General features: G+C 34.6%; 53 protein-coding genes and 4 tRNA genes (1 of these 57 running past the window's edge). 38 read left to right on the top strand and 19 right to left on the bottom strand.

Features of this window, described 5'->3' with window-relative positions; genetic code table 11:
• The 4 genes in view from BT156_RS18675 to BT156_RS18660 are tightly spaced (at most 15 nt apart) and all read left to right on the top strand, a layout consistent with a single transcriptional unit that may run on beyond the window.
• On the top strand, positions 1-166 hold the end of the coding sequence (locus BT156_RS18675) for a long-chain-fatty-acid--CoA ligase (RefSeq protein ID WP_072412453.1). 1,361 nt of this gene lie to the left of the window's left edge; 166 of the gene's 1,527 nt are visible here — the last part of the coding sequence; its start codon lies beyond the left edge, outside the window; its stop codon occupies positions 164-166.
• Position 167: 1 nt separating this feature from the next.
• Entirely contained in the window at positions 168-1,052 is an 885-nt protein-coding gene (locus tag BT156_RS18670) for an alpha/beta hydrolase family protein (RefSeq protein WP_072412452.1), read from the top strand.
• A 15-nt stretch (positions 1,053-1,067) separates the two neighbouring features.
• A complete protein-coding gene (locus tag BT156_RS18665) occupies positions 1,068-3,728 on the top strand; it encodes a TonB-dependent receptor (protein ID WP_083582403.1) in 2,661 nt (886 codons plus the stop codon).
• A gap of 4 nt (positions 3,729-3,732) precedes the next feature.
• Complete coding sequence (locus tag BT156_RS18660) at positions 3,733-4,926, top strand: alpha/beta hydrolase (protein WP_083582402.1); 1,194 nt, start codon at positions 3,733-3,735, stop codon at positions 4,924-4,926.
• Positions 4,927-5,375: 449 nt separating this feature from the next.
• On the opposite strand, the gene BT156_RS18655 is transcribed toward BT156_RS18660, so the two are convergent.
• The 3 genes from BT156_RS18655 to BT156_RS18645 all read right to left on the bottom strand — a co-directional run bounded on the left by BT156_RS18655 (position 5,376) and on the right by BT156_RS18645 (position 5,669).
• Positions 5,376-5,449, bottom strand: a tRNA-Arg gene (locus BT156_RS18655).
• A 32-nt stretch (positions 5,450-5,481) separates the two neighbouring features.
• Positions 5,482-5,556: transfer RNA gene (locus BT156_RS18650), tRNA-Pro, on the bottom strand.
• A 28-nt stretch (positions 5,557-5,584) separates the two neighbouring features.
• A tRNA-Ser gene (locus tag BT156_RS18645) sits at positions 5,585-5,669 on the bottom strand.
• A gap of 136 nt (positions 5,670-5,805) precedes the next feature.
• On the opposite strand from BT156_RS18645, the gene BT156_RS18640 reads away from it, so the two are divergent.
• The 5 genes from BT156_RS18640 (at position 5,806) to BT156_RS18620 (ending at position 11,169) form a co-directional block, all read left to right on the top strand.
• Positions 5,806-6,834, top strand: a complete 1,029-nt coding sequence (locus tag BT156_RS18640) for an N-acetylmuramoyl-L-alanine amidase (RefSeq protein ID WP_072412449.1) — start codon at positions 5,806-5,808, stop codon at positions 6,832-6,834.
• Between the two features lie 67 nt (positions 6,835-6,901).
• Complete coding sequence (gene aspA, locus BT156_RS18635) at positions 6,902-8,302, top strand: aspartate ammonia-lyase (protein ID WP_072412448.1); 1,401 nt, start codon at positions 6,902-6,904, stop codon at positions 8,300-8,302.
• Positions 8,303-8,310: 8 nt separating this feature from the next.
• Entirely contained in the window at positions 8,311-9,108 is a 798-nt protein-coding gene (locus BT156_RS18630; protein ID WP_072412447.1) for a class I SAM-dependent methyltransferase, read from the top strand.
• Positions 9,109-9,963 carry a glycosyltransferase family 2 protein gene (locus BT156_RS18625; RefSeq protein ID WP_072412446.1) on the top strand — a complete coding sequence of 285 codons (855 nt, stop codon included), beginning with the start codon at positions 9,109-9,111 and terminating at the stop codon, positions 9,961-9,963.
• A gap of 84 nt (positions 9,964-10,047) precedes the next feature.
• Positions 10,048-11,169, top strand: coding sequence for a hypothetical protein (locus tag BT156_RS18620; RefSeq protein WP_228430188.1), 1,122 nt, complete (start codon positions 10,048-10,050; stop codon positions 11,167-11,169).
• A 33-nt stretch (positions 11,170-11,202) separates the two neighbouring features.
• On the opposite strand, the gene BT156_RS18615 is transcribed toward BT156_RS18620, so the two are convergent.
• The 3 genes from BT156_RS18615 to BT156_RS18605 all read right to left on the bottom strand — a co-directional run bounded on the left by BT156_RS18615 (position 11,203) and on the right by BT156_RS18605 (position 14,381).
• On the bottom strand, positions 11,203-12,681 hold the full coding sequence (locus BT156_RS18615; protein WP_072412445.1) for a lipopolysaccharide biosynthesis protein: 1,479 nt from the start codon (positions 12,679-12,681) through the stop codon (positions 11,203-11,205).
• Positions 12,682-12,690: 9 nt separating this feature from the next.
• A complete protein-coding gene (locus BT156_RS18610) occupies positions 12,691-13,485 on the bottom strand; it encodes an FkbM family methyltransferase (RefSeq protein ID WP_072412444.1) in 795 nt (264 codons plus the stop codon).
• 230 nt (positions 13,486-13,715) lie between these two features.
• Entirely contained in the window at positions 13,716-14,381 is a 666-nt protein-coding gene (locus BT156_RS18605; RefSeq protein WP_072412443.1) for a DUF2461 domain-containing protein, read from the bottom strand.
• Positions 14,382-14,655: 274 nt separating this feature from the next.
• On the opposite strand from BT156_RS18605, the gene BT156_RS18600 reads away from it, so the two are divergent.
• The 6 genes from BT156_RS18600 (at position 14,656) to BT156_RS18575 (ending at position 21,235) form a co-directional block, all read left to right on the top strand.
• A complete protein-coding gene (locus BT156_RS18600; RefSeq protein WP_072412442.1) occupies positions 14,656-16,371 on the top strand; it encodes a DEAD/DEAH box helicase in 1,716 nt (571 codons plus the stop codon).
• Positions 16,372-16,522: 151 nt separating this feature from the next.
• Entirely contained in the window at positions 16,523-17,161 is a 639-nt protein-coding gene (locus tag BT156_RS18595) for a DUF47 domain-containing protein (RefSeq protein WP_072412441.1), read from the top strand.
• A 14-nt stretch (positions 17,162-17,175) separates the two neighbouring features.
• A complete protein-coding gene (locus BT156_RS18590; protein WP_072412440.1) occupies positions 17,176-18,318 on the top strand; it encodes an inorganic phosphate transporter in 1,143 nt (380 codons plus the stop codon).
• A 103-nt stretch (positions 18,319-18,421) separates the two neighbouring features.
• Entirely contained in the window at positions 18,422-19,393 is a 972-nt protein-coding gene (locus BT156_RS18585; protein WP_072412439.1) for a polyprenyl synthetase family protein, read from the top strand.
• 78 nt (positions 19,394-19,471) lie between these two features.
• The gene (locus tag BT156_RS18580) at positions 19,472-20,422 is read left to right on the top strand and encodes a GSCFA domain-containing protein (protein WP_072412437.1); all 951 of its coding nucleotides are present in this window, start codon (positions 19,472-19,474) and stop codon (positions 20,420-20,422) included.
• A gap of 51 nt (positions 20,423-20,473) precedes the next feature.
• Positions 20,474-21,235 carry a TatD family hydrolase gene (locus BT156_RS18575; RefSeq protein WP_072412435.1) on the top strand — a complete coding sequence of 254 codons (762 nt, stop codon included), beginning with the start codon at positions 20,474-20,476 and terminating at the stop codon, positions 21,233-21,235.
• Positions 21,236-21,363: 128 nt separating this feature from the next.
• Here the strand turns inward: BT156_RS18575 and BT156_RS18570 are convergent, their stop codons facing one another.
• Positions 21,364-22,644, bottom strand: a complete 1,281-nt coding sequence (locus BT156_RS18570) for a DEAD/DEAH box helicase (protein WP_072412433.1) — start codon at positions 22,642-22,644, stop codon at positions 21,364-21,366.
• A gap of 87 nt (positions 22,645-22,731) precedes the next feature.
• Positions 22,732-23,238: a DUF6438 domain-containing protein gene (locus BT156_RS18565; protein ID WP_072412431.1), complete on the bottom strand. Its 507-nt coding sequence runs from the start codon at positions 23,236-23,238 to the stop codon at positions 22,732-22,734.
• 190 nt (positions 23,239-23,428) lie between these two features.
• Between BT156_RS18565 and BT156_RS18560 the strand changes: the two genes are divergently transcribed.
• The 4 genes from BT156_RS18560 to BT156_RS18545 all read left to right on the top strand — a co-directional run bounded on the left by BT156_RS18560 (position 23,429) and on the right by BT156_RS18545 (position 29,414).
• Positions 23,429-24,601, top strand: a complete 1,173-nt coding sequence (locus tag BT156_RS18560) for an autotransporter outer membrane beta-barrel domain-containing protein (protein WP_072412429.1) — start codon at positions 23,429-23,431, stop codon at positions 24,599-24,601.
• Positions 24,602-24,619: 18 nt separating this feature from the next.
• Positions 24,620-26,431, top strand: coding sequence for a 3-coathanger stack domain-containing protein (locus tag BT156_RS18555; protein WP_072412427.1), 1,812 nt, complete (start codon positions 24,620-24,622; stop codon positions 26,429-26,431).
• Positions 26,432-26,510: 79 nt separating this feature from the next.
• Positions 26,511-27,677 (top strand): autotransporter outer membrane beta-barrel domain-containing protein, encoded by a 1,167-nt coding sequence (locus tag BT156_RS18550; protein WP_072412423.1) that lies wholly within the window; start codon positions 26,511-26,513, stop codon positions 27,675-27,677.
• A 21-nt stretch (positions 27,678-27,698) separates the two neighbouring features.
• Positions 27,699-29,414 (top strand): T9SS type A sorting domain-containing protein, encoded by a 1,716-nt coding sequence (locus BT156_RS18545; protein WP_072412422.1) that lies wholly within the window; start codon positions 27,699-27,701, stop codon positions 29,412-29,414.
• 72 nt (positions 29,415-29,486) lie between these two features.
• Here BT156_RS18545 and obgE read toward each other — a convergent pair whose 3' ends face one another.
• From obgE to BT156_RS18505, 8 genes are all read right to left on the bottom strand, one after another.
• Entirely contained in the window at positions 29,487-30,470 is a 984-nt protein-coding gene (obgE, locus tag BT156_RS18540; RefSeq protein ID WP_072412420.1) for a GTPase ObgE, read from the bottom strand.
• A gap of 78 nt (positions 30,471-30,548) precedes the next feature.
• The gene (locus BT156_RS18535) at positions 30,549-31,127 is read right to left on the bottom strand and encodes an adenylate kinase (RefSeq protein ID WP_072412418.1); all 579 of its coding nucleotides are present in this window, start codon (positions 31,125-31,127) and stop codon (positions 30,549-30,551) included.
• A gap of 154 nt (positions 31,128-31,281) precedes the next feature.
• The gene (gene hpt / locus BT156_RS18530; RefSeq protein WP_072412416.1) at positions 31,282-31,836 is read right to left on the bottom strand and encodes a hypoxanthine phosphoribosyltransferase; all 555 of its coding nucleotides are present in this window, start codon (positions 31,834-31,836) and stop codon (positions 31,282-31,284) included.
• A 247-nt stretch (positions 31,837-32,083) separates the two neighbouring features.
• On the bottom strand, positions 32,084-32,602 hold the full coding sequence (locus BT156_RS18525) for a hypothetical protein (protein WP_083582400.1): 519 nt from the start codon (positions 32,600-32,602) through the stop codon (positions 32,084-32,086).
• 100 nt (positions 32,603-32,702) lie between these two features.
• On the bottom strand, positions 32,703-33,659 hold the full coding sequence (locus BT156_RS18520; protein ID WP_072412408.1) for an alpha/beta fold hydrolase: 957 nt from the start codon (positions 33,657-33,659) through the stop codon (positions 32,703-32,705).
• Positions 33,660-33,707: 48 nt separating this feature from the next.
• On the bottom strand, positions 33,708-34,007 hold the full coding sequence (locus BT156_RS18515) for a type II toxin-antitoxin system RelE/ParE family toxin (RefSeq protein WP_072412407.1): 300 nt from the start codon (positions 34,005-34,007) through the stop codon (positions 33,708-33,710).
• A complete protein-coding gene (locus tag BT156_RS18510; protein WP_072412406.1) occupies positions 34,008-34,256 on the bottom strand; it encodes a type II toxin-antitoxin system ParD family antitoxin in 249 nt (82 codons plus the stop codon).
• Between the two features lie 106 nt (positions 34,257-34,362).
• Positions 34,363-35,037: a hypothetical protein gene (locus BT156_RS18505; protein ID WP_072412405.1), complete on the bottom strand. Its 675-nt coding sequence runs from the start codon at positions 35,035-35,037 to the stop codon at positions 34,363-34,365.
• Positions 35,038-35,199: 162 nt separating this feature from the next.
• Between BT156_RS18505 and BT156_RS18500 the strand changes: the two genes are divergently transcribed.
• Complete coding sequence (locus BT156_RS18500) at positions 35,200-36,486, top strand: adenylosuccinate synthase (RefSeq protein WP_072412404.1); 1,287 nt, start codon at positions 35,200-35,202, stop codon at positions 36,484-36,486.
• Positions 36,487-36,761: 275 nt separating this feature from the next.
• Here BT156_RS18500 and BT156_RS18495 read toward each other — a convergent pair whose 3' ends face one another.
• The 3 genes from BT156_RS18495 to BT156_RS18485 all read right to left on the bottom strand — a co-directional run bounded on the left by BT156_RS18495 (position 36,762) and on the right by BT156_RS18485 (position 41,391).
• Complete coding sequence (locus tag BT156_RS18495; RefSeq protein WP_072412403.1) at positions 36,762-37,595, bottom strand: N-acetylmuramidase domain-containing protein; 834 nt, start codon at positions 37,593-37,595, stop codon at positions 36,762-36,764.
• 191 nt (positions 37,596-37,786) lie between these two features.
• The gene (locus BT156_RS18490) at positions 37,787-39,637 is read right to left on the bottom strand and encodes a hypothetical protein (RefSeq protein ID WP_139255521.1); all 1,851 of its coding nucleotides are present in this window, start codon (positions 39,635-39,637) and stop codon (positions 37,787-37,789) included.
• A gap of 152 nt (positions 39,638-39,789) precedes the next feature.
• Positions 39,790-41,391: a hypothetical protein gene (locus tag BT156_RS18485; RefSeq protein WP_139255520.1), complete on the bottom strand. Its 1,602-nt coding sequence runs from the start codon at positions 41,389-41,391 to the stop codon at positions 39,790-39,792.
• A 388-nt stretch (positions 41,392-41,779) separates the two neighbouring features.
• Here BT156_RS18485 and BT156_RS18480 point away from each other — a divergent pair, with 388 nt between their 5' ends.
• From BT156_RS18480 to BT156_RS18395, 18 genes are all read left to right on the top strand, one after another.
• Complete coding sequence (locus BT156_RS18480; protein ID WP_072412398.1) at positions 41,780-42,616, top strand: hypothetical protein; 837 nt, start codon at positions 41,780-41,782, stop codon at positions 42,614-42,616.
• A gap of 315 nt (positions 42,617-42,931) precedes the next feature.
• Positions 42,932-43,705 (top strand): ParA family protein, encoded by a 774-nt coding sequence (locus BT156_RS18475; RefSeq protein WP_072412396.1) that lies wholly within the window; start codon positions 42,932-42,934, stop codon positions 43,703-43,705.
• A gap of 89 nt (positions 43,706-43,794) precedes the next feature.
• Positions 43,795-44,685: a ParB/RepB/Spo0J family partition protein gene (locus BT156_RS18470; RefSeq protein ID WP_072412394.1), complete on the top strand. Its 891-nt coding sequence runs from the start codon at positions 43,795-43,797 to the stop codon at positions 44,683-44,685.
• Positions 44,686-45,324 carry a DUF5683 domain-containing protein gene (locus BT156_RS18465; protein ID WP_072412390.1) on the top strand — a complete coding sequence of 213 codons (639 nt, stop codon included), beginning with the start codon at positions 44,686-44,688 and terminating at the stop codon, positions 45,322-45,324. It abuts the gene before it with no gap.
• A gap of 138 nt (positions 45,325-45,462) precedes the next feature.
• The gene (dapB, locus tag BT156_RS18460; protein WP_072412388.1) at positions 45,463-46,164 is read left to right on the top strand and encodes a 4-hydroxy-tetrahydrodipicolinate reductase; all 702 of its coding nucleotides are present in this window, start codon (positions 45,463-45,465) and stop codon (positions 46,162-46,164) included.
• Between the two features lie 132 nt (positions 46,165-46,296).
• On the top strand, positions 46,297-47,952 hold the full coding sequence (gene lepB, locus BT156_RS18455; RefSeq protein ID WP_072412386.1) for a signal peptidase I: 1,656 nt from the start codon (positions 46,297-46,299) through the stop codon (positions 47,950-47,952).
• Between the two features lie 62 nt (positions 47,953-48,014).
• A complete protein-coding gene (locus BT156_RS18450) occupies positions 48,015-48,632 on the top strand; it encodes a WbqC family protein (RefSeq protein ID WP_072412384.1) in 618 nt (205 codons plus the stop codon).
• A 75-nt stretch (positions 48,633-48,707) separates the two neighbouring features.
• The gene (locus BT156_RS18445; protein WP_072412382.1) at positions 48,708-50,390 is read left to right on the top strand and encodes a S8 family serine peptidase; all 1,683 of its coding nucleotides are present in this window, start codon (positions 48,708-48,710) and stop codon (positions 50,388-50,390) included.
• Between the two features lie 124 nt (positions 50,391-50,514).
• Positions 50,515-51,009: a lipocalin-like domain-containing protein gene (locus BT156_RS18440; protein WP_072412380.1), complete on the top strand. Its 495-nt coding sequence runs from the start codon at positions 50,515-50,517 to the stop codon at positions 51,007-51,009.
• A gap of 24 nt (positions 51,010-51,033) precedes the next feature.
• Positions 51,034-51,723 carry a YiaD family glycine zipper/OmpA-like lipoprotein gene (locus BT156_RS18435; protein ID WP_072412378.1) on the top strand — a complete coding sequence of 230 codons (690 nt, stop codon included), beginning with the start codon at positions 51,034-51,036 and terminating at the stop codon, positions 51,721-51,723.
• 112 nt (positions 51,724-51,835) lie between these two features.
• A complete protein-coding gene (locus tag BT156_RS18430) occupies positions 51,836-52,723 on the top strand; it encodes a decaprenyl-phosphate phosphoribosyltransferase (protein WP_072412376.1) in 888 nt (295 codons plus the stop codon).
• A complete protein-coding gene (locus BT156_RS18425) occupies positions 52,720-54,039 on the top strand; it encodes an FAD-binding oxidoreductase (protein ID WP_072412374.1) in 1,320 nt (439 codons plus the stop codon). The genes BT156_RS18430 and BT156_RS18425 overlap by 4 nt, the downstream gene beginning before the upstream one ends.
• Positions 54,040-54,765, top strand: coding sequence for an SDR family NAD(P)-dependent oxidoreductase (locus BT156_RS18420; protein ID WP_072412372.1), 726 nt, complete (start codon positions 54,040-54,042; stop codon positions 54,763-54,765). It begins immediately after the preceding gene.
• 5 nt (positions 54,766-54,770) lie between these two features.
• Positions 54,771-55,358 (top strand): HAD-IB family hydrolase, encoded by a 588-nt coding sequence (locus BT156_RS18415; RefSeq protein ID WP_072412370.1) that lies wholly within the window; start codon positions 54,771-54,773, stop codon positions 55,356-55,358.
• Between the two features lie 25 nt (positions 55,359-55,383).
• Positions 55,384-55,872, top strand: coding sequence for a hypothetical protein (locus tag BT156_RS18410; RefSeq protein WP_072412368.1), 489 nt, complete (start codon positions 55,384-55,386; stop codon positions 55,870-55,872).
• Between the two features lie 2 nt (positions 55,873-55,874).
• Positions 55,875-57,050: a cysteine desulfurase family protein gene (locus BT156_RS18405; protein ID WP_072412366.1), complete on the top strand. Its 1,176-nt coding sequence runs from the start codon at positions 55,875-55,877 to the stop codon at positions 57,048-57,050.
• A gap of 82 nt (positions 57,051-57,132) precedes the next feature.
• The gene (gene trxA, locus BT156_RS18400) at positions 57,133-57,453 is read left to right on the top strand and encodes a thioredoxin (protein ID WP_072412364.1); all 321 of its coding nucleotides are present in this window, start codon (positions 57,133-57,135) and stop codon (positions 57,451-57,453) included.
• A 141-nt stretch (positions 57,454-57,594) separates the two neighbouring features.
• Positions 57,595-57,668: transfer RNA gene (locus tag BT156_RS18395), tRNA-Asp, on the top strand.
• Positions 57,669-57,671: the final 3 nt, after the last annotated feature.

The raw sequence follows: 57,671 nt of genomic DNA, 5'->3' as shown, positions 1-57,671 counted from the left end.
ATTTGTGGTAAAGAAAAAAGAAAGTAAGGTTTCTGAAGAGGATATCAAAGGATGGACAAAAGAAAGGATAGCTCAATATAAGTACCCGCGAATTATAGAATTTATTGATGAATTGCCCTTAAGTGCCACAGGAAAAATCCTTAAAAAAAATTTAAAAACTAACTGAGATGAAATATTTTAAAATTGTAGTTCTGTCAATTGGATTATTGACAGTAAGCTGCTCAACACAAACTCCAAATACTGAAAATACCAAAAATTTCCGTGAAATTAAGCAGGAAAAAAGACTCAGCAACATAAAATACGGTTCCTATGAAAGGAATGTAATGGATGTTTATCTTCCTGCTGGCAGAACCCCCAAAACAGCATTCCTCATTAATATCCACGGAGGAGCCTGGACGCAGGGTGATAAAAAAGATGATGGTAAACTTTCTGAATATCTTCTTTCGCAGGGAATTGCTGTAGCCAATATTAATTACCGCTATGCTAATTCTACAGACACTCATCTTTCAGAACTTCTGGATGATATCGATAATGTTGCCAAATACTTGTCTTCCCAATCCAAAAAATGGAATACCAGAAATGTTGGCTTTTCAATTTCAGGAGGAAGTTCCGGGGCACACGTTTCACTGATGTACACCTATACAAAAAATTCTCAGATCAAAGCCATAATAGAAATGTGTGGCCCTGTAGATTTCACAGATGTGCAGACGCTGCAATATGTAAAAGCAGCCCATCTTTTTGGCGTTTTAGATAAAATGTCAGGAAATAAAGTAGTATGGAATTCCGGTGACGCAATCCCGGAAGCCTATACCGAAACGAGCCCTGTAAAATTTGTGAATCAAATTCCTACTATGATCATCCATGGCGATAAAGATGAAGTGGTTCCTATTCAGCAGGCTTATATCCTGGAAAACGCTTTGAAAGCAAAAGGGGCTAATTACAAATTAGTAGTAGTTCCTGGAGCAGGCCATCTTATTACAAAATTGCCAGAAGATGAGCAGACCGTGTTCACCAATATGGCAGAATGGCTTAAAAAATATGGAACAAATTAATTATTAAAGAATAATATGAACACTAAATTTTTGAATTCTAAAATCACTATAGCAATACTTTTTTTGACAGCATCTGGAAGTGTGATGGCTCAGAAAAAAGAAGCCGATACGGCGAAAACCAAAGATATTGATGAAGTGATTATGACGGGAGTATTTGATAAAAGAACAAGAATGAATGCATCCATTGCAATTTCTGTTCTGAAGAGCGACCTTATTGAGAAGCAGGTTCCCAATAGTGCTGCAGATCTACTTAAAAATGTTCCCGGAGTATATGTCAATTCATCATTGGGAGAGATCCGGAATAATGTGAGCTCAAGAGGAATCAGTGCTGGTTCTGCGGACGGTACATTTGCTTACGAGTATATTTCTATGCAGGAAGACGGCTTACCGGTTACCAATACAACTTATTTTAATTATGGACCCGATTTTTTCTTAAGAGCAGATGCAACGATTGCTCAGATTGATGCGGTAAGGGGAGGTTCTGCTTCTATTACTGCTGCCAATGCGCCGGGCGGAATTTTTAATTATATTTCCAAAACAGGCGGAAATAAATTGGGTGGAGAAATCCGTGCAAAATATGGTGTTCAGGGCGCTGATAATTCAGGATATCATAGAATCGATGCCAATGTTGGAGGTCCCTTGGGAAATAACTGGTTTTTTAATGTCGGAGGATTTTATCGGTACGACTTAGGAGCCAAATATCCTGGATATCCATTTAATAATGGAGGGCAGGTAAAAGCAAACATTCTAAAAAAATATAATAAAGGAAGCGTTAAGGTATTTCTGAAATATCTTGACGACAGAAACGGTTATGCTCAATTGGTACCTACAAGAGATTATACGAATCCTGAACCGGCAGAAGGATTCAGCAGCAGTTCATCTTTGCTGACTCCAAAATTACAGTATAATTCTCCAGACTTTATTCATGGAGGTAATGTAGATTATAATTCGGGTCGTTTGGTTAGCAACAAATACAGGTCTGTAGGATTAAACTGGGATCATAATCTGGGTAATGACTGGAAACTATTTTTAGCTAGCAAATATACTGATAATGAAGTAGTACAGAACAGCGTAGGAAATTCTTTTCTTACCTCGCTAGATGATTTAACTTCTTATTTTTTAATTGGTGGATTAGGAGTTGGGACTTATTCCTTTAAAGATGCCCTTACAGGACAGGAGCTGGCAAGTGTCAATTCCGCTTTGGGACCCGGAGGGTTGCCTGCTTATCAAATAACTAAGAATTTGCTGCCGGGTCAGTCTATTCAGAATAATTCATTTTTGATGTCACCACTTAATTTTTATGAAAATAAAGTAAAAGAATCAATGAATCAATTAACCATCAGTAAGAAATGGAACAATATGAATTTCTCATTTGGTGGTTATTATGGTTACTCCGATGTCTGGCGCTTTTCCGGAATTAATGGGATCGCTCTTACAACTTTAGAAAATAGACCCAGAATGATGACTCTAACCTTAACGGGAGTTACCACTTTAGATTTTACAAAACCCGGTATTTACCAGCTGACCAATAGCGATGGTTTTGCACAGGCTGCGGGCAGTATAGGAGATTTGATGGAATTTAAAGCTAAACAGCAGCAGGGATCCGTATTTTTTGGACATACCTGGGATATTACAGATCGTCTGACTTTAGATTGGGGAGTAAGGTATGAGAAAGTATGGATCAAAGGGGATAATACCAGAACGTATCTGCTTTCTGATAAAAACGGAGGGACCGATGGAAGTATTTATACTCTGTATAACAATAATGCATTAACAAAGCTCACCAATGTCGCCTATAGCAGGCAGCTGGAAAATTTTTCATATTCGGCCGCTGTAAATTATAAATTCAATAATAACCTCGCAGTATATGCCAGATATTCTAAGGGCAGCAAATCTCCGGATCTTGATATGTTTTTTGCAGCCAAAAGACCGGAGACCATTGCTTTATTGGATCCGCAATCCAGAAAGACGCAGCAGGTGGAAATGGGATTTAAGGCTAAAACTACTTATTTTGATGCATTTATAACACCATTCTACAGCTTATTGAGCAATGTTCCGTACAGTTTTATGGCGGAAGATAGTACTGGCGGATTCTATACAACTCCAACATTATATAACAAAAACGAAACGTATGGAGTAGAGTTGGAAACTAATATCAAACCGACTGATAATTTCAGTATTAGAGCCGTACTTACACTACAGGACCCGAAGGTGAAAGAAGGATATCTATGGAATCTGGGAAGTATGGCCGGACCTTCAGATGACACTGTTTTCTCATATTCAGGAACTACCATAGCCTACACACCAAAAATTATGGCCAATGTAACTCCCAGCTTAAAAATTGGTAAAGCATTCGGCTTTGTAACCTGGAGCTATATGGGTAAAAGAGAAGGTAGCAATACCAATGTCTATAAACTGCCGGGATTTTCGCAGTTTGATCTGGGAATAGGGTATAATTTAAATGAAAATCTCAGTATGCTGATCAATATAAACAATGTATTTAACAAATATGGGGTGATGAGCTATCAGAGACCAGGAACACTTCAGCAGCAGCTTGCTGGCTTCGAAAACTTCACCCAAGCCGAATATGCTTCAGCAGTTGCCAACAATACTCCCTATTTTACGATTGCAATTCCACCAACTTCCGGATATCTTACGGTAACCTATAAATTTTAATACAATGAAAAAGTTTTTAAATATATTCTTTGCAGCTTTGCTCTTCATCATTCTGATATTGTTAGTTATTCCCATGATTTCAGTATATCTGAAAACACCAATGCTTCTGAGTGGTTACAGCAGTTCGTTTACCATGCAGTTCAATTCCTGGTTTGTTGTTTTGAGTCTGGTATTAATATGTATCTGTTTCCTTTTCTATACATATGGAAAGTATTGGCGGAAATTATTGAGAGTTAATTTAATTCTTTCGGTTCTGTTTTTTATGGCCCAGATTTATTTCACTACAGTCATGTTTTCTACCGCTAAAAAATACAATGCCAAAGTTTCATTTTCTCAGGGATTAAAAAGTTCTGAAGAACCTGTAAAACCTACGGAAACTTATTCTTATCTTACTATTTATAACGAAGTACAGCATATAGATGTTTTCCGCCCGCAAACAAAATCGGCAGTACCTGTAATTCCTGTTATTCTTGTGCATGGCGGTGCTTTTATTGAGGGAAACAGAACCCAGGTCGGCTCTGCTGCCAATTGGTTTAAAGACCATGGATATATGGTTTTCTCCATCGACTATCCCTTAGGAAAGGAAGATCGGCACAATTGGGAGTCTGCTGCTAATTCAGTTGTGACTTCGATGGGATTTATTGTGAAAAATTCAAAAAAATTCAATGTTAATCCCAACAAAATAGTTTTGGTAGGCGGATCTGCGGGAGCAGCTTTGGTGATGCAGGCAGATTTAGGGTTGAGGAAAGGTTTTGCAAAATCTTATGATTCTCCGCAGCCTCCGGTTCCGGCGGGAGTTATTGCTATTTATCCGCCTGTCAGCTTATCAGAGCTCTGGCAGAAAATAGATGAGAAAAAAAATATTGACCTTAAGTATGCCGCCAGAAAATATCTTGGAGGTTCACCTGCTGAAGTTCCGGAACGCTATGCACGTCTGAATTTAATAAATCAGCTTTCAAAAGGAATTTCCCCGACATTCATTATTGCGGGAGAAATAGATCACGTTGTAAACGTAGAAGCTACAAGAAAATTTGTGAAAAAAGCGGAAGATCTGAAACTTCCTGTTTCCTATGTTGAAATTCCTTACGGTGAACATGTTTTTGATGCTAATTCCAATTCCATTGCCGGACAGATAGAATGGGATAAAATTGAAGAATTTTTAAAGAGTAACCATTTGGAGAACTGGCTAAAGAGATAACGATATACTTCTATAAGTGTTATGAGAAATATGGTTTACTAAGGTAAGATTTACATTGGGAAGCATAAACGTAAGAAGGATCTTTGATCAGCAAAGCGTTTTCTAAATGATGTTTACAGCATCTCAAAGCGGTTAAACAGGGCTATATGAAAGCAAAAAGGATGATCGCCTATTCGATATTTATCCTAAAAACTGGAATTTAATGGAACAGTGTTTCGAATTGCTGAAATGTATACAATCACAAGGTATATTTGAGACTGATCCCTGAAATAGAACTTTGAGAATAAGAATTAAACTAAATTCCAAAGAACCCAAAATAGTCTATTTATGGGTATTAGGAGCCAAAAATGGAGAAATTATGATTTTATTAGATTTTTTAGGCTTTTGATTAAAACTAAGAAGAAGCCTAAAAACAAAAAAACTCACAATTAAAATTGTGAGTTTTTTTGTGAGCGCGTCAGGATTCGAACCTGAGACCGTCTGCTTAGAAGGCAGATGCTCTATCCAGCTGAGCTACGCACCCATTGAATAGTTTTGAAAAAACTATTAAAACAGTCGGGGCGGCAGGATTCGAACCTGCGACCTCCTGGTCCCAAACCAGGCGCGATGACCGGACTACGCTACGCCCCGAATATAATTAGATTGTAAAGAAAAAATGCGGAGGGTAAGGGATTCGAACCCTTGCGACACTTTCGCGTCGACAGTTTAGCAAACTGCTCCATTAACCACTCTGGCAACCCTCCTTTTTTCTTTAATTTTTAATGATCGTTGTTCTGTTATTGCGAGTGCAAATATAGAATAGATTTCTTTATTTACCAAATATTTTTCAAGAAAAATTTGTGTATTTTTGAGCTGATAAATGATTAAAAAAATAAGCCAATGCGTAAAACATTATATATCATCGGATTAAGTACTTTCGTTTTTTCGTGTACTCCGCAACAAAACGTAAAAAAAAGTTCTTATAAACCAAAAAACCCAGTATCACAGCCAAAAACGGCAGTAAAAACACAAACTCAGGAAAAGCCGAAACCGCAAATTACAAATGATCATGGTGTAGAATTTTTTACTACAAATATTGCAGATGTAACTAAAAATGATAACACTGCGAGTTACGGTTCTATCGTTTCAGCAAAACCTGCAGGATATAAAGTAGTGAAAACTTATTTCCCGGCAATTGCCCAAAATTTCAGACAGAGATATCTGATATTACACTATACAGCATTACCGGATGATAAATCGATAACAGTGCTTACTCAGCAGGCTGTAAGTGCACATTATTTGGTAAACAATACGGGAGATAACGAGATCTATCAATTAGTAGATGAAAATAAACGTTCTTATCACGCCGGAGTAAGCTCTTGGAGAAATGATAAAAATCTTAATGATAACTCGATTGGAATTGAAATCGTAAATGCTGGTTATACAGCAGATGCTACAGGTAAAAAATTATTTGTCCCTTTCAGTGATGATCAGGTTAAAAAAGTAGCTGCTTTAGCAAAAGATATTATTACAAGATATCAGATCCCTGCAACCAATGTTTTGGCGCATTCTGATATTGCACCAACGAGAAAGCAGGATCCGGGACCGTTTTTTCCATGGAAAAAGCTTTATGATCAGTATCAAATAGGAATGTGGTATGATGAAGCTTCAAAACAAAACTATTATGACTTGGCAACATCTACGGATTTTACTGTAAAATATAATGATCCTACATTTATTTCAAGTGTTCAGACTCAACTGCAGAAATTTGGATATGGAGTAGAAGTAAGTGCAAAATGGGATGATGCTACAAAAAAAACAATTGAGGCTTTTCAATATCATTTCCGTCCGCAAAACTATGACGGAATTATGGATGCCGAAACATGGTCGATATTACAAGCTTTAAGTCTAAAATACCCTGTAAAATAAATATAAAGCGCATCGGTATGATGCGTTTTTGCTATATTTAAAACTATAAAAATTTAAAAAATCTGTAATGGAAAATTTCAGAAAAGAAAGTGATTTATTAGGTGAACTCTATGTTCCTGTAAATGCTTATTATGGAGTTCAGACCCAAAGAGCGATTGATAATTTCAAAATTTCGGGACAATTGCTCTCTTCATATCCCGATTTCATCAGAGGATTGGCTTTTGTGAAAAAAGCTGCTGCAAAGACCAACTATGAATTAGGTTTGCTTGATGAAGAATTATATTTCAAAATCGCTGAAACTTGTGACGAATTAATTACTGGGCAGCTTCACGACCAATTTCCTGTAGACATGATTCAGGGCGGGGCGGGAACTTCGATCAACATGAATGCAAACGAAGTTATTGCCAATAGAGTGTTGGAAAAATTAGGTAAAAATAAAGGTGAATACGAATTTTGTTCACCAAACGATCATATTAACCTTTCACAATCAACCAACGATGCATATCCTACAGCGATAAAAATGGGATTGTTGCAGATGAATGTTGGATTGGTAGACAGGCTTCAAAAAATTGTTGAAGCTTTCCGTGCGAAAGGAGAAGAGTTTCAGGATGTTATCAAGATGGGAAGAACCCAGCTTCAGGATGCTGTTCCAATGACTTTAGGTCAGGAATTTGAAGCGTTTGCAGCCAATTTGGAAGAAGATATTTCTAAATTAAACAGCAACGCAGATCTTTTTGTTGAAGTAAATATGGGTGCTACGGCAATCGGAACTGGAATTAATGCTCCGATTGGTTATGCAACACTTTGTGCTAAAAATTTAACTCAGATTACAGGTTTTCCTATCGTTTCAGCGCCCAATCTGGTTGAAGCTACGCCGGATACAGGTGCTTACGTGATTTATTCTTCAGCAATGAAGCGTCTTGCCGTGAAATTGTCAAAGATCTGTAATGATTTAAGATTGCTTTCTTCAGGGCCAAGAGCTGGATTATTTGAAATTAATTTACCTCCAATGCAGCCGGGATCTTCAATTATGCCAGGAAAAGTAAATCCTGTAATTCCGGAAGTGGTTAATCAGGTTTGCTATAAGGTAATCGGAAATGATTTAACGGTAACTTTCGCAGCAGAAGCAGGTCAGTTACAATTAAATGTAATGGAGCCTGTACTTTCTCATGCCATCATGGAAAACATTAATTTCCTTTGCAATGCTTTAGATACGTTGCGTGACAAATGTGTGGTCGGCATCACTGCGAACAAAGAAGTGTGCTTAAACATGGTTAAACACAGCATAGGAATTGTTACTGCGCTTAATCCTTACATCGGTTACAAACAGTCTACGCAGATTGCAAAAGAATCGTTGGAAACGGGAAATAGTGTATACAATTTAGTGTTGGAAAAAGGATTGCTTTCCCAAGAAAAATTGGATGAGATCCTTGATCCTAAAAACATGCTGAAACCTCATAATAAATAATATTTTCTGTGAGTAAGATCAACAAAACTGTCAAGGCATTACAAAATATAGCTCAGGATCCAAGCTTGCTTAACTTGGTGCTTAACGATAGAAATGTAAAGAAAAAAGAATTTCTTAAAAAATATCCTCATTTGGAAACCCTTCCTCAGATCAACCTTCTTGATCTGAGTGAAGGTTCTTTTGATGAAACTATCGATTTATGCTTTCTGGACGGAGGTTCAATTCCTACGGATTTAGCGTTGTTAAAGACTTTAGCAAAAGGAAAAAAAAGCTATTTTGAAATCGGAACATGGAGAGGAGAAAGCGTTTGGAATGTTGCAAAAGTGATTAACGATTGTACAACTTTTAACCTTTCAGAAAAAGATCTTTTGGAATTAGGCGTAGATAAGAAGTATGCCGATCTTCACGGAATTATTTCCAAAAAAAATCCTGAAATCCTTCACTTAGAAGGAAATTCAAAAACGTTTGATTTTGGAGGGTTAAACAAAAAATATGACCTTATTTTCATCGATGGAGATCATTGCTATGAAATGGTGAAAAACGATACTGAAAAGGTTTTTAAACATCTTGTGCATGAGAATACAGTAGTCGTTTGGCATGATTACGCCTTTAACCCAGAAAAGATCAGATATGAAGTTTTTCAAGGGATTTTGGATGGTTTGCCTAAAGATTTTCATCAAAACTTATATCATGTAGCCAATTCGATGTGTGCGGTTTTTATTAAAGGTGATTTTAAAACCAAGCCTTTTGAAAGTTTACAGGAACCTGAGTTTTTATTTGAAGTAAATTTGAAAATAAAAAAATAGGTGAAATTTTTAATTATCATTCCTGCGCATAATGAAGAAGATAATCTCTCATTCACTTTAAACTCTTTACAGCAGCAAAGTTTTAAGGATTATAAAGTTGTGGTGGTAAATGACGGCTCAATAGATCAGACGCCTGAAATTATCAAAAAATATACGGATCAGGATTCTCGTTTTGAAACCATAAATCTTCAAAAATCAGCGCATCAACCGGGCTCAAAAGTGGTTAATGCTTTTAAAAACGGATTAAAAACTCAAAGTATAAATGAGTTTGACATCATTTGTAAGTTCGATGCAGATATTATTTTGCCTGAAAATTATCTTGAAACTATAAGAAATTCCTTTCAAAATAACCCTGAAAATGGTTTGATTGGAGGACTTTTATATATCGAGAAAAATGGAGAATGGGTGTATGAAGGAAACTCTAACAAACATCATGTGAGAGGGCCGATGAAAGCTTATCGAAAGGAATGTTTCATCGAAATCGGAGGGTTAAGGGAAACGTTAGGCTGGGATAATATTGATTCTATTTTGCTTGAAAATTTGGGTTGGAAAGAAGTTGTTTTACCCGGATTACAGGTGAAATTAATCAAAGTAAAAGGCGCAGATTACACGGTAAAAGAATCTGATTATTACGGAAGATATTTTTATTTTTTAGGTCTAAAAAGATTTCTGGCATACATCGCATCTTCAAAAGAAGCTATGAAAAGCAAATCGATCCCATTTTTCTTTCAAATTATTAAGTCTTACGAAAACTGCAGATCAAAAAAACTGGAACTGAAAATTACGAAAGACGAACAAAAAATTATCAACAATAAACGTTGGGAAGCGTTGAAAAAGAAGTGGTTGAATATTTAATTTATATTGTAATGTGTTCTTTGGGTCTTTGCTGAGTGTTAACGCCTTTGCGAACTTAAAAACAGTCAAATTGTAAAAAACTTTGTGAACTTTGCGTTAAAAAATAATATAAATGAACTTCAGCCAAAACTTAAAGTGAAAAAAATAGCCTACATAGAAATAGACACGCACGCAGAAATTGCACAGGATTTTATAGAAATCATGCAGGATTCCCATGAATTTGAAGTGGATTATTATTTTTCGCAAAGAATTAAAAATCAGATAAAAGAATCAAAAGAAAATATATTTCTGTCTGACAGTTCAATGATTATGGATCAGCTGAAAATTAAAAAATACGACCTGATTATTATTGGAACTGTTCATCGCTATTTCAATACTTTTCAGGCTGTTACTGAGAAATTTAATACATCAATTATCATTCATAATATTAATTTTACCAATATTTCAAAAACTGATTTAATCAAAAATGTCTTGAAAAATGATATGATCTACAGATTAAAATTATGGTGGAAAGAAGGACTTTTTTATTCATCAAAGGTGTATAAAAAGGCAAAAAATCTTTTGGTATTAGATCAGGAATTGGCTTCTGGAAAATATAAATTCCTTCCTCTTTTTTACACTAAAAATATTCAGAATTCCGAGAATAAAGTTTTAAAAATAGTTATTCCTGGCGGTGTTTCTCAAATGAGAAGAGATTATAAAAGGGTATTTTCAAATATAAGAAAATGGGAAAATGATTTAAGACAAGGGTTGAATTCGGGGAATAAATTAATTGAATTTATATTTCTGGGAAAAGCTGACGGACAGGAATTACGCGAAATTGTGGATCTGGAAAAATCGTTAGAACGAATTAGTATTACGTACTTTTCAGAACGTGTTTCTCAAAATGATTTTGAAAAGTGGATGAGGGAAGCAGATGTTTTATGGTGCCCGATTCAACAGGAAACTGAGTTTTTCAGTCAAAAGGAAATCTATGGAACGACTAAAATGACAGGGAATCTTGGTGATGCCATCAAGTATGGAAAACTGGCTGTTTTTCCTAAGAACTATCCGTCAAAATTAGATTTTATTATTCCTGAGAACGATAATTTGATGGAACAGTTTATCCAACTGAAAAATATTAACTTCGATTTTCAAAAAAATTATAACAAAAAATTGGTTCAGGAAAATTTAGAAAAAATTTTAAGCAATCAGATTGAAAGCTAAACACTAAAAACCAAAACCAAAACACCAAATGTCTTACTTTATCTTGAAAACACTTTTTATAAATCTGATATTTAAATAATCCTCAATCGGGAATATTTTAGTGAAATAATTTCCGATATAAATCAATATTAAAACAACAGCCGGTTTGTAGATCAAATTGATGAAATTGTTATCAAAAGTAGGCAACACGATGGCAACGGTTATTGCTAAAGTGCAGATAATTGACACAAAAATCATTTCAATCGTTAACGGAGAAACTTTAAAAACAACATAATTAAAAATGATTTTAATAACATTGTAAGTTGTTAGTGAAATTGCTGTAGATAAGGCTATTCCGATCAATTTCAGATCTGTATTTTTGATGAAATAATAGTTTAGTCCGATCGTTAATCCTGCCAATAAAAGCATTACCAAAATATTGAAACGGTAATATTTAGAAAGCGAAATAATATTTCCGTTGAATCCTGTCGCGAGGTCAACTAAAACCGCAGAACCCCAGATCCAGACTACAGGTTCGTATTCTCTCAGCATTGTCCCGTTTTTGGGCATAAACTGAGTTAAAAAAGGAAATCCGACCATGATGCATGAAAACAAAACAGCGCCTAAAAAATATAAAGATAAAGACGTTTTTTTATGAAATCTATCCAGTTCTTCCATATCTCCGTCTGCCAATGTTTTATTGATAATGGGTGCAGAAATATTGAATAATCCCAATTGTGGGATAGATATCAAAGAAATCAAGGCATATAAAACCGAATAAATTCCAACTTCTTCCATTCCTAGATATTCACCGATCATAAAGCTGTTAATGGCTAAATAATTTCCGAATGTTCCGAGAAACCCAAAAAAACTGTAATTAAAAAACTCTTTCCAGAAATTATTTTTCTTAAAATAATCTGTGTTGAAATCGAGCTGTATTTTTTCTAATCTATTGGTGTAATAAATGTAACCCAAAAGCATTAAAGTGAAGATCCCAAAGAAAAAAGCAAATGCAATTTTCTGTGAGAAAGCAAAATAGAAGAATAAACAAAATGCTCCTAAATTGGCTATTTTCGGAAAAAGATTATCAAAAATATTAGAAACTACGATTCTTTTGTAGTTGGAGGTGTATTTATTAAAGATCGCACAAAACGAAAGAATTAAGATCAATGGAAGAATCATTTCTTTGTTCTTCCACGCTTCCGAAAGCCTGAATTTTGGATAAAAATAGGGGATAATAAAAAATATTACACTGAATACAATAAAATTAATAAGAACAGTAAGCAACGAGAGCGAAAGCATATTCTGTTTTTTACCGTCTTTTTCTACCGTATGAAAAAATTTCACATTAGAATAAGAAATTCCTAAAACAACAAAAGGAACCAGCATTTCAGCAGCAGGAAGGATGTAGCGCAATTTTCCGTAAAATTCAAAATCATAAGGGAAAATGAAAATTGCAGAAATTGTTCCCAACAAAAAACCAAGATAACCGATAATGGAATATTTGAAGCCTTGCCTCGCTACTACGCTCATAATAATATTTTAAAGGTTCTTAGGTATAAAAATAATGTTGTTGATGTATTCCGTTTTATTTTTTTCGTCGTTGGTGTTTTGTATTAAAATTGTTTCTGTGAGTTTTTCAAGCTCAAAATTGTTTCTGTTCAGATATTTGGCTTCGTATCCCCAAGTTTCAACTTCGGAGATCTCGTTCCAGATAGGGGAGTTGTGATGTCTTTGTTCCATCTCAACCATCAAAGTCGGTAAAAACTGCTGAATGATTTTTTTTGCGCCCAAAAGTGTTTTCATTTCATTTCCTTCAACGTCTATTTTAATGAAATCCAGTCTGTTAAAGTGTTCAATTGCAGCCCAGTCATCCAACTTTATAACTTTTACTTTTTCAGTATAGCTTTTTTCTTCGCCTTTTTCTTTATATAAAGTATTCAGCGTTCCTCGGGACGCGATCATTTTACCATTGATGATCGGAACTTTAAATTCGGCGGTTGTATTTTCGTCAGAAAGTGCCAGTGGAAAAACGTTTATTCTCGGGAATAATCTTTTCAGGCGACGGTATAGTTTTTTGTTGGGTTCAAAAGCATAGATATGATTATGATCCAGCTTGTTTTCCAGCTGATAAAGGAAGGTTCCAACGTTGGCGCCAATATCCAGAATTACGGCTGTTTTAGACAAATATTCTTTGATCCAGACTAATTCCGGTTCTACATTACGTGCCGAAAAATTATCTTTGTTAAGATGGTTTAAGGTCTTAAAATATCTTTTTTTATAGAAGTTCGGACTAATATATTGTAGTTTTTCTGCAATTCTTTGGTATAAAGACATCCTGATTTTTTTGACGATCAGCAAAGATAAGCAAAAATGTTAAACTAATGATAATTTTGTTTGATTGTAATGAGTTGATTATCAGTGTTTAATTTTAGTATGAAATAATTTGCTAGTTCAATAAATTATGGGAAATCCTTCGACTTCGCTCATACTAAGTGTATTATTTAACAGAATAATTTGCCAGTGTCATCCTGAGCGAAGTCGAAGGGTCTATGATCTACTATAAGTTAAAGAAAGGGCGTATTCAAAAAATCATTAAAAGGTTTCATCGCTTTAAAAATCTCCGTCATATTTTTTGCTGCATTTTCATCTAAAACTTCCTCGTCTTTTAAATTATGAACTGCAATGAAGCTTTTTAGTTTTAAATATTCGCCCATCGGATCTTCTTTTTCAAAACCTTGAGGAACTTTTTTCAACTTGTCGGCTTGATCTAATTCCGGGAAATGTTTTTTGAAATCTTTATTGTTGATAACTTTCAGGAAATCCTCTCCATATAAAGAAATTTCTTTTCTCACCTCTTTCAAAACAGAGGATTCGGGCATGTAAATTCCGCCTGCCAGAAATGATTTTCCGGGTTCTATGTGAAGGTAATATCCGCCTTTCTGGCTTCCTTTTCCCATTCCTAACGAAGCTCCGAAATTGGTTTTGTAAGGGATTTTGTCCTTTGAAAATCTAGTATCTCTGTAAATCCTGAATAATGCTTTTTTTGGATCTAATTTTGCCAGCTCTTCATCAAATTCTCCCATTTCATTGATTAAGTCTTCAAGAAAAGAAATTACATTTTGTTGAGATTCTGTGTAGAGATTTTTATTTTCATTAAACCATTCGCGATTGTTGTTTTTGGTCAATTTTTTTATAAAATCGAATGTTTTTGTAGAAATGGTAGCGGACATGTTTTTATTTTAAATCAAATTTAATTAAATCTATTTTATATGGCAAAAAATATATTTTTTTGATGATTCACAATTATTTAACTCAATAACAAATAATTTAATAATCGCCGTCTTGATTGAGATTTTGTTACATTAAAAATAAAATATTTAGGGTTTTTCTGTTGAAATTTTAAAATATTTAGGGTTTTGGAAATTAAAATTATTAATTCCGTAATATTATATAAAAAGAAATCCAAATATTAATTGTATATTTGCAGAAATTTTATAATATTTAATGAATTTATTTACGGAGTCCAATTTAAGTCCTGACATTCTTAAGGCAGTTGGCGAACTGGGTTATGAAAGCCCAACAGAAATCCAAAAACAGACTATCCCTTTTATTCTTTCAGATATTCGCGATTTGATCGCACTTGCGCAAACAGGGACAGGCAAAACAGCAGCGTTTTCGCTTCCGATTTTGGATATGATTGACGATACGAGTCGCAAAATCCAATTTTTGGTGCTTTGTCCGACACGAGAACTATGTCTTCAGATTTCTAAAGACATAAAAAATTATTCCAAGTACATGAAAGACATCAAAACTACAGCAGTTTATGGTGGAAGCAGTATTATGGATCAAATTAGATCTCTAAAGGATAAGCCACAGATTATTGTAGGTACTCCAGGAAGAGTTATCGACCTTATCAACAGAAAAGCACTTGACTTTTCTGCTATTCATTGGTTAGTTTTAGACGAAGCTGATGAAATGCTTTCAATGGGTTTCAAAGACGAATTGGAAACAATTTTGAGAGAAACTCCTGAAACAAAACAAACTTTCTTATTCTCTGCAACGATGAATAAAGAAGTGGAGAGAATTTCTAAAAATTATCTTACAAAACCACACCGTATTTCTGTAGGTTCTATTAACGAGGTTAAAAAGAACATTAAGCATGAATATTACGTTGTTGGGTACCGTAACAAAAAAGAAGCTCTTAAGAGATTAATTGATGCAAACCCTAACCAGTATTCAATTTTGTTCTGTAGAACAAGAATGGAAACTCAGGAGGTTGCAGATTTCTTAATGCAGAACGGCTACGCAGCTGATGCTCTTCACGGAGATCTTTCTCAGGCGCAGAGAGATACGGTAATGAAGAAATTCAGATTGAAAAACATCGATATTTTGGTTGCAACTGATGTTGCGGCAAGAGGATTGGATGTTGATTCATTAACTCACGTTATCCATTATTCTTTACCTGATGATCCTGAAGTATTCGTTCACAGAAGTGGAAGAACGGGTAGAGCAGGAAAAGACGGGATTTCTATCTCTTTAATCAAGCCTGAAGAAAGCAGAAAATTAAAGCAGATAAAATCTACAACGAAAATTGATATCGTTGAAAAAATTATACCAACAGGACAAGAGGTAATCAAAGCTCAGGTTGGTGGAGTTTTCGAAAAGTTATTCACAGAACACGAAGATATCTTCGAATTTGATGACAGCCTGATCCCGGATCTAAATGCTTTCACGAAAGAAGAATTGGTACACAAATTATTGCAGTTCCAATTGAAAGATCTTGCATTGTACTACAAAGATAAACATGATCTTGTTGAGCAGAAATTCAGCTCTAGAGATGATGACTATCCTAGAAGAGACAGAGATAGAGGTCGTGACAGAGACAGAAGCAGAGGAGACCGCGATAACAGAAGTGGAGACAGAGACAGAGGAGGAAGAGAACGTGGTGGAAAACCAAGAAGAAAGAATGAAGATATGGTAAGATTCTTCTTCAACTTGGGTAAAAAAGATCAATTGAAGAAATTAGATGTTTTAGATATCATCAACAAAGCAACTACACCTGCGGGAGGTAGCAAGAAAAGAGCTGAAATTGGTGACATCGAAATTCTAGAGAAATTCTCTTTCTTTGAGATTGAAAAATCGTTTAAAGGAGAGCTTTTGAATAATATTGCATCCATGAAATTCAAAGGAAAAGATATGAGAGCTGAAGAGGCGAATTAATACTCATACCAAACTATATAAAACCGGCATCAAAGCCGGTTTTTTTGTTTGATAATCAGGTGGTAACGTAATGTTAACAAAACTTAACGTCAGATTGTTTCAGGTAAGGTCCTTTTTTAGGAAATTTGCACAAAATTATAAATACTTAAAAATGGGAATTGGTAATATTTTCCACGCTTTTCAACCAAAAGACAAAATCTTCTTTGTACTTTTCGAAAAAGTAACAGAGAACCTAGTTGCAATGTCTGAAGAATTCAACACCGGTATCAAAGATTTCGATCTTAACGATGACTCTATGTTGAAGAAAATGAGCGACTATGAACACAAAAATGATGAGCTTACTCATGAAATTTTTGTAGAATTGGGTAAAAACTTTATCACTCCTTTCGATCGTGAAGATATTCACACGTTGGCTACTGGTTTAGATGATATCGCAGATTACATCTATGCTTCTACAAAGTATATTTTCCTTTACAAGTCTCCTGAACTGAAGGCTTATTCAGATTTCTCTTTACTGATCCACAAAGCTTGTCTGGAAATCCAGAACGCAATGAAGAACCTTAAAGGGTTTAAAAACATGGAGCAGGTAAAAGAAGCTTGTATCAAAGTAAACTCTATTGAAAATATTGCAGATGACCTTCTTTCTAATTCTATGGTAGAATTGTTTGAAACGAACGATGCTATCAATATTATCAAAGTTTCATCTGTACTTAATTATCTTGAAATAGTAACCGATAAGGCAGAAGATGTTGCCAATACTATTGAGAACATCATGATTAAATACGCCTAAACAATATAACAAAAATGGAATTTCCGATTTTACTGATAGTTATTATTGCGCTGGCTTTAATTTTCGATTATATCAATGGTTTTCATGATGCGGCCAACTCAATTGCGACTATCGTTTCTACAAAAGTTTTAACTCCATTCCAGGCTGTACTTTGGGCAGCGCTTTGGAATTTTGCGGCTTTCTTTATCGCTGCTTATATTATTGGAGAATTTAAAATTGGTAATACGATTGCCAAAACGGTTAACGAAAACTTTATTACATTAGAAGTAATATTTTCAGGTCTTATCGCTGCGATAGCCTGGAACCTTTTAACATGGTGGTTTGGGATTCCTTCATCATCATCACACACTTTGATTGGTGGATTTTTAGGGGCAGCCTTGATGCACGCTTTTATGATGGATTATCATGAAGTGGTATCTGCACACCCTGAATTAGGAATGTGGGAAACATTGAAGACAGCTGCTTATCAGGTAACGACACAAAGCGTTGTTAAGTTTGATAAAGTAATTCCTATTTTCCTGTTCATTTTTATGGCTCCGATTATTGGGATGATTATTTCAATCATTATCACACTAATTATTGTTCACCTTTATAAGAAATCAAATCCTCATAAAGCAGATAAATCATTTAAGAGATTACAGCTGGCTTCTTCAGCTTTGTTCAGTTTAGGACACGGTCTGAATGATGCTCAGAAAGTAATGGGTATTATTGGAGCTGCGATGATCTATTATCACGTGAATATGCTTCAGGATCCTGTTTATCTTAATATTCCTTCTGCGGGACGTTTCGATTATTTTGCACAACATTATATTTGGGTTCCTTTGGTTTCTTTCATCGCAATTGCATTGGGTACAATGAGTGGCGGTTGGAAGATCATTAAAACAATGGGAACTAAAATCACTAAAGTAACTTCATTAGAAGGGGTAAGTGCTGAAACGGCAGGAGCAATTACTTTATTTATTACAGACCATTTTGGTATTCCTGTATCTACAACACATACAATTACAGGTTCTATTATCGGGGTTGGTTTAACAAAAAGAATTTCCGCAGTAAGATGGGGGATTACTGTAAGCTTACTTTGGGCTTGGGTATTAACGATTCCTATCTCAGCAATTGTTGCCGGAATTACCTATCTTTTGGTTACATTTTTAACTTAAAATAAAGAATTTTAAATAATAAAAAAACTTTGTCCGTTTGGGCAAAGTTTTTTGTTTTATAAAGCCCTGAAAAATCGTATTTTTGTTGAAATTATATGATTTTATGGAATTTTTAGACAGATACCAACAAATTGTTGCGGACGCCATTACTAAGTACACTTTTAAAGACAAGCCTACGGAATTGTATGATCCGATGAACTACATCATTTCCCACGGTGGAAAGCGTCTTCGTCCGATTATGGTGTTGATGGCTTGTGATCTGTTCGGTGGTGATCTTAAACAGGCGATCAAACCCGCCTTGGCGATCGAATTTTTCCATAATTTCACTTTGATCCATGATGATATTATGGATGAAGCGCCTTTAAGAAGAAATAAACCTACGATCCATACTTTACACGGAATCAATGTAGGAATTCTTTCCGGAGACGGATTGATGTTAAAGGCCTACAAATTCTTTGAAGACCTTGAACCTGAGATTTTTAAAGCCTGTATCAGGATTTTCACGCATACCGGACTTCTTTTATGTGAAGGCCAACAGTATGACATCAATTTTGAGACACAGGAAAACGTGACTTTTGATGATTACATCAGAATGATCACATACAAAACAGGTGTTTTAAGTGCATCTTCTTTCGAGATCGGATCATTGATCGCTAAAGCTAATTTTAAAGATGCTAAAGCCATCTTCAACTTCGGGAAACACATTGGGATCGCTTTCCAGATTATGGATGATTATTTGGATGTATTCGGAGATCAGGCTCAGTTCGGAAAAAAACATGCAGGTGATATTTACGAGAACAAAAAAACCGTTCTTTATCTGATGGCGAGAGAGCATGCAACGGACGAAGAAAGAAAAGAACTGGATTATTGGTATTCTAAAAAGACAGATAATATCGACAAAGTTTATAATGTTGAAAAGATCTTCAGAAGAACTAAAGTTGACGAAAAAGCCTTGCGTTTGATCGAAAAACACAATGAAATCGGTCAAAGCTACCTTCAAAAAATAGATATTCCGGAAGAAAAGAAAAAGCCGTTTATAGAACTGGCCAATTATCTTTTGAGAAGAGAGAGTTAAAATATAGGTAACAGGAAATAGGGCTTAGGATTTAGTAAATCATCTAAGCCCTAATTTCTAAACCCTAATCCCTTACACATGAAATTCAGGACTGAAGTTGAAATTAAAGAATCAGAGAAAAAGATAGAAATTGAAGATAAAATATTTTCAATAGGATCATGTTTTGCTTCTGAAATGTCTGATTTGTTTTATGATGGCCAGCTTCAGACGGTCAACAATCCGTTTGGGACTGTTTTTAACCCGTTTTCAATCAATAATTCTATTAAGACGCTCCATGATTCGGAGTTTTATCATGAAGAGGATTTAATCACCTTTAATGATGAATTTATTTCCTTGGATCATCACACAAGTTTCGACACAAGATTTGTTCATCAGACATTAGAAAAAATTAATTCTAAAATTGAAGAAGGAAACAGGTTCCTTCAAAATACCAACTGGGTGATTATAACTTACGGAACTTCATTTATTTATGAATTTATTCCAAAAGGAAAACTGGTTGCCAATTGCCACAAAATTCCCCAAAAATTCTTTGAAAAGAGATTACTCACGCATCAGGAACTCACAGATTCCATTTACAATACCATTTTAAATCTGAAAGATATTTGTAAAGATGATGTTCAGATTTTATTTACGGTTTCGCCGGTTCGTCATACAAAGGACGGAATGGTTGAAAATCAGTTAAGTAAGTCGAAATTAATTACAGCCATTCATGAAGCCGTTTTGTTGTTTGAAAACTGTCAATATCTTCCGGTTTATGAGATTTTAATGGATGATCTGCGAGATTACCGTTTTTATAAAGAAGATATGATACATCCGAATTCTCAGGCCGTAAATTATATTTTCGAGAAATTCGGAAGCGCTTATTTTTCTAATGAAACACAGGATTTTATTAAGGAAAATTTTAAGATCAGAAAAGCTTTAGAACATAGAACAAACGATGATAAAGATCCAAAATATCTTGAGTTTAAAGAAAAACTGAACGAAAAGATTGAGGCTCAACGTAAAAAAGTTAAACATAAAATATTTTAATAGCTATGAGTAGTGAGTTTTCATAACTCATAACTCAAAATTTATACTTAAATGATTGATACACATACCCATTTATACGCAGAAGAGTTTGATGAAGATAGAAAAGATGCCATTCAGAGAGCTTTGGATAAAGGAATTACAGAGTTTTATCTTCCTGCTATTGATTCAGAATCTCATGAAAAAATGCTGCAATTAGAAGCAGATTATCCTAATCAGATTTTCTCGATGATGGGACTTCACCCTTGTTATGTAAAGCCTGAATCTTGGGAAAAAGAATTAGAAATTGTTAAAAATTATCTTGATCAAAGACATTTTCCTGCCATCGGTGAAATTGGAATTGATCTGTATTGGGATAAAACTACGTTGGATATTCAGGTTAAAGCTTTTGAACAGCAGATTGACTGGGCGATTGAAATGGATCTTCCGATTGTCATTCACACAAGAGAAAGTTTCGATGAGACTTTTGATGTTTTAGAAAGAAAAAAGCATCCAAAACTTCGCGGAATTTTCCATTGTTTTTCCGGAGATCTGGAACAGGCAAAACATGCCATTGATCTGAATTTTATTCTGGGAATCGGTGGAGTAGTGACCTTTAAAAATGGTAAAATAGATCAATTTTTAAGCGAAATTCCTTTAGACAAAATTGTTCTGGAAACAGATTCTCCATATCTGGCTCCGGTTCCTCACAGAGGGAAAAGAAACGAAAGTTCTTACCTGGATTTGGTTGCCGGAAAGCTGGTGAATATTTACAGTAAAGATTTTTCTGAGATCGATAGAATAACAACCGATAATGCAAAGAATTTATTTAAATAAAATCAACAGGAGCGGACTTTTTCATCCTGAGCTTGTCGAAGGAAGTCTGTTTAATAAAAGGAATTAATTCCTATTAACTTCAGCTAAATCAAAAAATAAAGCCTTCTCAACGTGAGAAGGCTTTTATATTATTTCTTTCTGAAAAAGCTCTTGTTTTTAGGTTTTTTCCCTGCGTCTACTGCAGGTTTCTTTTTAGTATTGGCAGTTTGAGATGGCCTTGGTCTGTCGGTTCTTGCACCGGCAGGCTTGTTATTAGAATCTCTTTTTTGTGCTACTAAATTATCTGTATGGAAAGGGTGATCTTTTACAATAGGAATTTTCATTCCGATCAGCTTTTCGGTATTTTTCAGGTTTAATAAGTCAAGTCCGTCTACAAATGAGATTGAACTTCCTTCTGCACCCGCTCTACCTGTTCTTCCGATTCTGTGAACATAGGTTTCAGAAACATCGGAAAGCTCAAAATTAACAACGTATTTAAGCTCGTCAATGTCAATTCCTCTCGCTGCAATATCTGTTGCAACCAAAACTCTTGTCTTTCCTGATTTAAAGTTATTTAAAGCATTCTGACGCGCATTTTGAGATTTGTTTCCGTGAATAGCTTCTGTAGAAATTTTGCTTGCCTGAAGTTTTCTTGCAATTTTATCCGCTCCATGCTTCGTTCTTGAAAATACCAAAACAGAATCAGAAATATCATTCTGCAAAATATGCGTAAGAAGATCCAGTTTATCATCTTTTTCAACAAAATAAACCGATTGTTTTATCGTTTCAGCTGTTGAAGAAACCGGAGTAACTTCTACTTTTACAGGATTATTTAAGATAGAATCTGCTAATTTCTGAATTTCTGAAGGCATTGTTGCCGAGAAAAATAAAGTCTGTCTTCTCTGAGGTAAAAGTTTGATAACTCTTTTTACATCATGTACAAAGCCCATATCCAGCATTCTGTCGGCTTCATCAAGTACAAATATCTCAATATTTTTTAAACTTACGATTCCTTGGGCAATAAAGTCAAGCAATCTTCCGGGAGTTGCCACCAAAATATCAACACCTCTTCTGAGAGCAGTTTCCTGGCTTCCCTGTTTTACACCTCCGAAAATCACCAATTCCTTTAATGGAAGGTATTTTCCGTAAGCTTTGATATTCTCTTCGATCTGTATCGCCAATTCTCTTGTCGGGGTCAGAATAAGAGCTTTTATATTTTTGTTCTGTACTTTATTTTTGGATAAATTTTGTAAAATAGGAATGGCAAAAGCGGCCGTTTTTCCGGTTCCGGTTTGTGCACATCCTAGAAAGTCTCTGCCATTTAAGATTTCAGGAATAGATTTTTCCTGAATAGGAGTAGGAGTTGTATATCCCTGTTCCTGAATTGCTTTTGCAATGGGGTCTATTAGGTTTAGGTCTGTAAAATTCAAATGAATTATTTTTTTATTTAAAGTAAAAATTCCCTCAATGTGAAGGAATTATATTATGCAAAGGTAGTTTAAATATTTTTAAGTATATTATTTCACTTTAATCCATTGCTGATTATGTTTTAAATCTTCAAAAAACGTGTAAACTTCAATCAGTTTTTCGCTTCCTCTTTTCCCATAGTCTTCCACTTTTTTTGAGGTACCGTCGGCAAAGTTTACTGTTAAATTAGAGCTTGCGAGATCTGACACGTTTTTCTGACCATAGTTTTCATTTAAATTTTTAACATCTAAACCATTTAATAAAGAAATTAATTTATTATAATCTCCTTCTTTAATTGTTGTTTTAAAGGTTCCTTCACGAGGCTTTGAAAACTCATCCTTTGATGGTGTTTTTGTGAAATTAAAATGTTCAGCTTCTAAAACGGCGGTTCTGTCCGGATTGATAGTCATTGCAAAAACAGGACAAAATCCGAAACAAGGTGTTGTTTTATATTCGATTGTTGAATACTTTGATTGGCTATTTTGAGAGCTTTTCACATTTCGGGAATTGCATGAAAATAGTAGAACAAATGCAAAAAGACCTAATAAATATTTCATAGTTTAAATTTGATTGGTGTCTCTCAATAACTGTTCCAAAGTAATTTTTTATTTTTAAATTAATCATTTATTAAATTTGAATGAAAATTATTCTAGTAACGTTGGAAAAGTATAAAAAATATTAATAATTACATAATATTATTCTAACATAAGTGATATATATTTGGGATGAAAACAAATATTATAACTCATGAAAAAAACTATCATTTTATTGGCAGCAGTTTTAGGTATTACTGCAAATGCACAAACATGGAATCTTGCAGGAAATGCAGGAACAGCTGTTACAGACTTTATTGGAACTACTGATTCGAAAGCTCTTATTTTTAAAACAAATAATACGGAAAAAATGAAAATCAACCCTGATGGCAGATTCATATTTTTTAACGTAAATACGGCGGGACAGATCTGGGACAAAAATTTATTTTTTGGTGGCGGAATAGATAACGCAACGACTTCTAATAATGCAGTATTCGGAATGGGAGCTTTTACCCAAAACACTGTCGGTGGTGGTAATACGGCGCTTGGAACAAATTCAATGTCATTGATGACAAGTGGAGAGATCAATGTATCTGTAGGTTTTAATTCGATGAGAAATACACAAGGCGGATCTTCTAATGTAGCGGTAGGAATGAATTCATTAGAATATTTCCAGAACGGAAACGGAAATGTAGGAGTAGGAACTTCAGCATTGGGATCCGGAAGTCTGGTAGGAGATTCTAACGTAGCTGTCGGATTAAGCGCTTTGAGATACCTCAATATAGGAAACTCAAATGTTGTATTGGGGGCAGATTCATTCAGAGCTATTAAAACGGGCTCTAACAACGTCAATGTTGGCTTTTCTAATGCCAGATATATAACTTCGGGAAATAATAATGTTTTCATAGGAAGCAATATTGTTCCGTATAATACAACTTCTCCAAACAATGAGCTGAATATCGGAAACTGGATTGTAGGAAACAACGGGACAATCGGTATTGGGCAGTTTACCAATCAATTACCAGCAGATGGAATTGCGCCAGACGGGGAAAGGTATAAACTTTTCGTAAAAGATGGTATAAGAACCGAAAAAGTAAAAGTAGATATCGCGGCAAGCAACGGATGGGCAGACTATGTTTTTGAAAAAGATTATAAGCTGATGTCATTGAATGACTTGAGTCTGTTCATCAATGAAAATGGTCATTTACCGGAAGTTCCTACCACAAAAGAAGCTATTGAAAACGGGATAGAATTAAAAGAAATGAATATTCTTTTGTTAAAAAAAGTAGAAGAATTAACTCTTCATTTGATTCAACAAAATAAAGAATTAGTATCTCAAAAAGAAGAAATTCAAGCATTGAAAAAAGAAATCAGATCTTCAAATTAATTTTTAAAACTTAAAATTATGAAGACAAAAATTTCTTTCATAGCATTTCTCATAGCTTTGAGTACAAACTTTTTGTTTGCTCAGCATGAGAATGATAACTGGCTGTTTGGAAATAGCAAATGGAATTTTGATAACACCAGCCCGAACGGCTTTGCCCATACAACAAATTTAAGCCGATACATCAGATACATAAGTTCTGTTGCAAGTGATAAAAATACAGGAGATCTGCTGTTTTCTTCAAACGGATATACAGTTTACAATAAAAATAACGCAATCATGCAGGATGGAGACCATCTTTTTGGCCCATCTAACATGAACTCTTTATATCAGATCAGAGGAAATCCTTCGGATCAATCTTCCATTATTGTTCCTGTACCCAATTCTTCAACAAAGTATTATGTATTTTTTATTAATGGAAATAGAATTGCAAATGATGATGTTACCTTTCTGGCGACTACATCTACCAATTACGGACTTGGCTATGCGGTTGTAGACTTATCTTTTAACGGTGGTTTAGGAAAGGTTACTTCAAAAGGAATGTTGTTTACAAATTCGGAAACTAATGCTTTAACTTCTACCATTGCAAGCGACGGAAATTCATACTGGATTGTGACTGCAAATAATGGAAATTTTTTATCATATAAGCTTGATGCTTCAGGATTGAACACAACACCTGTAGTAAGCCCCGCACCTGCATCCGGAAATTTCTTTAAAATATCACCCAACGGCAAAAAGCTATTGACAAGGATTAATAAGTATCCTACAATGGGTGTTTATCTGTATGATTTTAATAACACATCAGGAAGTATTACCAATCAGTTTAATATAGTTCCAAATGCTTTGATTTCCAATTATATGGACGCCGCTGATTTTGCTAACAGCGCAGAATTTTCTTCCGACAGCAATATTGTATATTTTACTATTTCTGCAGGATGCCTTTGTGGAACTGCAAACAGTGAATCCGGGATAGCTATGTATAATATTTCTACCAATCAGTTAGTTGGATATAATCCTGCTCTTCCGGGAACTTTTAAATTTGAATTTCCATTTATTTTAAGAGGAGTATCTGCAACACTGCAGCGTGCTAAAAATGGTAAAATATATCTGATTCAGAGCTATAAATTTAAATTTGTAGAAGTTGACAAAACCGAGCTCGTAGTTTTTGGCAGTACCATAAACGGAACCTATTATTCTTATGACTGGGGAGTCATCAACACTCCGGATGTCTGGAATACAAGTGTAAATCCTGTTACGACAATAGTACCACAGAAAGGTACATTAAATGGGTACTCTTTTCCTCAATTAATTCCAACTTCAGATAATATCGTCAATCCTTGTCCTGATGTTTTATATATTACAACGCCGGTAACATCTTCCCAGGTTTATCAGGCTGGAAAATCAATCTTTGCATCTTCAACAATAAATGATAATCTGAGTGTAGAATATAAAGCTGGCTTAAATGTTAATTTAAACCCGGGCTTCTTTGTGAAAGGGGACTTAAGAGGAAATTTTAAAGCATATATCAGTCCGTGTACAATTAATAATTTGAGTAAAGTAGGGGCAAATAATATTGAACCAACTTTTGCCAAAACAAATACGATTGCAGCTTCGGAAGTTAAAATCTATCCAAATCCGGCTTCTACAGTCGTGAAAATAGACACCGGTAAAAATAAATTAATGGGTTGGACGCTTTATGATCTTTCAGGTAAAAATGTTTTGAATGGAAATGATGTCAGCGTTCCTGTTGAAAATTTACCGAAATCTGCTTATTTACTGATGATTAAGCTGGATAATGGAACAAATGTTTCTAAAAAAATTATTGTTCAGTAAAACATATTAACATTCAAGGAGAAAGACACTTCTTTCTCCTTTTTTGATCTATAATAATTCTTAAAACTAATTTTTAATCATGAGAAAAACGATCATTCTAATTGTTGCTGTATTAAGTTTACAGGCAAATGCACAATCATGGAATCTTACTGGAAATGCAGGGACGAGTCCTTCCACTAATTTCATTGGAACTACAGATAACCAATCTTTAGTATTTAAAATAAATAATTCTGAAAAATTAAGATTAACAGCCAACGGAAGATTAGTCTTTCATGAAACCAATACACAAGGCTTTACCAATAATTTATATATAGGAGGAGGAAATGAAATTCCGTCAAATAATGCAGGAGGCGTAAATTATGGTAATGTGGCCGTTGGTTTGGGTTCACTGGTTGCCAATTCTACAGGAGTATCAAATACGGCTTTAGGATTTAATACATTGGGAAGCAGCACTACAGGATCTTTAAATACGGCATTGGGGATCAATTCAATGCAGTTTTCAGTTACCGGAAATAACAATGTTGCGGTAGGGCATAATACGTTGGGAGGCATTATTAGTGGAGAATATAATACGGCAGTTGGTTTTTCCGCTCTTAGAGCCTGGGGAAGCACTGCATCGGTTCCTTTAGTAGGGAATACTGCCTTAGGAACATCTGCTTTATTGCGACTTACCAACGGAAACTATAATACAGTTTTAGGTTTTAATGGTTTTCTGAATACATTGACAGCGAATAATAATATATCGGTAGGTTATAGTAATGCTCCAAATGCAAATAATGCAAGTGGAAATATCTACATAGGAAATAACATTGCGCCATATAATTCTCAGCCTTCAAACGAATTAAACATCGGAAATTGGATCGTAGGAAACAACGGGACAATCGGTATTGGGCAGTTTAACAGTCAGTTACCTGCAGATGGGATTGCGCAAGACGGAGAAAGATATAAACTTTTTGTAAAAGACGGGATAAGAACTGAAAAAATAAAAGTAGATATCGCATCAAGCAACGGATGGGCAGATTACGTTTTTGAAAAAGATTATAAGCTGATGTCATTGAATGATTTGAGCCAGTTCATCAATAAAAATGGCCATTTACCTGAAGTTCCCAGCACAAAAGAAGCGATCGAAAATGGGATAGAATTAAAAGCAATGAATATTCTTCTTTTAAAGAAAATTGAAGAGCTTACACTTCACGCAATCGAGCAACAAAAACGCATTGAGGTTTTAGAAAAGAAAATGAAATAATGAGCTGTAAAAATTAAACATATGAAAAAATTATATATAACATTCATATTAGCTCTGCCATTATTTTTGTTTTCTCAGGGAGAAAATGACAATTGGTATTTTGGAGCTTTTGCCGGTGTCAATTTTTCGGGAAGTAATCCTGTGGTATTATACGACAGCCAGGCGGTTACAAATCTGGCAAGTGCATCTGTGAGTGATAGTAGCGGGAAATTATTGTTTTATACGAATGGTTTGGAGGTTTTCAATAGAGAACATCAGCTAATGCCTAATGGAAGTGGGCTTAATCAAGAGTGTACTTACCAGATATCTATAGTTAAACATCCTACGAATCCTAATTTGTATTATATCATTAGTGGAGGTGTGGTTTTATCAGGAACTTTTAAAGCACGTTATACTGTGGTTGATATGTCTCAGGGAAGTTTAGGGTCCAATGGCCTGCCATTAGGAGATGTTCTGGCCAATTCTACAGGTCTGCCAATGCTGGATCAATCTGGAAATGATTTTACAACTGCTAAAGGGGTAACTGTAGTACCTCATGCTAATAACTCTGCTTATTGGGTGCTCATTCAGGACGGTACAAATCTGTATAGCTATTTATTAGACAGCAATGGTTTGGCAAGTATTCCGGTTGTGAGTAGTTTGGGAGCGGCCACAGCACCGTTTAGTTTTTCGCATTATGCTTATATTAAAGCATCAGAAAAGCTTAGTTCTTGTAATAAGTTTTCCAATTATATAAGCGTGACTACTCAAGATGTAAATAACAATTATAATGAAGCTCGAGTTTATTCTTTTGATAACAATACCGGACATTTTACCAGTGATTATTATCTTGTGATTGCTAATTTAGCCCCTGTTTATACAGAATTTAATAAAAACTCGTCAATTTTATATGCTGCAGCCTTAGATTATGTTAAAAATGATGCTCCTATTTATGCGATTGATCTAGTCAATTCAACAAATACTAATCTGGTTTATAATAATATTAACCAGTCCCAGATTCCCAATCAGTATTTCGAAGGAATGCAACGAAATACAAAAGGTGATATTTATGTAAAATTTGGGTACAATGATTATATTTCAAAAATTATTAATCCCGATGTTTATGGAGGAAGCAGTTTAGATTGGGCAAATTTATACTTATTGCCGGGCCTGGCAAGATCTTTCCCACAATTAGTGCCTAATCTTAGTGGAAATGAAGGTGGCGGAAATTGCGTTTCAAACATCACGCTTCAAACCCCTGAAACCAACTTTATTTATACGTATCAGGCGGGAAATACGATCATTACAAAAGATAACTATATCATTGATAAAGGACGTGATATCACAATGAAAGCCGGAAATTATGTTAATCTTCTTCCGGGAACAGACATAAAACCGGGAGCGAAATATCTTGCAACAATTGCAAGCTGCGAAATTCCTTGTAACCCTGAAGTTTTCGAAAAAAGGAATGTTGAAAAAAACAATATGTTCTTGGATTTAAGGAAAAAAGAATCTAAAACTAACATGATGACTAACAACAACAACATTGATGTTTATCCAAATCCTGTTTCAGATGTGTTAAACATAAAATCAAATGTAAAAATTGAAAAAGTAGAAATCTTTGATATTTCAGGCAAGAAAGTAAATGTTGTATTGAATGATAATAAAATAGATGTAAGCAATATTCCGTCAGGATCTTATATTATTATTGTCGAAACGAAAGAAGGAAAAACGACTAAAAAATTCATTAAAAAATAATAAATTAAAAACCAGCAAAAAAGGATAAACAGCGATGTTTATCCTTTTTTTTATATTGTATAAGATCTTTTCCTATCCGTGCAGCTGCTTCCAGATCGCATCTTTCAGTTCCATAAGACCTTCTCCTGTAACTCCTGAGAAAAATAAAGGTTTTTTATTTTCAGGGAATTCTGCAGAAATTTCTTTTCTAAGTTCCTCATCTACCAGATCGGATTTTGAGATAGAAATAATGTAATCTTTATCCAACAATTCGGGGTTGTATTCTTTCAATTCATTCTCCAGAATTTTAAACTCCTGAAAATGACTTTCAGAATCTGCCGGAATAAGGAATAATAAGATCGAGTTTCTTTCAATATGTCTCAGGAAACGGTGACCAAGACCTTTTCCTTCCGCTGCACCTTCAATAATTCCCGGAATGTCGGCCATTACAAAAGATTTGTAATTTCTGTAGTCTACGATTCCTAAATTGGGTGTTAAAGTGGTAAATGCGTAATTGGCAATTTTCGGTTTAGCCGCAGAAACAGATGATAGTAGAGTTGATTTTCCTGCATTAGGGAAACCTACCAATCCAACATCAGCTAAGATTTTAAGTTCGAAAACGATAAATCCTTCCTGACCGTCCATTCCCGGTTGTGCAAACCTGGGAGTTTGGTTGGTAGAAGATTTGAAATGTTCGTTTCCTTTTCCTCCTTTTCCTCCTTCCATCAGGATGATTTCCTGACCGTCTTCCATGATTTCGCCAACGATTTCTCCGTCTTCATTTTTAGCAATGGTTCCGATAGGTACATTGATGTAAACATCTTCTCCGTAAGCGCCTGTAAGTTGGTTTTTAGCCCCGTTCTGACCACGCTCCGCTTTGATGTGACGCGTGTATCGAAGGGGTAGTAAAGTCCATTCCTGAGCATTTCCTTTCATGATAACGTGGCCGCCACGTCCTCCGTCTCCACCATCAGGTCCTCCTTTCGGAATATATTTTTCACGGCGAAGATGGGCAGAACCTGCGCCACCATGACCGCTTTTACAATGAATCTTTACGTAATCTACAAAATTTGACATAATTCTTTTAGGGTTTAGGCTTCAGGGATTAGGGAATAGATTTGCAATGCTAAATCCTAATCCCTAAATTCTAAATCCTTATTTTATTTTTTCTACTTCAGCAAAGAGCTTTTCAGAGATTTCGTTGATCTCGCCAACTCCGTTTACCTCTACATATTTTCCTTGCTGCTTATACAATTCAGCTACTTCCGCTGTTTTTGCATAATATTCTTTAATTCTGTTTTCGATGATCTCTACATTGCTGTCATCGGTTCTTCCGCTTGTTTCACCTCTTTTCAGCAATCTTTCAACCAAAATAGTATCTTCTACGATCAATGAAAGACAAATATCGATGTTGTCGTTCAATTCATCTTTTACGATTTTTTCCAAAGCTTCTGTCTGAACTGCAGTTCTTGGATATCCGTCGAAAATAAATCCTGCAGCATCCGTTGGTTTTCTCAATTCGTCAATCAGCATATCGATCGTTACCTGATCAGGAACCAATTCTCCTTTATCAATGTAAGACTTTGCCAGTTTCCCAAGGTCAGTATCATTTTTCATGTTGAATCTGAAAAGGTCACCTGTTGAGATTTGTTTTAAATTAAATTTCTCGATCAGATTCTGAGCTTGAGTTCCTTTTCCACTTCCTGGAGGGCCGAACAGAACAATGTTTATCATAATGTTGAAGGGCTTTTGGCGATTGGCAATTGGCTTTTGGCTTTTACCATTAGCTTACTTGCTTTTAGCCTTTAGCATTTTTAAGTTATTATTAAATTTATTTCTTTATTTTACTTTTTTAGGCTAAAAGCTATCAGCTAATAGCCAACAGCGCTTAATGGTTGATTTGTCCGTCAGATAATTGATATAAATTCGGAAGGTTTCTTCCTAATTCGTCATAATCTAAACCATAACCAAGAACAAATTTGTTCGGAATTTCTTTTCCGATATAATCCAGCTTGAAATCTTTCTTGTAAACTTCAGGTTTCAATAAGAATGAAGCTATTTTTACAGATTTCGGTCGCTGTGTTTCGTTAAAATATTTGAAAAGACTTTCAACCGTATTTCCTGTGTCTACGATGTCCTCTACAAGGATGATGTGACGGTCTTTTACATCTTTCGTTAATTCCATTTTCTGGTAAACGATTCCTGTAGATTCTGTTCCTGCGTAAGAACTCATCTGGATGAAGGCAATCTCGCATTCACCGGGATAATGCTTCAAAAGGTCTGAGAAGAACATGATAACTCCGTTCAAAACACCAATGAAAACAGGAACTTCATCCTTGTAATCTTCATAAATTTTTAAAGCTGTTGCTTTTACGATCTCCTGAATTTCGGCGTCCTCTAGATAAGGAACAAAAGTTTTGTCGTGAACTTTAATACTTTCCATAAAATTTTTAGTAGTTTGCAAAGTTACGGATTTTTGATGAAAGTTTTTAGCGTTTAAGAGTAAGAGTGTTTTAGGCTTTAAGAGTTGATGATTTTATTGCGTAATGTCATTTTGGACGGAGAAAAAGTGTAGTGAAGAATCTGTTTTACAGTATTTTCCATAATGCTTTTCCAATCTCTTTGTTGTCCCGGCGGGATCTAAACTGCGTTTTTGGCGCTATAATTTGGAAAGATGGAATGATAATTTTTTATTTTAATTCAACATTCGGAAGCTTGTAATTCCCAATAATTTCTACTAATTTGGATGAGTTATCTTTTAGATTGCTGAAAAACTGCTCTATATTTTCTTGATACCCTCTTTCACTGATCCCGAAAAGTAATACTCCTTTATTTTTACCGTCCGCAATGAGTTTATAACGGTATACATTTCTTTCTGCAATGAGTATTTCTTTCCCGTCTTTTGAATTTTCAGTGATAAGAAAGTCTAAAATATATTCTCCATTATTTTCATAAGTTTTATAATTTATGATAGGATTGGATGCTTTCATTTTTTCAAGTTCATTTACTTTTAGATCAACTGCGTCTTCAAGCTTGAAATCTCCCTTTACAAAATCGATCACAATTAATGTATTGTATTTTTCGATTTTTTCATTTGAACCTAAATATTCTTGTTTGTAATAATTTTCATTTGGATGAGAACTCCACGCTAAATTATAGGTCTTATTATCAATTTTAATTGGTCCGGGAATGTTGAGGTAATCCGTCACTTTGTCTTGAGCATGTAAAGAAAGTGTTAGAAATAAGAATAGACTTACAAGAAATTATAATTTTTTATCCATAAGTTGTGTTTTTTTAATTTTTACAATATTAATTATTTTTTTCTTTTTTAAATAAATGCTCCAAAGTCCATTGATAAATATCATTTAAAACATCTTCTCTGATTTCTTCATTCAATATTTCATGGCGCATTTGAGGATGCAGTTTTACATTTACATCTTTAAAACCATCAAGCCTTAAATTCTCAACAGTCTGCGTTACTCCTTTTCCGAAATCGCCTATGGGATCATTCTGTCCGCTAATAAATAAAAGAGGGAAGGACTTCGGAATAGTTTGTGCCCAGTTTCTCGCCGTTGCTTTTTTATAAATACTGAATAACGCATAAAATGCATTGTTGGTGAAAGGGATTCCGCAAAGTTCATCCTGAGAAAAAGCATTTCTGTTAGCCGGATTCAGACTAAGCCAGCTTGTATCACTGAAATTTTTATCTTTTTTGAATTTCTGATTATTTACAATCGTAAAAAGATTATTAAAGAAAGTCCGTTTCTGAGGAGCTATTGTATTGGCTAACGAAAAATAAGATGTTACTAAATTAATCCCAGTCAAAGATCCGCCAGTTCCTGTAATAATTGCCCCCGAAAATTGATTACCCATTCTTTGCAGCAAGCAACGCGTAATAAAAGACCCCATTGAGTGCCCAAGAATAAAATGAGGAACATCAGGATATTGATCCATCAAGTGTTTACTCATCTTTTCTGCATCAGTAATCAATCTTTCATCAGGATGATTAAGTTGAAAGAATCCAATGTCTTTTTTATCTTTTACCGATTTTCCGTGTCCTAAATGATCATAAGTCAATACCGCAAATCCTAGATTGGCAAAATATTCCGCAATCTCCGAATATCTGCCACTGTGTTCCTGCATCCCGTGAACGATTTGTAAGGTTGCTTTTACAGGAATTGTTTCAGGATAGAATAGAGTGTAAAAGAGTTGGGTTTGATCGTTTGTGGTTGCAGATAGGTATGCTGATTTTTGTGGTGAGCTCATGGTTTGGATTTTCAGGGAGTAATCAAATATACAGAATTAATGAATTTTCTATTCATCCAATCTTGATGAAATATCCATTTGCTGATGAAGAATTCTGATGATTTCAATTTCATCATTTTTAAGATTGATTTTGTAAAATATAAAATGAGATTTTACCCTTGAACGGAAATAGCCTTTTCTAATTTCACTATAATCTTTTCCTGATTTTGGATTCTCAGATAAATATTCAATTTCATTCATGAGCAAATCAAAATAATGATCTGCCTGTTTTAATGACCAAGTCTCAAAAGTGTAAAGCCAGATTTTTTCTAAATCATTTGACACTTCTTTACTGATTTTGTATTTCATTTACTCAGCAGAATGTTTTTGATGAAGATTTTTCAAAAATTCTTTACGGTCAAAATTTTCAACAAAACCAGATTTTTCACCTTTTTTTAGTTCGTTGATTAATTCTGTTTTCTTAGATTCCTCATGTTCGAACATTCTTAAAGCTGTTCTTATAACTTCACTTGCGGAAGAGTATTTGCCAGACTTAATCTGTTGACTTATAAAGTTATCAAAATAATCTCCTAATAATATGGATGTGTTTTTTGCCATTATTTTAATTTTAAATCAAATATACCAATTCTTGGTATTTATTCAAAGTTAATTATCAAACAAATTTTAAAATGATTAGAAGGCTTTATGTTGATTTTGTAAAATTTCAATAGAAAATTAATTGATATAAACTCCAAAGAATTGCAAAGAAAGATGCTGTAAAAATTAATTTTGGGAAATAATTATTTATCAAATTATTATTTTTTAAGTATTTATTTCCCATTACTAATTTAGATTCAGTTTTTTCTAATAAATCTGAAAAATATTTAATAGAATTAAAATCTTCAGCCATATTATTTTTTAAGTCTAAAATCTCATTTTTTAATAGTTCTAATTTAACACCTTTTATATCTAAGTCCATGTCTTCATTATTTAAAGTATCTGCTTCACTATGTAATCTTGTAATATTATCTGTATGTTGAGTAATTGTAGAAGAATAATGTTTTATTTTTTCTTTAGATTCTGTGATAATTAAATTAATTTCTTTTGGCATTCTAAAATTTAAATTATCGTAATTTAAAAGATTATAAAAGCGTAAAAAATAATAAACATTAATAGTAAAAAGGATATAGGAAATATATTCTTTTTTAATGTCTATTTTGAGACCATTAATCTCAATTTCTGATAAAGAAATTATATTGGTGCAAAGAAGAATTATAACTGTAGAAGTCCAAATTATGTTATTTCCTACACTTTGTGTTTCAGAATGAATAAAATTTATAAAACTATAATCAATAGAATTTAAATTTTCTTCAATATTTTGATTAGAGATATTATTCATTAAAAGTGTTTTTATATATATTTAGAAAGTAAGTATTTCAAATATATAAAATAATAATTCAACCCCACATTTTCCCTCCACGCAAAAATAAAATCCACCACAAATTTGGTCACCCTATTTTTTAAAAGTAATTTTGCATGAATCTAAAAACAAAAGTAAAATATGTCAACTTACGTAGTTGTAGGTCTTCAGTATGGAGATGAAGGTAAAGGAAAAATCACGGATGTTTTATCTGCAAAATCGGATTATGTTGTTCGTTTCCAAGGGGGAGACAACGCTGGTCACACGGTTTATGTGGGTGAGGAGAAATTTGTTTTGCACCTTCTTCCTTCAGGAGTTTTGCAGTGTAAAGGTAAATGTATCATTGCCAATGGGGTAGTGGTAAATCCTAAATCTTTCATTAGAGAAGTAGGCCAGATCGAAAGCAAAGGCCTTAGAACAGACCACATTTTTATCAGCAGAAGAGCGCATGTGATCATGCCCTACCACATCCTTTTGGATACTTACCGTGAAGAAGAGCACGGAGGAACTCAGATCGGAACTACTAAAAAAGGAATCGGGCCATGTTATGAAGATAAGATCGCAAGAATCGGTATCAGAATGGTAGATCTTTTAAATCCTGAGATCTTAAGAGACAAAATTGAGAAAAACTTAAAAGTTAAAAACTCTCTTTTCGAAAAATATTACGGAAAACCGACATTAGACGTTGAAGAAATTTACAACGAGTTTTTAGAGATCGGAAAACAACTTCAACACAGAATTGTTGATACAGAAGTTGAATTGAACGAAGCAATCAGAGATGGTAAAAACGTTTTATTCGAAGGAGCTCAGGCGTTGATGTTAGACATCGATTTCGGAACATATCCATACGTAACTTCATCTTCTCCATCTACAGGAGGAGTTTGTACAGGAGCTGGTGTTCCGCCAACTTCACTTAAAAACTTAATTGGTGTTGCCAAAGCATATTGTACAAGAGTAGGAAACGGACCTTTTCCTTCTGAATTGGATAATGAATTAGGAGAAAAGATCAGACAGATCGGAGGTGAATTCGGAGCTACAACAGGAAGACCAAGAAGAACAGGTTGGTTAGATCTTGTTTCTTTAAAACATGCTTGTATGATCAACGGTATCAATAATTTAGTAATTACTAAATTAGACGTTCTTACAGGAATTGAAAACCTGAAAATCGTTACTCATTATAAAACTGAAGACGGAAAAATCATCGATTATTTCACTTCTTCAACTGAAAAATTATACAACTACGAGCCGATCTACCAGGATCTACCGGGTTGGAACGAAGATCTTACCAAAGTAAGAAGCTACGACGAACTTCCTGACACTGCTCAGAAATACATCGAGTTCATCGAAAAGTATTTAGGAATCAACGTTTACTTGGTTTCTGTAGGCCCTGAAAGAAGTCAAAACATCATCAGAAAAGAATTATTCTAAGGAATATTTTCATATAAATAAAAAGAGACTGTCAATTATTTGATAGTCTCTTTTTTTTGTCATTGCGAGGAGCGAAGCGACGAAGCAATCTCTAGTGTAAATAAATCATAAAATCATCCATGTAATCCGTGGTCAAAAAAGGAAAAAAATCCCACAAATTTCACAAATACAACAAACACAATCATCTGTGAAAATCTGTGAAATCCGTGGGAGAAAAAGTCATTCAACGCAAAGGGAACTTTAAAAATCAATGCGTCAAAATATAAATTGGTTAATCAGTTTTTAGAATATTTGGCATAAGCTTTCGCTAATTTTTCATCATATTTATTCAGTTTGTAACCTCCGCCATTATAACCTTTTGCGAAATTTGCCCAGCTTTTATTTCTTAAATGAACTAAAAGTCCGTTTTTCTCAAGAAATTTCCCGAAAGCTTTCAAATGTTCGCCTTCATTAATTTCCATTTTTGATACGAAATCGGAGGTATCAACATATCCGAGATTTTTCGCATGAAAACCCATAATTTGGAAACTTCCCCAGGAAGCAGAAGATAACGCTGCATCTTTAAATTTCGGATCATTTCCTAAAGTCATTGCTTCATTTAGTCTGTCGTACTCTTTCACGCCGCCTTGATAGTAGATTTTAGTCCATTTTGGATATAGAACATCTTTATGATTGGCATTGTAAAAAGTATTTGGATCAATTCCTCTTTTCTTTAATTCGTTCCAGAAAATATGACCTTCAAACAAAATTTTAGGTTTATTATTGATTAAAAATCCTTTTCCGCTGCTTTCAATTTCATTAACAGCTTTTACGGCAGCCAATTCCAGAGAATATTGATTGGCAAAAGTAATCAAATCACTTTCTTTCAAAAATTTATCTGCTGAATTTGTCGGAGCCGGAGCAGAATTTTTCTGAAGCAAAACTGTCCAGGTTTTCATTCCTACGATTCCGTCTATGACTAAAGAATTTTTTCGTTGAAAATCCTTCACTGCTGCATCAACTTCCAGAGAAAAAGAATCTGAAATTTTGATGTTATATCCTTGTTTATAAAGAAGTTCACAAAGTGTAGTGACTTCCGGTGATTTTGTGTAATATTTTAAAAGTTTCATGGCTGTTAGTTTTTTTAGGTTTTGAATTTTGAAATGTTCTAAAAGATTAATGTTATGTGAATAAGATCCTTCGACTCCGCTCAGGATGACACTGGCAAATTATTCCGTCAATTATGAACCGTTAGTATTAGCGATGTCATCCTGAGCGGAGTCGAAGGATCTTTTAATAATAACAATTGGAATTAAAAATATTAATTCACAGGTACTTTCGGCATTCTCTCACAAATCATCCCAATTAAAAAGTATGACTTAAATTTCACTTCCTCTCTTTGAAGTTTGTAGTCTAAATTCAGAGGATTGACGTTTACGACGCTGAAATTTTGCTGTAAAACAGCGTAATCATCAACTCTCAGTTCAATGCTGTAATCTCCCATCGGAATCATTTGGCTGATCATTCCGATTTCGTTGGTTTCTATCTCGAAGATCCTGTTGTTATTTGTTCCTTTGATGGAAATGGCGCATTTGTAAATAGGATCATTATTTATTTTATCAAAAACCCTGAACTGTAACATGGCTGAAGTTGGCTGAACCTGAATTGGAACTCTTATCGGAACAAAAATTCCGGGAACCCGTATTGGGGTTGCGACAATTGGAGTAACGGGTTTTACGGGAGCTACAGGCTGAACCGGAGTTGCAATGTTGGGTGTAGGCGTAATTGGTCTTAAATTTCGAATGCCGCCAAAAGCACTCATATTTATTTTATTGCTAGCTGCTGTATTTGGATTCATTTTTGGAACTTCGGTCACTGTTTCAAGGACTGGTTTTGCCGCGAATTCCATGGTGGATATTTTTGCGTTTTCTGGGTTATCAGTTTTTCTTGATAAGGTGTTGAGTTGGTCGGATTTTATGGTTCTAACGTTCGTTACGGCTTTCAGGAATTTCTGATTGTTATTTTTATTCACAAAAAGCTGTTGTTTCATGATCAACGGACCGAAATAAATCAGTTGATTAGGATTATTTACGGTGTCATTCGTGATGGATGGATCTAAAATTATTTTTAAATTTTTAATCAACATCATTGTTTTCGGAAATGCCGGAAGCTTAAAATCATTGGAAATAGTCTGTCCATCGGATATTTTTTTAGCTTCATTCCATTGAAAAAGATTAGACATCATGAAGTTTTTATTGAACCAGTTTCTTTTTAAATGAACAAAAGAATATTCAAGTTCTACGGCCAGAATCACACTTTCATCATAATCAATGGTAAGAATTTCTGATGGAAGATTTTCATTGGCATTTTTAGCTTCGGCATGCAAATTATCAAGCTCTGATTTTTCAATTCTCATACTGTTCCAACCCGATTCATTTTCCATAAAATCATATGGAATAAAATTAATATCATGAATGGACGAATTGCTGATTACATCAGTTTTTTCTGCTGCAGTAAACGTATTTTTTGCATTTTGAGCCATAGCCACATAAAGATCTGCTTCGGAAGTTTTATTGATCTTTTCAAGTTCTTTTTCAATAAGATCTTTGAAGCCTTTTACTTTCCATTCAGAAAAAGCAAGCTCTTTTATATTGTTGAGATTGAGTAATTGGTCGTTCCAGTTCTTTTTTTCTTCATCGGTGTCTAAACTGTCAAATATTTCCAGATGAGCAGTGATTTTATCCACCGCAGTTTCATGGTTGGTTAGATATTTTTTATAGGCTTTAAATTCTTTTGTGTCATTATTTTTAGCATCATACAATAGAGCGCTTTTGTTTTCCAGAATTTTATCTAAATTTTCCTCAATATTTTTCAGGTTACTCTTATCCAGAATATCTCTGTAAATATCAAATAAAGAATTGTTCGGATTCAGATCCCAGAAATTAGAAGAAATTGGGACGGAATTCAGTTCGTAAGCCACATTTTGTTTTTTAATGATAGAAAGCGCTTTTTTCTGTTCATCATTCAGTAAACTTTGAGGTTTTAATAATTCCAGTTCTTCGTTTTCATACACTCTCAGGGAAGGACAGATCATCGGGAGATCATTCTCCATCGAGCTTTGAGACGTGTAAATGTTTCTAAGCTTTTGATAGACGGCAACAAAGTATTTCATGGCATTTGATTTTTGGTTAATAGTTTTTGGTTGTTGGTTTTTAGTTTAAAATCTTTGCTTTCTTTGCGTTTAAAAAACTTAAAGATTAGTCAATAATTTTATAAATAACCGACAGAAAAAAGTTCCTGCCGGTTATTCTATTGAGAAGGATATTATGATTTACCGTCTGTCCAAACTTTGATATCCGGGTTTGGATTTGGAGATTTTGGAACTACATGACACTTATATCCAATAATATAGATGCCGTTTGACTGTAGTTTTTTGCCGCTCCATTTTGCATCAGTTTGGGAGTTTTGGTTTTCGTAATCGTGAGTTCCGCCAAATACGAATGGCCCTATTCCCACTGCCGCTCCGCTGCTGATTTTTGTGCTTGCTGCTTTGTACGCTGTGCTGTTTTCACTGAAATCCAGCATTACATCTCTTGCGATGATCAATTCTGTAACGATCATCGGCATTAATCCTTTTCCTTTACCATCGCTGATGATGTCTCCGTTTAATGATTGTGGAGAAGTTTCGTGAAGTTTCCAGTATTTTGATTCTACAAATTCTTCGCTGAACCAGCCTCTTTCTACTCTTACTTTTCCAAGTTTAAATGAGATTCTAAGGTTACTGAAATCAGTATTCATCGATGTTCTGGTAGTATTTCCGCTGTTTCTTGCTCCGATACTGAATAATCCCATACTGAATCCTGCGCCCGCGCTCCAATTGTGAATTGTTTTGGAATAATCGCTGTGCGCACTTCCTTCATACATTGAAATTGTCGGCCAGTTTTTAGATTCTTTCAAAGCATTTGCAGAAATCGGAATAGATGGAGAGTAATTAATATAATCGATCACTCTTGTTCTCTGGCTGTTTCTGAATTCTGACTGAAGACGTTTTTTGATGACCAACATGTGCTTTTCTTCAATTTCGCTCAGATAATTCTGAATTCTTTCAACAGCTTCTTTGTAACCTAAAGATTGCCATGCTTTCAATGCTGCATCTTCACGTTTTTTCATGTTTTTACCGTCGATGGACAGTCTTGCCATTGCATCAGGGTCGCCATTGTCGGCATCTGTTCTTATGGTATTGTTGGTTTCTACAACATCATAATATTTCATTTGATACTCTATATATTTAGAATACATCGGAGCAACGAAAGTTTGGTGTAATTCCGGCTTGTTCAGGTCATCTACAGGTGCATTTTCATCAAAATCAGGATTTTTTACTACTTTGATTTTGAAAAGTTTGTCTCTTAGTTTTTCAAGATTTTTTTCAACCTTAGGATCCATTGGAGTGTCTACAACTACAGACCATTGCATCAAATCTTCGTACACTTTGGAAACTCTTTTTGAAGAATCATTGAAAATAGTAATCTCTCTTCCGTTTCCGCTTGATGTAAGTGGTGGCAATTGAGAAGGAATTGCATCTACCATTGCAGAAAACTGTTCCATTTGAAGGTATTTACGGAACTTGCTGTCTTTCATTGCATTTTGGAATTCCTCCAAATTGGTTTTAGGATTTCCGTTAGCATCTAAGATTGGTTTCCCTGTTCCGTCCAATAATGGTTTTGGAGCCGGAGCGTTTCCGAATAATCCGTTTAATGCATAATCAAAAGTGTCTTCTGTTAACGTAAGTCCGATTGGGTCGAATGCGATAAAATCATTTGGACCAATTGAATCCGGATCTCCACCGTTGGTTACAGAATCGTAAACTTGTTTTAAAAGCATGCTCATTAATGAGTTTGATCTAGCTTCTTGAGTTAAAGTTGGCATAATTATAAGTTTTTAAATTTTTTCTTGCTTACTCTTTTCGGTTTTCAGCGTTCCCCGATTTCTTATAGTACAAATGTATTTCGGGTTGAGAAAGAAAGTCTCAGTGTTTTTCCGATTTTAGGAGTGTGCTTTTTACTGTTTTTTATTTTACGTTGAATTTTTTGAATTAAAATGAAGTTATCATTGAGAAATGAAAATCTTATACTCCTTATTTTTAGGCTGTTATTATTTTTAGCATAGTTAAATTTTAAGATTATTATAAAAATTTTTAAAATGTTGCTGTTTTAACAATTATTTGGCAAATATTTTGATATTGAAACAATGCTTATCGATAAGAGCTACTAAAACTAATAATCACATTATATTAACAGTTTAAATATTTTAAGTGATGAAACACCTAAACACTAATCAGGAATTTCGTTTTAACGAGATCCTGTTCGAGCATCGTAACAAAGAATATGGTGCTTATGCTTTAAGAAATGAATCAGACAGAATACTAACCAAAGCGCTTTTTATTGGAGTGAGTTTGTTGGCTGCGATTTCGATTACACCTATAGTTATTAATGCATTTAGAACTCCTGATGTATCTGATACAGGAGGTTATGTACTACCTCCACCAGTTTATATTGCTGAAACTGAAGATCCGCCAGCAACTGTTTTACCGCCTAAAGCTACACCTCCGCCAAGTGTAAAACAATTTGATAATACTGTTCCGACTCCAACTAAAAATGCAGTTGAACCTAAAAAAGAGGAGATTCCAACTGACGCTGTTGCTGGTTTTAAAAATGATTTTAAAGCTGAGCCTGCTAAACCAGATAGTTATACACCAATAGCTCCGCCTATTAATCCAGGAACTATACCATCTGTAAAGCCAGAGCCAGTTGTTCCTGTAAAAGATCCTAATGAAATTGTTGGGTCAGGTGGTTTAAGTGTTGAAGCAGCTTTTGAAGGTGGAATTAATACTTTCAGAAATAAAGTAATAAGCAATTTTGACGGTTCAGGATTTGAAAATGAAGATGTAATGAAAACTACCATTACTTTCATCGTAGAAACAAATGGAACTATCTCAGGTATTAAAGCTGATGGTAAAGACGCTAATTTTAATAGCGAAGCTATCAGAACTATCAAATCTATCAGAGGAAAGTGGGTACCTGGGAAAAATAAGCAGGGAGAATCAGTAAGAAGTTATTTCAAATTTCCAATCTCTATGAAGTTTGATAATTAATATGATTATCCACAATTTGATATAATTTAAAAATCTTTGTGAACTTTGCTTAATAGAACGCGTTTGCGAATCTTAAAAGTATTGAGTAGTCTAAAAACCTTTGTGTGCTTTGCGTTAAAAATAACACTATTATTAAAAGCAGGTATTCAAAATTTTAAATACAAATCTTGACAGTTATCCACAAAAAGCTATTTTTTGTGGATAATTTTTTTTATACTTAAAATGCTTATTAACAATATTTTAACTCAATTTTAGTTTTCGTCATTCATTAATAGCAAAGAAAAAAGTGTATTTTTGAAGCTTAAAGTTCTAATAATGGCAAAAATCATAGGTATCGCTAATCAAAAAGGGGGAGTTGGAAAAACTACAACAGCTGTAAATTTAGCCGCAGCATTAGGGGTATTAGAAAAGAAAATACTAATCATTGATGCTGATCCTCAGGCTAATGCAACATCTGGTTTAGGAGTGGAGGACGTTCAGTATTCTACATATAACTTGCTGGAGCATAGTGTTGATACAAGAACCTGTATCAAGAGAACAGCTACACCAAACCTGGATATCGTTCCTTCTCACATCGACTTAGTTGCTGCGGAGATCGAATTGGTAGACAAAGTGAACCGTGAGTACATGCTAAAAAAAGCATTACAGACTGTAAGAGATGATTACGATTATATTATCATTGATTGCGCACCGAGTTTAGGTTTGATTACTGTGAATGCACTTACAGCAGCAGATTCTGTAATTATCCCGATTCAATGCGAGTATTTTGCTTTGGAAGGATTAGGGAAATTATTGAACACGATTAAAAATGTTCAGAAAATCCATAATAAAGATTTAGATATTGAAGGTTTGCTTTTAACAATGTATGACAGCAGATTGAGATTGTCTAATCAGGTTGTAGAAGAAGTAAATTTACATTTCCCTGAAATGGTTTTTGAAACAATTATCAGCAGAAACGTAAGATTAAGTGAAGCACCAAGTTTCGGTGAAAGTATCTTAAATTATGATGCCGAAAGTAAAGGAGCAATCCAATACATTCAGTTGGCAGAAGAGGTTTTATTGAAGAACGAGAATTTAGTTAAGAATTAAGTGAAAATGGTCAATAAGTGAATGCTGAATAGTCAATAAGTGAATTATCAATAAATCATTTATGGCTTATCATTTATCAATTATATTATATGAAGGACAAAAAAAGAGCTATGGGACGTGGTTTGGGAGCAATTTTAAGTGCAGAATCCAAGGCTATGGTCAATTCTGCTACTGATGAGGGAGCAGATAAGTTTGTAGGAAGTATCGTAGAAGTATCGATTGAAGATATTTATCCGAACCCGACTCAGCCAAGAACTTATTTTGACGAAAAGGCATTAAACGAACTCGCGCAGTCTATTAAAAACCTAGGCGTAATTCAACCAATTACGTTAAGAAAAGACGGCGAAAAGTTCGAAATTATATCTGGGGAAAGACGTTTCAGAGCAAGTAAGCTTGCGGGATTAACCTCTATTCCGTCTTATATTCGTTTGGTGAATGATCAGGAGCTTCTTGAGATGGCTCTTGTTGAAAATATCCAGAGAGAAGATCTTGATGCGATTGAAATTGCATTAACTTATCAGAGATTAATGGACGAAATCGGTCTTACTCAGGAAAATTTAAGTCAGAGAGTAGGAAAGGACAGAAGTACTATTACCAACTCTATCAGATTGTTAAGATTAAATCCGGATATTCAGAATGCAATCAGGAGTGGTGAGATTTCTGCAGGTCACGGCAGAGCAATCATCAGTCTTGAAAATGAAGAGGATCAGCAGACTTTATTTAATTTAATTATTAAAGAAAGATTAAATGTTCGTCAGACTGAACAGGCTGCTGCTGCTCTTAAAAATCCAAAATCACCGGCTGCTAAAAAAGCAACGATTGAGCTTTCAAATAATTACAAGAGAGTACAAAAAACGATTGCTGATATTTTAGAAGTAAAAGTGGAGATCAAAGCCTCCGGAAATGGTAAAAAAGGTAAAATTGTTCTGGATTTTAAAAATGAAGACGAGCTGGAATATATTTTATCTCATATTAAATAAATGAAGAAATTATTTTTCACTTTTTTCTTGTGTCTGTTTGCTATTGCCTATTCACAAGTAAATCCTAATGATACAATTCGGGTAGAACACCATCCGAAAGACAGTATCTCTGCCGCAAAACCGGCAAAATCTGAAGCTAAAATAGTTGCAGATCTTGAAGGTGCGAACGGACCAACCAAAAAAACTTTAAAATTAAATCCTACAAGAGCAGGATTGTATTCTGCTGTTTTACCGGGATTAGGCCAGTTTTACAATAAAAAATACTGGAAGGTTCCTATCGTTTGGGGAGCTGTTGGAGCTGGTGTAGGAATTGCAATGTGGAACGACAAACAATATAAGAAGTACAGAGAATACTACATCGCCAAACTGAACGGAACGCCAAATGAGTTTGTAGACAGTCACCCGTGGCTTGACAAAGTTGCATTTGGAAATGTACAGGACAGATCCAAAAGACAACGAGATTACGCCATTGCAATTACAGGATTAATTTATATTCTGAATATTGTTGATGCCGTTGTAGATGCGCATCTTTACGAAAGCCGTCACGACCCGGATTTAACTTTCAGTCCTGCGGTCATTCAGGATCAGTATGGTATCAATCCTCCAAAAACAGGGTTGAGTTTAAGTTATAGATTTTAATAATTAATATATAAACTGTTTTTAATTAAGCTCTTTGCTGAGTGAAACGCCTTTGCGAACGAAAAATATGCATAAAGATTTTAAAATTAAAGCTTTGCGATCTTTGCGTTAAGAAAAAGAACAGATAAATAATAAAATATGAAAATAGCATTAGTTGGATACGGCAAAATGGGCAAGATCATCGATGAAATTGCTACAAAAAGAGGTCATGAAGTTGTTGCCAGATTAAAAGAGACTCCGACTGCTGAAAACCTTAATAATCCAGATGTTGTTATCGAATTTTCTTTGCCGGAAGTAGCTTATAACAATATTAAAGTTAGTCTTGAAAATCAAATTCCGGTGATCAGCGGAACGACGGGTTGGTTGGAGAAAAAAGAAGAAATTGAAAAAATAGCTGTTGAAAACAATACAGCATTCTTATACGGGTCAAATTTTAGTTTAGGCGTAAATTTATTTTTTGCTTTAAACGAAAAATTGGCTGACTTAATGAAAAATGTCGATGAATATTCTTGTCAGTTGGAAGAAATTCATCACGTTCATAAACTTGATGCACCAAGTGGAACAGCGATTTCCATTGCAGAAGGAATTTTTAAACATAATCCAAAATTTAACGCTTGGAAACTGGAAGAAACTCAGGGAGACCAACTGGGTATTTTTGCGGTGCGCGAAGATGAGGTTCCGGGAACTCACAGTGTTTTTTACAGAAGCGAGGTTGATGAAATTGAGATCAAACACACAGCATTCAACAGAAACGGTTTCGCATTAGGTGCTGTAGTTGCTGCAGAGTGGATTAAAGATAAAAAAGGAAATTTCACAATGAAAGACGTTTTAGGTCTTTAATTTTGTAACAAATTCCCTACATTGTAAACTAATAGTTATGAATGGTGAGATAGCCAATTGTTAATAGCGAATCTATTATTATTGATCACTCATTATTTATCATTTATATTATAGATTAGGCAAGAAAAATTTATGAATTATTTTTTAACTTATACAGTATACGTCCTCATTTTATCTGTATTAATGGGACTTTCAACTTGGAAACTGTTCAAGAAATTAGGATATAGTCCGCTATTTGCGTTTATCCCTTTTTACAACTATTTCATCATTTTAAAAGAAACAAAACATCCGAAATGGTGGGCTCTTTTATCGTATTTACCAATCGTTGGCCCGATCATGATGTCTGTTTTTCATATTTATTTAATGAAAAAATTTGGAAAAAGTCTTTTCCAGAATCAGTTGCTTACAGTGATCCTTCCATTTATTTATATGGCAAGCGTGAACTATTCCAAAGATGTAGAGTTAGAAGATGAAAATGAATTGTTCTTAACAGACGAAGAGAAAAATGCGAAGAAGAAAGATTCTTTTATAGGTTCTATAACTTTCGCTGTGGTTTTTGCAACCATTATTCACTCTTTTGTAACGCAGCCTTTCGGGATTCCTACAGGATCTATGGAAAGAACTTTGTTGGTGGGTGATTTTCTTTTCGTAAATAAATGGAGCTACGGTTACAGACTTCCGATGCGTCCTTTAGCAATACCTTTCTTACAGGGAACTATTTTTGATTCCGGTGAAAAAGGAAATCCTAAAGACGATCCAAAATCTTATGTGGATGCAGTGAAACTTCCTTATGAAAGAATATTTCAGTTCAACAAGCCTCAGAGAAATGATGTTGTAGTTTTCAACTATCCGCAGGATTCGGTACATACGGCGATCGACAGAAAAGATCCTTATGTAAAAAGATGCGTGGCTGCTGCAGGCGATGTTTTTGAAATGAGAGGCGGAAGACTTTTTGTTAACAATAAGCCTGAAGTTGTTCTTGGAGACCAGGAAGTTCAGCATGGGTATACTGTAAATACAGGAAGTCAGTTAGATATACCAAGTCTTTACAATACTTATGGGTTTTTACCTGTAAGAGAAATGCAGACGGAGAAAGGATTTATGTATGCTTTCCAAGGATTAACAGATAAAACTGCTGCAGAGATCAAAGCTTTACCGAACGTGATTGACATGACTGAAAACATGTATCCAAAAGATTCTGCAACAATTTCTTATAAATTAAATGCTGATAAAACGGCATACACAAAAAGTATCGACACGACACAATCTATTTTCCCTGTAAACAAACCTTGGAATCAGGATTGGTACGGACCGGTTAGAATTCCTAAGAAAGGTGATGTTGTAGCAATCAATAAAGAAACGTTACCAATGTATCAGTGGATCATTTCTGAATATGAACATAATAATTTAGAAAAGAAAAACGATAAAATTTTCATCAACGGAAAAGAAGCGAACCAATATACAATCAAACAGGATTATTTTATGATGGTGGGAGACAACAGAGATGCTTCTTTGGATGCAAGATTCTTTGGTTTCGTTCCTGAGGAAAATATTGTCGGAAAACCAATGTTTACTTGGATGAGCATTCAGGGAGTTTTTGCTGATGCAAGTTCTACGTATCAGGCTCCAAAAAAAGTTCGTTGGGACAGAATGTTTAAAGCAACAAACACGGGTGAAGCCAACAAAACTTCATACTGGTGGGTCGCAGCGATGATTCTTATCTTATTCTTTGGATGGGAATATTTCATGAAGCTATTCGGAAAGAAAAATACAGAAGAAGATTTATAGTTAAAATAAATTAGAATTAAAATGAAGTATTTGAAAGAATACTTCATTTTTGCATTACGATTATGAAGAATGTATTATTACCGGTATTTTATTTACCACCCATTTCTTGGTTTTCAGTTTTTTTAGATGCTGAGAATGATATTTTATTTGAGCAATTTGAAAGTTTTCCAAAACAGACGTACAGAAGCAGAACCAATATTTTTGGGGCAAACGGAAAGCTTACATTAATAATCCCAATCAGTCACACTGGGAATAGAGAGTTTAAAAACACAGAAATTTCTTATAGAGAAGACTGGAGAAGTCTTCACTGGAAATCTATAAAAACAGCTTATCAAGGCTCTCCTTACTTTGAATTTTACGAAGATAAATTGAAAAAGATTTATGAATTAGAGGAAAAATATTTGTTGAATTTTAATTTAAAAGCCATCGAAATTCTTCAAAGTATTTTAAAAACAGAAAAGGCACACTCTTTGAATGTAGAATATATCAAAAATCCTGAACAGATCAATTTCAGAGAAAAATTCTCTGCAAAATCAGCTTCTGAATTCGAAATGGAAGAATATTACCAAACGTTTTCGGATAAATTTGGGTTTTTAAAAGACTTAACAATTCTGGATCTTATTTGTAACAAAGGACCGGAATCTTTGACTTATCTTAAAAATATTAAACAATCATATTAATATGAAATTGCTTTGTTTTAGAATTATTCAACTCAGGCAATTCATAGACATTTGGTAATAAATAAACAACTACATATGAAAAAGGTATTATTAGCTGCTGTTTTTTTAGCAGGTTTTAGTTTCACTTTTGCTCAGGAAGCACAAGCGGTTAAAGCCAACCAGAATGAGGATAAAGACCTTATGACTTGGTATCACAAAGACTTTGCTACGTCAAAAGTATATGGTGTAAATACAGAAAATGCATATAAATATTTAGAATCTAAAGGTCTTAAACCTACAACAGTTGTTGTTGGAGTGTTAGATAGCGGTGTTCAGGTTGATCACCCGGGATTAGTGAAAAATATTTGGTCAAATCCTAATGAAGTTCCAAATAACGGAAAAGATGACGACGGAAACGGATATATTGACGATGTTCACGGATGGAATTTCATCGGTGGAAAAAACGGAGATATCGACGTTGATAATATGGAGGTAACGAGAGTTGTCGCTAAATACAAGCCTGTTTTCGAAGGAGACGATTCCGCAAAAAATAAAGCGAATCAGGCTAAAATGCCTGAAGACTTCGCAATGTATATGAAGGCTAAAGAGCTTTTCACTAAAAACAGTGTTGAAGGAAAACAAGCTTTGCAAACCTATACAATGATTAATGATCTTATTCCTAACATGGTAAGGTTATTAGGAGGGAAATCTGTTACAGCAGAAAATATTGCTGCTATTAAAGCTCCGACAGACCAAAAAGATGCAATTGCACTTAATGTGTTGGGACAGGTAGCACAAAATCCTGAATTTCAAGGGAAATCTCCTGCAGATTTTGAAAAAGCAATGAAAGAGGAAATGAAGGAAGCTCTTGATTCGGTTATTCCTCAAGCTCAACAATACGATTTAAATTATGATCCTAGAAAATCAATCGTAGGAGATAACTATGATGATTATTCTGAGAAGAATTACGGAAACAATCATTATGAAGGTCCTGACGCGACTCACGGAACTCACGTTGCAGGGATCATCGCAGGATTACCTCAGGGAAAAGAAATTCAGCATGGTGTAGCCTCCAAAGTGGCAAAAATTATGTCTGTAAGAACGGTTCCAAATGGGGATGAAAGAGATAAAGATGTTGCAAACGCAATCAGATATGCTGTAGACAATGGTGCTAAAGTTTTAAATATGAGCTTTGGTAAACCGGTCTCTCCGGGTAAAACTGTTGTTTGGGATGCATTCAAATATGCTGAAAGCAAAGGTGTTTTATTGGTTAAAGCTGCAGGGAACGAAAATGAAGATGTTACCGAACACGTAGCTTATCCTACAAACTATAAAAACGTTACAGACGAAAAACCGCTTGTAAACAACGTTATTGTAGTAGGTGCAAGTACAAATAAAAATGATGCGTTGAGAGCTGATTTCTCAAATTTTAATAAAAATAAAGTAAATGTTTTTGCTCCGGGTGAGCAGATTTATTCCACTGTAACAAAAAGCGGATACAAGTATCTTCAGGGAACTTCAATGGCATCTCCTGTTGTAGCCGGTGCAGCAGCTGTTTTACTGGCATATATGCCGGGGTTAAAGCCAGATCAGATTATTGAAGCTTTGGTAAAATCAAGCAATCCAAGTACAACAAATCAGTTTAGTGATTTTTCTCAGGCCGGAGGAGTTATTGATGTTAAAAAAGCCGCTGAATATGCTTATACGAACTTCTATACAGGAAAATCTTCTGTTGTAAAAAAAGCTACGAAATCCGTAAAAAAGACTGTTAAAAAATAACTTATCTACCTGTATTTAAGGTGCAAAGATAGAAAGTCCGAATTTTTCGGACTTTTTTTATTTTTATTGTGCAATTTTGGCACGGTTTTTATAACTTTATAGTAACAAAATAATAAACAACAAAATGAGAAAGTTACTACTTGCAGGGATGTTAGGAACATCACTTTTTGCAGTGTCTTGTTCCACAGTAAAGAAAGCTGAAACATCACAGAATCAGAGATCAGAATTTCTTAAATTAAAAGGGGATTGGCAGATTGTAAGCATAAATTACGATAAAGGCCTTAAAATTAAACCTTTTGATGAAGGAATTGATGCTCAGTGTTTTGTAGGAAGTCATTGGAGATTCATTCCCAATAACTACACAGGAGCTATTACAGTAAACGGTGGTGGAAACTGTGGTTCTGGATTTACTCAGCCTATCAAATTTGAAGTAAAAGACGGAAATACTTTTATGTTCAAAAAAATTGCTGATGGAACTAAAGCTAAGCAAAATTTAGCAGGATATACTTTAGATGTGGTCAATCAGACTACAGATCAGTTTTCTTTAGAGCAAAACGTTCCGTTTGACGGAAGTACTGTAAAAGTTGTTTACAACTTCGAGAGAACTGGAATGAAATAATTACAAACATAAAAGATTAAAAAGATGAAATTTAACAAATCATATATCGGAGGCCTTTTCTTATCATCAGCATTGCTATTGACAAGTTGTGAGGCAGTACAGAATTCTAATCACCAGCAGAGAGGTACAGCAGTAGGTGCTGCTTCAGGTGCTGTATTGGGTGGTATTTTAGGTAACAATGTTGGTAAAGGCGGAAATGGAGCTTTAGGGGCTGTATTGGGTGGTATTATCGGTGGTGTTGCTGGTAACGTTATCGGTAACAAAATGGATAAGCAGGCTAAAGACATCAAAGAAACTTTGCCTGGAGCTGAAGTAGAAAGAGTAGGAGATGGTATTAAAATTACAATGAACGAAAGTATTGTAACTTTTGCATTCGATTCTTCAAACCTTACATCTGTAGCTCAAACAAACTTAGATAAATTAGCTAAAGTTCTTGTAGATAATCCTGATACAAATATTAATGTATACGGACATACAGACAGCAAAGGAGCAGATGATTACAACATGAAACTTTCACAAAGAAGAGCAGATGCTGTAAAAGCTTATTTAGCAGGAAAAGGTATTGCTTCAAGCAGAATGTTTGCTAAAGGAGAAGGAGAAAGTATGCCGGTTGCAACAAACGATACAGAGGAAGGAAGAGCTAAAAACAGAAGAGTAGAGTTTGCCATTACAGCAAATGAAAAAATGATTAATGATGCTAAACAAGGGCAGTAATTAATTTAACATATAAATATTTTCTTAAAGACCGCTTCGGCGGTTTTTTTTGTATTTTTATGGAATTATTTTTTATTTTGAAATTGTTATTTTTGCAACTGAAATACCATAGATGAAGAAATATTTAAAACTGCTTCGTGTAGAGCAATGGGTGAAAAACCTTTTTGTATTTGTCCCCCTATTTTTTTCAGGTAATATCAAAAATGTAGAATTACTTACAAAAAGTATTTTTGCTTTTGTTATTTTTTCGCTGGCAGCAAGTGTTGTTTATATTCTTAATGATTATAACGATATTGAAGCAGACAGCAAACACCCTGAAAAACGCAGAAGACCTTTGGCCAGCGGAGCCATATCAAAATCAAGAGCAATAGCAATTCTTATTGGCTTAATGATTGTTGATATTGCGCTCGTATTCTTGGCACAGACCTATTTTCATGAAAACCTTTGGAAGTTCGCAACCATCATTGGGCTTTATTTTGTAATGAATCTGGCTTATACATTCAAATTAAAACATGTTCCGATCATCGATATTTTCATTATCGCAACAGGATTTGTTTTAAGAGTTTTAGCCGGAGGTTATATTACAGGAATTAATATTTCCCAATGGGCAATCTTACTGACTTTTGTTCTGGCATTGGTTTTAGCAATCGGTAAAAGACGTGGAGAGCTTATTAATGCTCAGGTTTCTGGTAAAACGAGACGTGCTTTGGACGGATACAACGTTCAGTTTGCAGATATTGCACTTTCAATTTCAGTGACATTGGCAATTGTCTGTTATTTGATGTTTACGTTATCACCTGAAGTTCAGGCAAGATTTCATGAAAGAGTTTTTTATACCGTAATTTTTGTTGTTTTCGCTTTTTTAAGATATTTACAACAAACATTGGTCTACAACAGAACAGAGTCTCCTACAAAAATTGTTTACAGAGACAGATATATACAAGTTACCTTATTATTGTGGGTGGCTGCATTTTTAATTCAAATTTACTTTAAAAAATGAAGCCGAATTTTATACAAAAAGTCACAAACTGGGGTAATTTTCCCATAGTGGAAAAAGAAATGAAGTCTGAAGACAGCTTCAAAAAAATAAAAGATTTTGTCATCAATCATAATGAAGTCATTGCAAGAGGAAACGGGAGATGTTACGGAGATGCTTCATTGGGTGAACATATATTTTCTACTAAAAAATTAAATAAATTCATAAGCTTCGATCGCCTGAACGGAATTTTAGAATGCGAATCGGGAGTTTTGCTTTCCGAGGTTCTTGAAATTTCTGTTCCGCAAGGCTATTTTTTATATGTAACTCCGGGAACGAAATTTGTTTCTGTGGGTGGTGCGATCGCATCTGACGTTCATGGTAAAAATCATCATGCAGAAGGCTGCTTTTCGGAATATGTGATCGAATTTAAATTAATGACCGAAAACGGTGACATTATCACTTGTTCAAGAGAAGAAAATATCGAGAAATTTTGGGCTACAATTGGCGGAATGGGTCTTACAGGAATTATTCTTACCGCAAAATTTAAGCTTAAAAATATAGATTCTGCCTACATCCGTCAGGAAAGTATCAAAGCAGAAAATCTTGATGAAATTTTCACCTTATTTGAAGAAAGTGAAAGCTGGACGTACACTGTTGCGTGGATCGACTGTCTTCAAAAAGGAAAAAATATCGGAAGAAGTATTTTGATGAGAGGCGAACATGCTTTTCAACATGAGCTTCCTCAGAATTTAACCAAAAATCCTTTAAGGTTAAAGAAAAAACTGCAGCCGACGGTTCCTTTTTACTTTCCGAATTTTGTTTTAAATTCTCTTACTGTGAAGATTTTCAATCTGTTGTATTATAAAAAACAGTCTAAAAAAGAAGTGAAGAGTTTTATTGATTATGAAACATTTTTCTACCCTTTAGACGCTGTGAATGAATGGAATAAAATTTACGGAAAATCTGGTTTTATCCAATATCAGATGGTAATCCCGAAAGAAACAGGGAAGGAAGGAATGAAAAAAATCCTTGAAACCATAGCAAATAGCGGAAATGGTTCTTTCTTGGCAGTTTTAAAGCTTTTTGGAAAGAATAATCCGGAAGCTTACAACTCATTTCCTTTTGAAGGTTACACGTTGGCACTGGATTTTAAAGTGAATTCAAAGCTGAAAAAATTGGTTGAGCAATTGGATAGCATCGTTCAGGAGTTCGGAGGAAGGATTTATCTTACCAAAGACAGCATGAGCAGATCATCGCTGACCAATTATCTTAAAAATGTTCAAAGTTCCAAATTTGTGTCTTTACAGCACAAAAGAATCATAAATAATAATTCATAAATGATAGTTCTGGGAAGTACGTCTGAGGTAGCTCAGGCTTTTGTTGAAAAGGCTTTGCAAGAAGGCGAAAAGTTTGAAAAAATCTATCTTTTTACTTCTAGTAAAGAAACTACGGAAAGATTTGCAAGACACATCGATGTGATGTTTCTACAGCAGTCTGAGGTTATAGAACTTGATCTGATGAAGGAAATTGATTATACTCAGTTTGATTATGTCAATTCAAATGTATTATTTTGTGCAACAGGATATTTGGGAGACGGAACGGAAGAAGGCTTGTATGATAATAAGAATACAGAGCGAATTATTGATATTAATTATTCAAAATTAGTTCCTGTGATGAATTATTTTGCCCAGAAATTTGAAAGCAGAAGATCCGGAACGATTATCGGGTTGTCGTCTGTAGCAGGAGATAGAGGAAGACAGAGTAATTTCATTTACGGAAGTGCAAAAGCGGCTTTTACAGCGTATTTAAGTGGATTAAGAAATTATTTGTTTGAGAAAAAAGTTCATGTCATGACGGTGAAACCGGGATTTATGGCCACAAAAATGACAGAAGGCTTACCTTTAAACCCAAAATTAACGGCAACTCCAAAACAGGCAGCGGCGTGTATTTATAAAGCATTCAAAAAACAGAAAAATGTTGTATACGTTTTACCGATTTGGGGCGTTATAATGATGATCATCAGGAATATTCCTGAATTTATATTTAAAAAATTAAAGCTTTAATTAAAATGAAAAAATTGTATTGTTTTGATTTTGACGGAACCCTGACCTATAAAGATACCATGTTTATGTATCTTAAATTTTATGATTCTGCAAAGTTTCGGATACAATTTATAAGACATATTCCACTTTTCATTTTATTAAAATTAAAATTGGCAGAAACTGAAAAAGTAAAGAAAAGTTTCATCGGATCTATCCTGAAAGGGCAGACTCAGGAGAAAATAGAGAAAAAAGCCCAACAATTTTTCGAACAAAACTATCCAAAAATCGTTCGCGAAAATGCCCTTGATTTTATTCAAAATATCGATAGAGATAATACACAAAGCTTATTGGTAACCGCCTCATTAGACATCTGGACAAAACCATTTGCCGAAGCATTACAAATGCAGCTTGTTTCCACGCGTGCAGAGTTTAAAAATGGTGTTTTTACCGGAAATTTTATTGGTAAAAACTGCAACGGAAACGAAAAATTAATGAGGATAAAAGAAGAAATAAGCAACTCTAAATACGATAAAATCATCGCTTTCGGAGATACTTCTGGAGATAAGCAAATGCTTAAATGGGCGAATGAAGGACATTACCAATTTTTTCACTAATTTTGGGTGAGTAAAAAAAGTAAAAATGAATAAACTACTTATTGGGCTTTTGGTGCTTTCTATGAGCTGTACAACTGCAGTTTCTCAGACTGATCAATCATCCAAAAAATCAGAACAAATGCAGAAAAAAGCAGAAATTCTTGTGTCAGAATCTCAGGGCGGTGCAGATCAGCCCGGATTTAGCATTATTAAAAATGAACAGGAGCTTCAAAAAGCGGTGAAAGGGGGTAACTCAAATCTTATCGTGGAAGCCGGAACTGAGCCTGTAATTAATTATCCAAAATTTCCAAAAGATAAAAAAGTAGTTTTATATAACTTAGGAATGTTCAGATCGGGAGATCACAGAATTTCAGAAATTAAAAGTGTTTCTGTGAAAAATAATATTCTGTATGTGGAAGTTCCTTTCGTAGAATCAGGCGGGATGGAAATACAGGTGATCTCAAATCCTTGGGTGCTGTTTACCGTTCCTTCAGACTATCAATTCAATTCTGTAGAATTAAAATATTCAAAATAAAAATGAATAAAGTATATTTAGATAACGCTGCAACAACGCCTCTTTCGGAAGAAGTTATTGATGCAATGATAGGTACCATGAAGATGAATTTCGGAAATCCGTCTTCAACTCACAGCTTCGGTCAGGAAGCAAAGATTCTTCTTGAAAATGTAAGAAGGCAGATCGCAGATTATCTTCACGTAACTCCTGCTGAGATCATTTTTACTTCTTGCGGAACAGAATCTAATAATATGATCATCAAATCCAGCGTAGAAAACCTTGGAGTAGAAAGGATCATCAGTTCTCCGTTGGAACATAAGTGTGTTTCTGAGAGTATTTTGGAGCTGAAAAACAGGAAAGGAGTAGAGGTTGCTTACATCCGTCCTAACGAAAAAGGAGATCTTGATCTTAATAAATTAGAAGAATTGTTAAAAGCTTCCGATAAAAAGACGTTGGTGAGTTTAATGCATGTCAACAACGAGATCGGAAATATTTATGATATTAAAAAAATAGCAGAATTGTGCAAAGCAAATAATGCACTTTTCCATTCAGATACAGTACAGACGATGGCTCATATGCCGTTGGATTTTTCTGATATTGCTGTAGATTTTGCTTCTTGCAGCGCTCATAAATTCCACGGTCCGAAAGGTGCCGGTTTTGCTTTCATCAGAAAAGCATCAGGATTAAAAGGGATTATCACAGGCGGACCTCAGGAAAGAAGCCTTAGGGCAGGAACTGAGAACGTTGCCGGAATTGTTGGTTTAGGCAAAGCATTAGAGATTTCTATTAAAAATATGGAAGCTTATGCAACTCATATGCAGGAAATTAAAGATTATGCAATTGAAAGATTGTCTGCTGAGATTTCCGGTATTAAATTCAACGGAAGAAGTGCTGAAAAGGAAAACAGTCTTTACACGGTTTTAAGTGCTTTATTGCCTTATAAAAACCCTTTGATCGGACTTCAGTTGGATATGAAAGGAATCGCCATTTCTCAGGGGAGTGCTTGCTCTTCGGGAGCTTCAAAACCTTCAATGGTAATGATGATGGTTTTATCTGAGGATGAGATGGATGGCTGTACGCCGTTACGTATTTCGTTTAGCCACATGACAACTAAAGCTGAAATTGATGCTTTGGTAACTGCCTTGAAAGAAATTTCAAGCGATTACGCTATAGAAAAAACAAATGTTGAGCATAGATAGTCTTATTACTGAAAAGTAGTAATTTTGAATATCGAAATCGACGATTAAAAAGAATATAATATTAATTAAAATAAAAAATAAAATGGCTTTAGAAATTACAGATAGCTCATTCGCGGAAATACTTTCAAAATCTAATGAGCAGCCGGTATTGGTTGACTTTTGGGCAGTATGGTGTGGACCATGTAGAACTTTGGGACCAATCATCGAAGAAGTGGCAACAGATTTTGATGGAAAAGCAGTGGTAGGAAAGGTAGATGTAGACAATAATCAGGAAATTTCTATGCAGTATGGTATCAGAAATATCCCTACAGTTTTAATTTTCAGAAACGGTGAGGTTGTTGACAAAATCGTTGGAGTAGCTCCAAAAGAGGTGATCGCTGAGAAATTAAGCGCACACTTATAAAAAAAATAAGTTTGATAATGAATGCCTTCCGTTTTTGGAAGGCTTTTTTTTGCCAAATAATTTGCAGGTAAAGAAAAAAGTTGTAGTTTTGCAATCACAAAAAAGAAACATAGTTCTTTAAATTTACAACAACGAAAATTTGATCCGGTAGTTCAGCTGGTTAGAATGCCGCCCTGTCACGGCGGAGGTCGCGGGTTCGAGTCCCGTCCGGATCGCAA

The sequence above is a fragment of the Chryseobacterium limigenitum genome (genome assembly GCF_900114875.1).
GTDB lineage: Bacteria > Bacteroidota > Bacteroidia > Flavobacteriales > Weeksellaceae > Chryseobacterium > Chryseobacterium limigenitum.
Note: the sequence above shows the minus strand (reverse complement) of the source record. Positions and strands in the feature narration are given on the sequence as shown.

What these genes read in the sequence shown, in the direction of transcription:
- hpt (WP_072412416.1), bottom strand. Translation starts at nt 31,836, where the DNA reads ATGGAAAGTATTAAAGTTCACGACAAAACTTTTGTTCCTTATCTAGAG.
- BT156_RS18560 (WP_072412429.1), top strand. Translation starts at nt 23,429, where the DNA reads ATGAAAAAAACTATCATTTTATTGGCAGCAGTTTTAGGTATTACTGCA.
- BT156_RS18665 (WP_083582403.1), top strand. Translation starts at nt 1,068, where the DNA reads ATGAACACTAAATTTTTGAATTCTAAAATCACTATAGCAATACTTTTT.
- BT156_RS18450 (WP_072412384.1), top strand. Translation starts at nt 48,015, where the DNA reads ATGAAGAATGTATTATTACCGGTATTTTATTTACCACCCATTTCTTGG.
- lepB (WP_072412386.1), top strand. Translation starts at nt 46,297, where the DNA reads ATGAATTATTTTTTAACTTATACAGTATACGTCCTCATTTTATCTGTA.
- BT156_RS18410 (WP_072412368.1), top strand. Translation starts at nt 55,384, where the DNA reads ATGAATAAACTACTTATTGGGCTTTTGGTGCTTTCTATGAGCTGTACA.
- BT156_RS18590 (WP_072412440.1), top strand. Translation starts at nt 17,176, where the DNA reads ATGGAATTTCCGATTTTACTGATAGTTATTATTGCGCTGGCTTTAATT.
- BT156_RS18480 (WP_072412398.1), top strand. Translation starts at nt 41,780, where the DNA reads ATGAAACACCTAAACACTAATCAGGAATTTCGTTTTAACGAGATCCTG.
- BT156_RS18415 (WP_072412370.1), top strand. Translation starts at nt 54,771, where the DNA reads ATGAAAAAATTGTATTGTTTTGATTTTGACGGAACCCTGACCTATAAA.
- BT156_RS18600 (WP_072412442.1), top strand. Translation starts at nt 14,656, where the DNA reads ATGAATTTATTTACGGAGTCCAATTTAAGTCCTGACATTCTTAAGGCA.
- BT156_RS18585 (WP_072412439.1), top strand. Translation starts at nt 18,422, where the DNA reads ATGGAATTTTTAGACAGATACCAACAAATTGTTGCGGACGCCATTACT.
- BT156_RS18670 (WP_072412452.1), top strand. Translation starts at nt 168, where the DNA reads ATGAAATATTTTAAAATTGTAGTTCTGTCAATTGGATTATTGACAGTA.
- BT156_RS18640 (WP_072412449.1), top strand. Translation starts at nt 5,806, where the DNA reads ATGCGTAAAACATTATATATCATCGGATTAAGTACTTTCGTTTTTTCG.
- BT156_RS18615 (WP_072412445.1), bottom strand. Translation starts at nt 12,681, where the DNA reads ATGAGCGTAGTAGCGAGGCAAGGCTTCAAATATTCCATTATCGGTTAT.
- BT156_RS18495 (WP_072412403.1), bottom strand. Translation starts at nt 37,595, where the DNA reads ATGAAACTTTTAAAATATTACACAAAATCACCGGAAGTCACTACACTT.
- aspA (WP_072412448.1), top strand. Translation starts at nt 6,902, where the DNA reads ATGGAAAATTTCAGAAAAGAAAGTGATTTATTAGGTGAACTCTATGTT.
- BT156_RS18425 (WP_072412374.1), top strand. Translation starts at nt 52,720, where the DNA reads ATGAAGCCGAATTTTATACAAAAAGTCACAAACTGGGGTAATTTTCCC.
- BT156_RS18485 (WP_139255520.1), bottom strand. Translation starts at nt 41,391, where the DNA reads ATGCCAACTTTAACTCAAGAAGCTAGATCAAACTCATTAATGAGCATG.
- BT156_RS18555 (WP_072412427.1), top strand. Translation starts at nt 24,620, where the DNA reads ATGAAGACAAAAATTTCTTTCATAGCATTTCTCATAGCTTTGAGTACA.
- BT156_RS18565 (WP_072412431.1), bottom strand. Translation starts at nt 23,238, where the DNA reads ATGAAATATTTATTAGGTCTTTTTGCATTTGTTCTACTATTTTCATGC.
- BT156_RS18660 (WP_083582402.1), top strand. Translation starts at nt 3,733, where the DNA reads ATGAAAAAGTTTTTAAATATATTCTTTGCAGCTTTGCTCTTCATCATT.
- obgE (WP_072412420.1), bottom strand. Translation starts at nt 30,470, where the DNA reads ATGTCAAATTTTGTAGATTACGTAAAGATTCATTGTAAAAGCGGTCAT.
- BT156_RS18520 (WP_072412408.1), bottom strand. Translation starts at nt 33,659, where the DNA reads ATGAGCTCACCACAAAAATCAGCATACCTATCTGCAACCACAAACGAT.
- BT156_RS18430 (WP_072412376.1), top strand. Translation starts at nt 51,836, where the DNA reads ATGAAGAAATATTTAAAACTGCTTCGTGTAGAGCAATGGGTGAAAAAC.
- BT156_RS18575 (WP_072412435.1), top strand. Translation starts at nt 20,474, where the DNA reads ATGATTGATACACATACCCATTTATACGCAGAAGAGTTTGATGAAGAT.
- trxA (WP_072412364.1), top strand. Translation starts at nt 57,133, where the DNA reads ATGGCTTTAGAAATTACAGATAGCTCATTCGCGGAAATACTTTCAAAA.
- BT156_RS18465 (WP_072412390.1), top strand. Translation starts at nt 44,686, where the DNA reads ATGAAGAAATTATTTTTCACTTTTTTCTTGTGTCTGTTTGCTATTGCC.
- BT156_RS18580 (WP_072412437.1), top strand. Translation starts at nt 19,472, where the DNA reads ATGAAATTCAGGACTGAAGTTGAAATTAAAGAATCAGAGAAAAAGATA.
- BT156_RS18490 (WP_139255521.1), bottom strand. Translation starts at nt 39,637, where the DNA reads ATGAAATACTTTGTTGCCGTCTATCAAAAGCTTAGAAACATTTACACG.
- BT156_RS18500 (WP_072412404.1), top strand. Translation starts at nt 35,200, where the DNA reads ATGTCAACTTACGTAGTTGTAGGTCTTCAGTATGGAGATGAAGGTAAA.
- BT156_RS18510 (WP_072412406.1), bottom strand. Translation starts at nt 34,256, where the DNA reads ATGGCAAAAAACACATCCATATTATTAGGAGATTATTTTGATAACTTT.
- BT156_RS18545 (WP_072412422.1), top strand. Translation starts at nt 27,699, where the DNA reads ATGAAAAAATTATATATAACATTCATATTAGCTCTGCCATTATTTTTG.
- BT156_RS18505 (WP_072412405.1), bottom strand. Translation starts at nt 35,037, where the DNA reads ATGAATAATATCTCTAATCAAAATATTGAAGAAAATTTAAATTCTATT.
- BT156_RS18595 (WP_072412441.1), top strand. Translation starts at nt 16,523, where the DNA reads ATGGGAATTGGTAATATTTTCCACGCTTTTCAACCAAAAGACAAAATC.
- BT156_RS18405 (WP_072412366.1), top strand. Translation starts at nt 55,875, where the DNA reads ATGAATAAAGTATATTTAGATAACGCTGCAACAACGCCTCTTTCGGAA.
- BT156_RS18420 (WP_072412372.1), top strand. Translation starts at nt 54,040, where the DNA reads ATGATAGTTCTGGGAAGTACGTCTGAGGTAGCTCAGGCTTTTGTTGAA.
- BT156_RS18440 (WP_072412380.1), top strand. Translation starts at nt 50,515, where the DNA reads ATGAGAAAGTTACTACTTGCAGGGATGTTAGGAACATCACTTTTTGCA.
- BT156_RS18610 (WP_072412444.1), bottom strand. Translation starts at nt 13,485, where the DNA reads ATGTCTTTATACCAAAGAATTGCAGAAAAACTACAATATATTAGTCCG.
- dapB (WP_072412388.1), top strand. Translation starts at nt 45,463, where the DNA reads ATGAAAATAGCATTAGTTGGATACGGCAAAATGGGCAAGATCATCGAT.
- BT156_RS18515 (WP_072412407.1), bottom strand. Translation starts at nt 34,007, where the DNA reads ATGAAATACAAAATCAGTAAAGAAGTGTCAAATGATTTAGAAAAAATC.
- BT156_RS18535 (WP_072412418.1), bottom strand. Translation starts at nt 31,127, where the DNA reads ATGATAAACATTGTTCTGTTCGGCCCTCCAGGAAGTGGAAAAGGAACT.
- BT156_RS18605 (WP_072412443.1), bottom strand. Translation starts at nt 14,381, where the DNA reads ATGTCCGCTACCATTTCTACAAAAACATTCGATTTTATAAAAAAATTG.
- BT156_RS18470 (WP_072412394.1), top strand. Translation starts at nt 43,795, where the DNA reads ATGAAGGACAAAAAAAGAGCTATGGGACGTGGTTTGGGAGCAATTTTA.
- BT156_RS18445 (WP_072412382.1), top strand. Translation starts at nt 48,708, where the DNA reads ATGAAAAAGGTATTATTAGCTGCTGTTTTTTTAGCAGGTTTTAGTTTC.
- BT156_RS18475 (WP_072412396.1), top strand. Translation starts at nt 42,932, where the DNA reads ATGGCAAAAATCATAGGTATCGCTAATCAAAAAGGGGGAGTTGGAAAA.
- BT156_RS18550 (WP_072412423.1), top strand. Translation starts at nt 26,511, where the DNA reads ATGAGAAAAACGATCATTCTAATTGTTGCTGTATTAAGTTTACAGGCA.
- BT156_RS18435 (WP_072412378.1), top strand. Translation starts at nt 51,034, where the DNA reads ATGAAATTTAACAAATCATATATCGGAGGCCTTTTCTTATCATCAGCA.